This is a genomic window from Sedimentibacter sp. B4, assembly GCF_000309315.1.
In the GTDB taxonomy this organism is placed as follows: domain Bacteria; phylum Bacillota; class Clostridia; order Tissierellales; family Sedimentibacteraceae; genus Sedimentibacter; species Sedimentibacter saalensis.
Genome location: NZ_CANG01000931.1, coordinates 1 through 57,671 on the forward strand (window position 1 = coordinate 1; position 57,671 = coordinate 57,671).

General features: G+C 36.5%; 54 protein-coding genes (1 of these 54 running past the window's edge). 12 read left to right on the top strand and 42 right to left on the bottom strand.

The features are described 5' to 3' along the window. Positions 1–427: 427 nt before the first annotated feature. The 6 genes from BN358_RS15885 to BN358_RS15910 form a co-directional block, all read right to left on the bottom strand. Complete coding sequence (locus BN358_RS15885) at positions 428–1,570, bottom strand: tetratricopeptide repeat protein (protein WP_019229520.1); 1,143 nt, start codon at positions 1,568–1,570, stop codon at positions 428–430. Continuing rightward, entirely contained in the window at positions 1,554–3,284 is a 1,731-nt protein-coding gene (locus BN358_RS15890; RefSeq protein WP_019229521.1) for a B12-binding domain-containing radical SAM protein, read from the bottom strand. The genes BN358_RS15885 and BN358_RS15890 overlap by 17 nt, the downstream gene beginning before the upstream one ends. Then, a complete protein-coding gene (locus BN358_RS15895; protein ID WP_019229522.1) occupies positions 3,281–4,159 on the bottom strand; it encodes a hypothetical protein in 879 nt (292 codons plus the stop codon). The genes BN358_RS15890 and BN358_RS15895 overlap by 4 nt, the downstream gene beginning before the upstream one ends. A 51-nt stretch (positions 4,160–4,210) precedes the next feature. Beyond that, the gene (locus BN358_RS22520) at positions 4,211–4,870 is read right to left on the bottom strand and encodes a lytic transglycosylase domain-containing protein (protein ID WP_019229523.1); all 660 of its coding nucleotides are present in this window, start codon (positions 4,868–4,870) and stop codon (positions 4,211–4,213) included. 335 nt (positions 4,871–5,205) lie between these two features. Beyond that, on the bottom strand, positions 5,206–6,912 hold the full coding sequence (gene argS / locus BN358_RS15905; RefSeq protein ID WP_019229524.1) for an arginine--tRNA ligase: 1,707 nt from the start codon (positions 6,910–6,912) through the stop codon (positions 5,206–5,208). A gap of 140 nt (positions 6,913–7,052) precedes the next feature. Next, positions 7,053–8,132 carry a GNAT family N-acetyltransferase gene (locus BN358_RS15910; protein WP_019229525.1) on the bottom strand — a complete coding sequence of 360 codons (1,080 nt, stop codon included), beginning with the start codon at positions 8,130–8,132 and terminating at the stop codon, positions 7,053–7,055. Between the two features lie 336 nt (positions 8,133–8,468). On the opposite strand from BN358_RS15910, the gene abc-f reads away from it, so the two are divergent. Continuing rightward, positions 8,469–10,043, top strand: a complete 1,575-nt coding sequence (gene abc-f, locus BN358_RS15915) for a ribosomal protection-like ABC-F family protein (protein ID WP_019229526.1) — start codon at positions 8,469–8,471, stop codon at positions 10,041–10,043. Positions 10,044–10,102: 59 nt separating this feature from the next. On the opposite strand, the gene BN358_RS15920 is transcribed toward abc-f, so the two are convergent. The 3 genes from BN358_RS15920 to zapA form a co-directional block, all read right to left on the bottom strand. After that, entirely contained in the window at positions 10,103–12,481 is a 2,379-nt protein-coding gene (locus BN358_RS15920) for an endonuclease MutS2 (RefSeq protein WP_019229527.1), read from the bottom strand. 122 nt (positions 12,482–12,603) lie between these two features. Next, on the bottom strand, positions 12,604–14,784 hold the full coding sequence (locus tag BN358_RS15925) for a U32 family peptidase (RefSeq protein WP_019229528.1): 2,181 nt from the start codon (positions 14,782–14,784) through the stop codon (positions 12,604–12,606). A 44-nt stretch (positions 14,785–14,828) separates the two neighbouring features. Beyond that, positions 14,829–15,908 carry a cell division protein ZapA gene (gene zapA, locus BN358_RS15930; protein WP_019229529.1) on the bottom strand — a complete coding sequence of 360 codons (1,080 nt, stop codon included), beginning with the start codon at positions 15,906–15,908 and terminating at the stop codon, positions 14,829–14,831. Between the two features lie 244 nt (positions 15,909–16,152). On the opposite strand from zapA, the gene BN358_RS15935 reads away from it, so the two are divergent. Genes BN358_RS15935 through BN358_RS15955 form a run of 5 tightly spaced genes read left to right on the top strand, consistent with a single transcriptional unit; the run spans position 16,153 to position 20,022 of the window. Continuing rightward, positions 16,153–17,103 (top strand): RnfABCDGE type electron transport complex subunit D, encoded by a 951-nt coding sequence (locus BN358_RS15935; protein WP_019229530.1) that lies wholly within the window; start codon positions 16,153–16,155, stop codon positions 17,101–17,103. After that, positions 17,100–17,708: an FMN-binding protein gene (locus BN358_RS15940; protein WP_019229531.1), complete on the top strand. Its 609-nt coding sequence runs from the start codon at positions 17,100–17,102 to the stop codon at positions 17,706–17,708. The genes BN358_RS15935 and BN358_RS15940 overlap by 4 nt, the downstream gene beginning before the upstream one ends. Continuing rightward, positions 17,708–18,334: an NADH:ubiquinone reductase (Na(+)-transporting) subunit D gene (locus BN358_RS15945; protein ID WP_019229532.1), complete on the top strand. Its 627-nt coding sequence runs from the start codon at positions 17,708–17,710 to the stop codon at positions 18,332–18,334. The genes BN358_RS15940 and BN358_RS15945 overlap by 1 nt, the downstream gene beginning before the upstream one ends. After that, positions 18,331–18,921 carry an NADH:ubiquinone reductase (Na(+)-transporting) subunit E gene (locus tag BN358_RS15950; protein ID WP_019229533.1) on the top strand — a complete coding sequence of 197 codons (591 nt, stop codon included), beginning with the start codon at positions 18,331–18,333 and terminating at the stop codon, positions 18,919–18,921. The genes BN358_RS15945 and BN358_RS15950 overlap by 4 nt, the downstream gene beginning before the upstream one ends. Positions 18,922–18,930: 9 nt before the next feature. After that, positions 18,931–20,022, top strand: coding sequence for an NADH:ubiquinone reductase (Na(+)-transporting) subunit F (locus tag BN358_RS15955; RefSeq protein WP_019229534.1), 1,092 nt, complete (start codon positions 18,931–18,933; stop codon positions 20,020–20,022). Between the two features lie 109 nt (positions 20,023–20,131). Here the strand turns inward: BN358_RS15955 and BN358_RS15960 are convergent, their stop codons facing one another. Together BN358_RS15960 and dxs are read right to left on the bottom strand one after the other, a co-directional pair. Beyond that, the gene (locus tag BN358_RS15960) at positions 20,132–20,863 is read right to left on the bottom strand and encodes a gamma-glutamyl-gamma-aminobutyrate hydrolase family protein (RefSeq protein ID WP_019229535.1); all 732 of its coding nucleotides are present in this window, start codon (positions 20,861–20,863) and stop codon (positions 20,132–20,134) included. A gap of 2 nt (positions 20,864–20,865) precedes the next feature. Continuing rightward, entirely contained in the window at positions 20,866–22,725 is a 1,860-nt protein-coding gene (gene dxs / locus BN358_RS15965; protein ID WP_019229536.1) for a 1-deoxy-D-xylulose-5-phosphate synthase, read from the bottom strand. A 403-nt stretch (positions 22,726–23,128) separates the two neighbouring features. Between dxs and ppdK the strand changes: the two genes are divergently transcribed. Then, positions 23,129–25,753: a pyruvate, phosphate dikinase gene (gene ppdK / locus BN358_RS15970; RefSeq protein WP_019229537.1), complete on the top strand. Its 2,625-nt coding sequence runs from the start codon at positions 23,129–23,131 to the stop codon at positions 25,751–25,753. Between the two features lie 75 nt (positions 25,754–25,828). Here the strand turns inward: ppdK and BN358_RS15975 are convergent, their stop codons facing one another. The 4 genes from BN358_RS15975 to BN358_RS15990 all read right to left on the bottom strand — a co-directional run bounded on the left by BN358_RS15975 (position 25,829) and on the right by BN358_RS15990 (position 28,330). After that, a complete protein-coding gene (locus BN358_RS15975) occupies positions 25,829–26,338 on the bottom strand; it encodes a dihydrofolate reductase (RefSeq protein ID WP_019229538.1) in 510 nt (169 codons plus the stop codon). 9 nt (positions 26,339–26,347) lie between these two features. Continuing rightward, positions 26,348–27,178 carry a thymidylate synthase gene (gene thyA, locus BN358_RS15980; protein ID WP_019229539.1) on the bottom strand — a complete coding sequence of 277 codons (831 nt, stop codon included), beginning with the start codon at positions 27,176–27,178 and terminating at the stop codon, positions 26,348–26,350. 86 nt (positions 27,179–27,264) lie between these two features. Beyond that, positions 27,265–27,459: a hypothetical protein gene (locus BN358_RS15985; RefSeq protein WP_019229540.1), complete on the bottom strand. Its 195-nt coding sequence runs from the start codon at positions 27,457–27,459 to the stop codon at positions 27,265–27,267. A 109-nt stretch (positions 27,460–27,568) separates the two neighbouring features. Then, complete coding sequence (locus tag BN358_RS15990; RefSeq protein WP_019229541.1) at positions 27,569–28,330, bottom strand: HAD family hydrolase; 762 nt, start codon at positions 28,328–28,330, stop codon at positions 27,569–27,571. Between the two features lie 546 nt (positions 28,331–28,876). On the opposite strand from BN358_RS15990, the gene uppS reads away from it, so the two are divergent. After that, complete coding sequence (gene uppS, locus BN358_RS15995) at positions 28,877–29,515, top strand: polyprenyl diphosphate synthase (RefSeq protein ID WP_019229542.1); 639 nt, start codon at positions 28,877–28,879, stop codon at positions 29,513–29,515. A gap of 63 nt (positions 29,516–29,578) precedes the next feature. Here the strand turns inward: uppS and yhbY are convergent, their stop codons facing one another. The 8 genes from yhbY to BN358_RS16035 form a co-directional block, all read right to left on the bottom strand. After that, positions 29,579–29,869 carry a ribosome assembly RNA-binding protein YhbY gene (gene yhbY, locus BN358_RS16000; protein WP_019229543.1) on the bottom strand — a complete coding sequence of 97 codons (291 nt, stop codon included), beginning with the start codon at positions 29,867–29,869 and terminating at the stop codon, positions 29,579–29,581. A gap of 56 nt (positions 29,870–29,925) precedes the next feature. Continuing rightward, a complete protein-coding gene (gene obgE / locus BN358_RS16005) occupies positions 29,926–31,197 on the bottom strand; it encodes a GTPase ObgE (RefSeq protein WP_019229544.1) in 1,272 nt (423 codons plus the stop codon). 127 nt (positions 31,198–31,324) lie between these two features. Beyond that, a complete protein-coding gene (gene rpmA, locus BN358_RS16010; protein ID WP_019229545.1) occupies positions 31,325–31,618 on the bottom strand; it encodes a 50S ribosomal protein L27 in 294 nt (97 codons plus the stop codon). A 2-nt stretch (positions 31,619–31,620) separates the two neighbouring features. Beyond that, the gene (locus BN358_RS16015; protein WP_019229546.1) at positions 31,621–31,950 is read right to left on the bottom strand and encodes a ribosomal-processing cysteine protease Prp; all 330 of its coding nucleotides are present in this window, start codon (positions 31,948–31,950) and stop codon (positions 31,621–31,623) included. Positions 31,951–31,954: 4 nt separating this feature from the next. Beyond that, positions 31,955–32,266 (bottom strand): 50S ribosomal protein L21, encoded by a 312-nt coding sequence (gene rplU / locus BN358_RS16020; protein ID WP_019229547.1) that lies wholly within the window; start codon positions 32,264–32,266, stop codon positions 31,955–31,957. A 110-nt stretch (positions 32,267–32,376) separates the two neighbouring features. Next, positions 32,377–33,876 carry an Rne/Rng family ribonuclease gene (locus BN358_RS16025; protein WP_019229548.1) on the bottom strand — a complete coding sequence of 500 codons (1,500 nt, stop codon included), beginning with the start codon at positions 33,874–33,876 and terminating at the stop codon, positions 32,377–32,379. A 119-nt stretch (positions 33,877–33,995) separates the two neighbouring features. Beyond that, the gene (locus tag BN358_RS16030) at positions 33,996–34,676 is read right to left on the bottom strand and encodes a TIGR03936 family radical SAM-associated protein (RefSeq protein WP_019229549.1); all 681 of its coding nucleotides are present in this window, start codon (positions 34,674–34,676) and stop codon (positions 33,996–33,998) included. Next, positions 34,657–36,510 (bottom strand): TIGR03960 family B12-binding radical SAM protein, encoded by a 1,854-nt coding sequence (locus BN358_RS16035; RefSeq protein WP_040583836.1) that lies wholly within the window; start codon positions 36,508–36,510, stop codon positions 34,657–34,659. The genes BN358_RS16030 and BN358_RS16035 overlap by 20 nt, the downstream gene beginning before the upstream one ends. Positions 36,511–36,746: 236 nt before the next feature. Between BN358_RS16035 and BN358_RS16040 the strand changes: the two genes are divergently transcribed. Then, positions 36,747–38,060, top strand: coding sequence for a folylpolyglutamate synthase/dihydrofolate synthase family protein (locus tag BN358_RS16040; protein ID WP_019229551.1), 1,314 nt, complete (start codon positions 36,747–36,749; stop codon positions 38,058–38,060). Between the two features lie 212 nt (positions 38,061–38,272). On the opposite strand, the gene BN358_RS16045 is transcribed toward BN358_RS16040, so the two are convergent. The 4 genes from BN358_RS16045 to acpS all read right to left on the bottom strand — a co-directional run bounded on the left by BN358_RS16045 (position 38,273) and on the right by acpS (position 39,944). Beyond that, on the bottom strand, positions 38,273–38,623 hold the full coding sequence (locus BN358_RS16045) for a type II toxin-antitoxin system PemK/MazF family toxin (RefSeq protein WP_019229552.1): 351 nt from the start codon (positions 38,621–38,623) through the stop codon (positions 38,273–38,275). A 1-nt stretch (position 38,624) separates the two neighbouring features. Continuing rightward, the gene (locus BN358_RS16050; protein ID WP_019229553.1) at positions 38,625–38,900 is read right to left on the bottom strand and encodes a CopG family ribbon-helix-helix protein; all 276 of its coding nucleotides are present in this window, start codon (positions 38,898–38,900) and stop codon (positions 38,625–38,627) included. Between the two features lie 101 nt (positions 38,901–39,001). Then, positions 39,002–39,505 carry a hypothetical protein gene (locus BN358_RS16055; RefSeq protein ID WP_019229554.1) on the bottom strand — a complete coding sequence of 168 codons (504 nt, stop codon included), beginning with the start codon at positions 39,503–39,505 and terminating at the stop codon, positions 39,002–39,004. Positions 39,506–39,578: 73 nt separating this feature from the next. Then, positions 39,579–39,944: a holo-ACP synthase gene (acpS, locus tag BN358_RS16060; RefSeq protein WP_019229555.1), complete on the bottom strand. Its 366-nt coding sequence runs from the start codon at positions 39,942–39,944 to the stop codon at positions 39,579–39,581. A gap of 123 nt (positions 39,945–40,067) precedes the next feature. On the opposite strand from acpS, the gene upp reads away from it, so the two are divergent. The 3 genes from upp to BN358_RS16075 all read left to right on the top strand — a co-directional run bounded on the left by upp (position 40,068) and on the right by BN358_RS16075 (position 43,366). Beyond that, positions 40,068–40,697 (top strand): uracil phosphoribosyltransferase, encoded by a 630-nt coding sequence (gene upp / locus BN358_RS16065; RefSeq protein WP_019229556.1) that lies wholly within the window; start codon positions 40,068–40,070, stop codon positions 40,695–40,697. 277 nt (positions 40,698–40,974) lie between these two features. Beyond that, the gene (locus tag BN358_RS16070) at positions 40,975–42,342 is read left to right on the top strand and encodes an MATE family efflux transporter (RefSeq protein ID WP_019229557.1); all 1,368 of its coding nucleotides are present in this window, start codon (positions 40,975–40,977) and stop codon (positions 42,340–42,342) included. Between the two features lie 82 nt (positions 42,343–42,424). Continuing rightward, on the top strand, positions 42,425–43,366 hold the full coding sequence (locus BN358_RS16075) for a diacylglycerol kinase family protein (RefSeq protein WP_019229558.1): 942 nt from the start codon (positions 42,425–42,427) through the stop codon (positions 43,364–43,366). Between the two features lie 307 nt (positions 43,367–43,673). Here BN358_RS16075 and BN358_RS16080 read toward each other — a convergent pair whose 3' ends face one another. From BN358_RS16080 to BN358_RS16150, 15 genes are all read right to left on the bottom strand, one after another. Further along, entirely contained in the window at positions 43,674–44,183 is a 510-nt protein-coding gene (locus BN358_RS16080; RefSeq protein WP_019229559.1) for a QueT transporter family protein, read from the bottom strand. Positions 44,184–44,305: 122 nt separating this feature from the next. Next, the gene (gene rpsI / locus BN358_RS16085) at positions 44,306–44,695 is read right to left on the bottom strand and encodes a 30S ribosomal protein S9 (RefSeq protein ID WP_019229560.1); all 390 of its coding nucleotides are present in this window, start codon (positions 44,693–44,695) and stop codon (positions 44,306–44,308) included. A 20-nt stretch (positions 44,696–44,715) separates the two neighbouring features. Beyond that, complete coding sequence (gene rplM / locus BN358_RS16090) at positions 44,716–45,144, bottom strand: 50S ribosomal protein L13 (RefSeq protein WP_019229561.1); 429 nt, start codon at positions 45,142–45,144, stop codon at positions 44,716–44,718. Between the two features lie 170 nt (positions 45,145–45,314). Beyond that, positions 45,315–46,064, bottom strand: a complete 750-nt coding sequence (truA, locus tag BN358_RS16095) for a tRNA pseudouridine(38-40) synthase TruA (protein ID WP_019229562.1) — start codon at positions 46,062–46,064, stop codon at positions 45,315–45,317. Then, positions 46,058–46,855, bottom strand: coding sequence for an energy-coupling factor transporter transmembrane protein EcfT (locus tag BN358_RS16100; RefSeq protein ID WP_019229563.1), 798 nt, complete (start codon positions 46,853–46,855; stop codon positions 46,058–46,060). The genes truA and BN358_RS16100 overlap by 7 nt, the downstream gene beginning before the upstream one ends. After that, positions 46,848–47,708 (bottom strand): energy-coupling factor transporter ATPase, encoded by an 861-nt coding sequence (locus BN358_RS16105; RefSeq protein ID WP_019229564.1) that lies wholly within the window; start codon positions 47,706–47,708, stop codon positions 46,848–46,850. Before BN358_RS16105 ends, BN358_RS16100 begins: the two co-directional genes overlap by 8 nt. Then, the gene (locus tag BN358_RS16110) at positions 47,699–48,526 is read right to left on the bottom strand and encodes an energy-coupling factor transporter ATPase (protein WP_019229565.1); all 828 of its coding nucleotides are present in this window, start codon (positions 48,524–48,526) and stop codon (positions 47,699–47,701) included. Before BN358_RS16110 ends, BN358_RS16105 begins: the two co-directional genes overlap by 10 nt. A gap of 132 nt (positions 48,527–48,658) precedes the next feature. Continuing rightward, the gene (locus BN358_RS16115) at positions 48,659–49,717 is read right to left on the bottom strand and encodes a hypothetical protein (RefSeq protein ID WP_019229566.1); all 1,059 of its coding nucleotides are present in this window, start codon (positions 49,715–49,717) and stop codon (positions 48,659–48,661) included. Next, on the bottom strand, positions 49,714–51,057 hold the full coding sequence (locus BN358_RS16120; RefSeq protein WP_019229567.1) for a radical SAM protein: 1,344 nt from the start codon (positions 51,055–51,057) through the stop codon (positions 49,714–49,716). The genes BN358_RS16115 and BN358_RS16120 overlap by 4 nt, the downstream gene beginning before the upstream one ends. Continuing rightward, positions 51,054–52,397, bottom strand: a complete 1,344-nt coding sequence (locus tag BN358_RS16125; protein WP_019229568.1) for a radical SAM protein — start codon at positions 52,395–52,397, stop codon at positions 51,054–51,056. The genes BN358_RS16120 and BN358_RS16125 overlap by 4 nt, the downstream gene beginning before the upstream one ends. Beyond that, positions 52,378–53,682 carry a radical SAM protein gene (locus BN358_RS16130; RefSeq protein ID WP_019229569.1) on the bottom strand — a complete coding sequence of 435 codons (1,305 nt, stop codon included), beginning with the start codon at positions 53,680–53,682 and terminating at the stop codon, positions 52,378–52,380. Before BN358_RS16130 ends, BN358_RS16125 begins: the two co-directional genes overlap by 20 nt. 9 nt (positions 53,683–53,691) lie before the next feature. Further along, positions 53,692–55,035 (bottom strand): B12-binding domain-containing radical SAM protein, encoded by a 1,344-nt coding sequence (locus BN358_RS16135; protein ID WP_019229570.1) that lies wholly within the window; start codon positions 55,033–55,035, stop codon positions 53,692–53,694. Between the two features lie 18 nt (positions 55,036–55,053). After that, positions 55,054–56,193: an aromatic amino acid transport family protein gene (locus BN358_RS16140; protein ID WP_019229571.1), complete on the bottom strand. Its 1,140-nt coding sequence runs from the start codon at positions 56,191–56,193 to the stop codon at positions 55,054–55,056. Positions 56,194–56,373: 180 nt separating this feature from the next. Beyond that, complete coding sequence (gene rplQ, locus BN358_RS16145; protein ID WP_019229572.1) at positions 56,374–56,715, bottom strand: 50S ribosomal protein L17; 342 nt, start codon at positions 56,713–56,715, stop codon at positions 56,374–56,376. A 20-nt stretch (positions 56,716–56,735) separates the two neighbouring features. After that, positions 56,736–57,671, bottom strand: partial view of a DNA-directed RNA polymerase subunit alpha gene (locus BN358_RS16150; protein ID WP_019229573.1) — the 3' portion only. Its footprint extends 12 nt past the window's final position; the window shows 936 of its 948 coding nt (coding positions 13–948); its start codon lies beyond the right edge, outside the window — the gene reads right to left on this strand; the stop codon is at positions 56,736–56,738.

The window sequence follows — 57,671 nt, forward strand, 5'->3', positions numbered from 1 at the left end:
CTCGACTCACCGTCTCTTGCTGAGACAGCTTTGATAGTTTATCACATCAGCTTTTCTTTGTCAAGAAGTTTTTTCTTCTTTTCAAAACTATCTTTTTTATTTGTTTATTCTGTCAAGTTCGACAGCTTTGTTAGTTTACCACAACACTGTGATAAAGTCAACTGGTTTTTCATTTGTTTTTCAATTAATTTTTGCCTAAACAGCTTAGAAAGCTGAAGTGCTTTTATATTGTAGCTCACTTATTTATTTTTGTCAATCCCCTTTTCATTCTTTGTTTGAACTTTTTTATTTGAGATTATTTATTGCAGTTAAATCCATTCAAATACAAATAAAAAGAACGATGATTATAAAGTACCCCAAATGCTAGTTTATTATGCCTAACATTTGGGGTACACTTTAATTAACTACTTTAATCATATCTATAACTCTATTGCTGTGATTTTTCAATTTCTGATTTTATGGCTAGGGCTACCTGGTCATCTGGATTAATTTTAAGGGCAGTCTGTATATCTTCTAATGCTCTGTCTATCTGGTTGTTGTAAAACAAAGCTACTGCACGGTTACAGAAAACTTCACAGTTGCCTGGATCAATGCTTAACAGAGTAGAGAAAAGTTCTTCGGCTTCAACGTATTTTTTTCTGCATATTTTGCACAGTCCAAGCTCATTCATCGCTTCTTTTTGGGAGCCATCGATTTTTAATACATTTTCAAAATATGTTTCAGCTATTTCATAATCACCTAATGATCTGTAAGCAAGCCCTATAAAGAAAAGCAAGTTCCACCATCCGCTGAAATCTTTAACCAGCGGAAGCAAAAATTCAAGAGCTTCTTCCGGTCTTTCCTTCAATACAAGGTTGTAACCTCTTTCATAATCAACATATGGCTTTAAAGAAATAAGCTCATTTCTTATTTCATCTATTCTTAATGGATCATCATCAACTTCCTGATGTTTTTCCCAAGTAAGATTTGCTTTAACATACTGTTGCATCCTTTTGTAATAGTAACCTAGTTTGTAATAAGAAAGAGCAAACTTGTCATCATAATCCAAAGCTTTTTCAAAATACTTGTGGGCTTCTTCAAAAAAGTACTGACTTATTGTGTCCTTGCCCTTTTCATTGAGTTGAACACCCATTTTTTCAAGTGCAGAAGCATAAACAAAGCAGCTTTTTTCATTTTCCTCAATGTTTACCAGAGCCTTGCCGTATATGACACTGTCCTTTGTTTCATTGCCTTCAAACTTGTTGATGCAGTATATTATATATGGCTTGATGTCAAAATGGAGTTCTTTGAGCATTTCATGGTAATCTTTTAAATATTCAAATGAAGGGTCCGTCCCCTGGATGAATATTATACCGTCTATTATGTTATTAAGTGTTATACCGTCTCTTTCATTTTGCTTCTTAATGTCTTCAAGTAGCTTTTCGACCCTTACAGGCACAGGCAGTTCCTTTTCTGTTTTGTATGTCTTGTCTTTGAAGCTTATTGAAGCACCTTTTCTTAAATCTATGAATGATATGTCGTTTCTTTTCTTAGTAAAGCTATCCTGAAAGTATTTATCTTTTTTGTTCATAATCTATCTCCTCTATTGCATGGTTTATTACATGTGTTAAGCATCTGTTGAATATATTGTCCTTGTCATAGTAAATAAACAAGGTTGCATTTTTTCCTATTTCAACAATTCTGAAATCATTGACTATTTTTTCTTCTTTTTTTGCATGAGCAAAGTACGTTTTTCTAAAATCCGCATCGTTCGCAAGATATCTTTTAATCAGCCTGTATTTGTCCTCAGATTCTCTTATGAGATAATCCGGAATATCTTCATGCTGATTATTGAACACATAGTCATATTTCATGCAGTCAATAAATTCATTGCTAATCCCATCCAAGCATTGTACATAATCATATAGTATTTTGTAAAGCTTTTTTCTGCTGTGTGATACTTTATACAAATCATTATTTTTCCAGAATAAACTGAAAGACTCATAAAATTCAAAGGCTGATGACGAAAAATAATGTTTCAGTATGTACTCAAGGGTTTTTTCAAAGTATTTTTCATTGTAATACTTGTCAACAAGTTCTTCAATGTCTTTGAGTTTGAATATTTCTTCCGCTGAAATATATTTTGTGCGGATAACTTCATATGGAGCTGTTTTTCTGTAACGGATTTCATGCTTTTCTTTGTCAGCGTATATCTTTGTTCCCTTAAGCACCTTTAAAAAACCAAGCTGTATTTTTTCTGACTGGAGATTGTGAAGACCATCAAATGACTTTTTAAACGTGTTGTAATCTTCATAAGGAAGTCCTGCTATGAGGTCTAAATGAAGGTGGACGTTGTTATGATCTTCAATGAACCTGACAATGTCAAACAATTTATTGATGTCCATGTGCCTGTTGATTTCTTTCAATGTTTCATCATTCAATGACTGCACGCCTATTTCAAACTGAAACATGTTAACAGGAAGGGTTCCGACAAATTCAAGGAATTCATTATTTATTATGTCTGCGGTTATCTCAAAGTGAATTGTCATGTTGTTCTGGTTGTTCGCTATTATGAATCTAATTATTTCCATGGATCTTTTGTAGTCTGCATTGAATGTTCTGTCCACGAACTTAATTTGTCTTGCATTTGTTTTTAAAAGCATAGACAAATCTCTTTTAACCCTTTCCATTGAAAATGTCCTCATTCTCTTATCAATAGAAGACATGCAGAAACTACAGCAAAACGGACATCCACGGGATGATTCGTAATAAATGATTTTGTCTTCAAAATTATCGTCTTCCTTGTATGGGTAGCTCAGTTCATCAAGATTTAAAATGAGATTTCTTTCTTCATTAATAATGATGCTTTTTTCTTTTCTGAAAACCAGACCATTTATGGATGAATAATCGGGATTTTCACTGTGATACTGTTTAAGGAATTCCCTGAAAGTTATTTCTCCTTCTCCAAATACAACATAATCAACGTATGTTTCTTCTTCCATGAGTTTTTTAACTTCAAATGACACTTCAGGTCCACCCCACAGTATGTCTACGGAGTTTTTTGCTTCTTTAATAATATAGGAAATTTCCTTTATGTATTCAATGTTCCATATGTAGCACGAAAAACATATTAAATCAGCATTGGCCGAAAGTATCTCACCAATTATGTATTCCTGCTTCTGGTTTATTGTAAATTCCCTTATTTCTATATTAAAATCATCATCCTTGCAGAATTTTTTTAGATATCTTACTGCAAGATTTGCATGGATAAATTTTGAATCCAGTGTTACAAGCAAAATTTTCATATATTCACCTTCATGATTCCTGTCTTGTTTCTTAATATTATTTCTTTTTCGGTTCTTCTAACTATTATGCACTTTCCAAGAAGAGGATGGCTGAATGAAGAATATTTTAAAAATTCCTTCAGTTCAGGAATTTTTCCATCCCCAATCTTAAGCTTTTCAGGACTAATGGTTCCCTTTCGAAGTTTCAGCAGGTATGCTGAGTAGTTTGAAAGTATCTCATCATTATATTCCTTTTCTTCAGGAGATACATTGTTTATTATGTTCTGTAATGTTTTTGATTTTAAAATGCATTCCTCTGAATAAAGATGTGCTTTCGTTATAGTTTTAATTCTTTCTTTTTCAAAATCAATTATGCTCATTTTGTCAAGATTGATATTATGTTTTTGTGCAAACTCCTTTATTGAAAATTGAATGATCCTTTCTTTTGCATTTAGATTCATGTTTTCAATATCTATATTTTCATCGCTTAAATAATCATACACTGCAGATGATATTAGGATTGAATTTATAATTGTTCTTTTGTTAAGAGAATAAAAGGAAGTCATCTTCATAACTTCTTCCATGAGGTTTTCCCATACAGTGTTTGAAATTGCAATGGGCATGATTTTATATTCTATTAATCCGTCCTCGCCATCACATGGAGTTTTGTTTTTAAAATAATTTTCAATGCAATCATTATGTCCGTTAATATAAAGTTTGAAAAGATCTATTTCCTTTATGTATCTGTCCTTATCCAGGTAGCATCCAATGTTGTCCTCGTAAGGCATAAGACATTTAACTGAAATTAAAAACAGCTGAAATCTAATGTCTGGTAATCTGTCCCATGTAATGTCTTCATAGCAGCTGTAGAGTAGGTTTTGTATTTTCGAAAGCATATGTGCTCCTTAAAAAATAGAATCGCGTAATGACGCGACTCTATTATACAATTAATTATTAAATTTATCAAACTCTTCTTTATACTCTCCTGCAAATTGCAAAACTTTTAAGGAATATTCGCTTTCACCGGGATTATTAGCATGACTTCTTTTTTCCATGTAATCATCAAGACCTTGCTGCCCCCTGTTGTATGCAGTGAGGGCCATGTGAAGATCACCGTCGTAAATGTTGATTAAGTACAAAAGCTGGGTTATTGTCAGCTTAATATTAAATTTTGTGTCAAAAAGCCTGTCAGAATGGTATTCATAGCCTAGATTCTCTGCAACAGGTTTTGCGGTGTTTTCCATGAGCTGCCCAAGTCCTCGTTCTCCTGATGTTCCAATGGCTGAAGGATTAAAATTGCTTTCTCTTCGAAGCACTCCCAAAAACAAAAATATATCAAGCTTTTCATTTTTACATTCTTTTGCCATGTATTCACAGTCGCTAAGATTAAGTCCTGTCAACTCATTCGCATATTGTATCAATTTTTTTTCATTGATATAGGAATCTCTTAAATCAAATATAAAAGTTTCAATTTTTTGCTGACTTGTGGTCTTGCCGTAATACTTGGATAAATCTTCAGCACTTGCAGTCATGCTCATGTTTATCATCATAAAATAAGACAGAACACACGTAGCAAATAGCATTGTCATGTACTTTTCACGTTTCATTTCATCACCCTTTTATGTTTGTTGTCTAATTATATTTTACAACTAATTTTGCAGTCAACGGTGAATAATGATATGTATTGTTGAAATTTGATTGTTTTTAGCATATCTGCACGACAATGTAAGATTTTGAAAAATACTTTGTTTAGTTTTAAATATAAAAGAGAGGGCTATGCCCTCCCAGATCATTGACAAACCCCGACGCTGTCATACTGAACGATACTGCAGGATCTCATCTGTACTTAAAACATGAGATTCTTCGAGCAAGCTCTCAGAATGACAACGTCCAACATAAACTTTGTCATTAACCTAAGAGGACATAAGCCCTCTCCTATTTACTACATTTTTTCCGGTGTTTCCATTCCCAGAAGTTCCATTCCTTTTTTAAGGACTGTGTTAACTGTCTTTGTAAGAAGCAGTCTTGCTTTTTTAACTTCTTCATCTTCAACCAGTATAGGGCACTCGTGATAGAAACGGTTAAATTCCTGAGCAAGGCTCACTATGTATCTTGTGATGAAGAAAGGTTCATATTTATCATGCGAACCAAGTACTGCTGATTTAAATCCTTCAAGCTTTCTTATGACATTGAATGATTCCTTGTCAGTAAGAACTGAATAATCAACATTGTCATCAACATCTGCACCTGCTTTTCTAAGTAAACTGCATGTTCTAGCATATGTATACTGAACATATGGCCCTGTTTCGCCTTCAAAGCTTAAAGTTTTATCCCATGAGAACATGTAGTCCTTAATACGGTTGTTGAACAGCTCCTGGAATATTACAGCTCCTATGCCCACTTGTTTTGCAACTTCTTCCTTATTTTCGAGGTTAGGATTTCTTTCATTTATTATTTCAGTTGTTTTTTCGATTGCTTTTTTCAAAACATCTTCAAGGAACACTACTCTTCCCTTGCGTGTTGCCAGTGCTCCGTCCTCAAGGCTCACTGTTCCGAACATTATATGAACACAGTCGTATGCCCAGTCATATCCCATCAAATCTATGATTTTTCTCCACTGGTCAAAGTGAAGCTTTTGCGGTGCGCCAACAACATATATATTTTTATAGAAATCATAAGTTCTTTTTCTGTAAGTTGCTGCTGCAATGTCTCTTGTTACATAAAGAGTTGATCCATCGCTTTTTTGAATTACGGCATCTGTAAGTCCATATTCAGAAAGCTCAACAATTTTTGCTCCTTCTGAATCTTTAAGGAGGCACTTGTCTTCAAGCTCATCTAAAATTGCAGGCATTTTATCTGAATAGAAACTTTCTCCAGCATATGAATCAAATTTTATTCCGAACATGTCATATACACGGTTAAATTCCTTGAGACTCACTTCTCTGAACCACGACCACAGTCTTTTAGCTTCCTCGTTGCCGTTTTCAAGTTCCTTGAACCAGTATCTTGCCTCATCCCTGTATTCCGGATGAGTTTCTATTTCCTGGTTGTATCTTACATACAGTTTTAAAAGTTCAGGAATTGGGTCTTTTTCTATGGCTTCAACTATTTCAGGCGTTCCCCATTTCTTGTAAGCTGAAATAAGCATTCCGAACTGAGTGCCGTAATCTCCTAAGTGGTTGATTGCAACTGTGTTGTAACCCATGTACTTGTATATTTTGTTTATGGAGTTTCCAATAAGAGTTGAACGGATGTGTCCAATATGGAATGGCTTTGCAATGTTGGGAGATGAAAACTCAACAATGACAGTCTTGCCCTGTCCTACATCTGTACTTCCGAAATTTTCTTTTTCTATGTATGCTTGTTTTAATATTCTTTCTGCAAAATGTTTTTTGTCAACAAAAAAATTTACATATGGACCGTTGCATTCAATTTTTTCAAATAAATCAACATTTCCAATCTTTTCTGCTATTTCTGTTGCTACAACTGCAGGAGACTTTCTGTACTTCTTTGCAAATTTAAAGCACGGAACCGCATAATCTCCCATATCCTGGCTGGGTGGTATCTCTATTAACTGAAGAGCATCATCCATAGACAAATCTGATTCTACGGCAGTGAATATCTCTGCTACTTTTTCTTTAAAATCCATCTCTTTCCTCCGAGTATTCCCTTTTATTAGTTTGTTAGTAATAATATCACAGCTGTTTTTCAATGTCAATGCAACAATAATTATCAATTGCAGCACCATATAAAGTTTATTCATCTGATATTATTTGTCTATTAATTATTCTACAAATCCAGTTCTGTTTCTCCGTCTCCCTGTGTTATATGCCAATTTTCATGTCCCATGAGTTCCTCAAGTGTAACTTTGTCAGACAGCACGTTGGCAATCATCATGTTGTTTTTTGGAGGTTTTCTCGTAATCATGAAACCGTTGTTCAGTAGAACTTCCTTATATTTTCCGTAAAGCCCTGTTCCTATTACTGCATATTCAAGCCCGTTGTCATAGCAGTATTTTGCAACTCCGTTTGCTAAAGCCTTTATGTATCTTTCATTTGTAGGGTCTGTGAAAAATTCAACTGCAGACGTCATTTTTGACCCGTTTGCAACAGAATTGTGAAGAATTGAAAAACCTATTATCTCATTGTTCAGTCTTGCCAGTATTGTTACGTAATTTACGTCAGGTCTTAAATTGTACCTGTAGTTGCAGTATTTGAAATCACGAACCAGCATAACTCTGTACTTTTCTTTATATTTGTCCCAGCATTTCTGTATTTCTTCAGGAACACTGTCAAGAATTTCAAATTGGATTTCCTTGTCCATCTGTCCTTTGAGTTTATTTTTCATGTAGGCTGAATAAACTGAATTTCCCATTGAAGCAAGGATTCCGACCTTTATTCTTCTCTTAAGAATGTTTTTTATGAGAATTGGTCTCACATATACTTCCTTTTCAAACAATGTGGGCCAGCCGAACCTTTGATAAGCAGGATATGACTGATCGTTTGCAAGTCCGATTACAACATCAACACCGTCCTGGCGGCCTCTTTCGCAGGAATTCTGAGTCATGGTCCTGAATATTCCCTGCTTCTTGTAATCCGGGTGAGTCATGGATTTTACAGAATGAGCTGTTAGAAGTATTTTTCCGTTAACATAAAGCTCGTTGGGCAAAAGTCCGTCACAGCCTATTACTTTGTCACCTTCTTTTAGCAGGTACATCATGTTGCCTGATTTATTGTATGGGTTTTTATCAAAAAGCCATTGATACATTTCTTTTTTGCTGTTAGTTCCTTCTCCGAAGGAAATCACCGAAAGTTCTTCAAAGGCTTCAAAATCTTTATTCATGTCCAATCTTACTATTTCTCTTTCCATATGACCTCCGTGTTTTGATTATTTTATGCTTTTTTGTATCTAATTATAATGTTTAGGATATAAAAATGCAATTAATTTAATTTTTTCCATATATTGCAGTACTGCACATTGACATGAAGAATTATATTATATATAATTAAATAAACATTAAAGAAAGGTAACGATGAAATGATTAGATAATTTATTTATTCGATGTATGAAATGTTAAACAAGCCAAATATAAGGCTTTGTTTTAAGAAAATACTTGAGAGTAAATTAATTTCTGATATTTCATGATTCTGTAATGTTTTTTTTGTGTTTTATTTTAAATTAATTTTCTCTCTTACAGGAGGGATTATGTCTATAATAAGTGTAAAAAATTTGACTTTCAGCTATGAAACAAATTATGAAAATATTTTTGAAAATACGTCCTTTGAAATTGATACTGACTGGAAGCTTGGCTTCACAGGAAGAAACGGCAGAGGCAAAACAACTTTCTTGAATCTTTTGATGGGAAAGTACAGCTACTCAGGAAGTATAAGCGCATCAACAAAATTTGATTACTTTCCTTTCGAAATCAATGGCAATGACAACACATTGGAAACTGCAAGAAACATCATAGCACCTTTCACCCGGTGGGAAAAAGAAATGCAAAGACTTATTACATCCGGTACGGACGGTGACATGGTACGATACGGTGAAATACTTGACTTATACTCTGAAAATGATGGATACATCATTAATGAAATGATTGAAAAGGAACTAAACATGCTTCAAGTTGAAAGAGATGTTCTTTCAAGGCAGTTTTCAACATTAAGCAGCGGTGAAAAGACAAAGGTAATGCTTGCTTCACTGTTTCTAAAGAAAAACAATTTTCTTTTGATTGATGAACCAACAAACCACCTGGACCTTGAGGGAAGGAACACTGTTTCTGAGTATCTTAAATGCAAAAAAGGATTCATACTTGTATCCCATGACAGGCATTTTCTTGATAGCGTTGTTGATCACATACTATCTATAAACAAAACAGACATTGACATTCAAAAGGGTAGCTTTTCAACCTGGCAATCAAATAAGGATTTAAGAGATAATTTTGAAATAAGCGAAAATGAAAAGCTTGAAAAAGAAATTAAAAATCTTGAAGAATCATCAAGGCGCTCTGCCGGCTGGAGCGACAAGACGGAAAAGTCGAAGTTCGGAGAACCTGTGCCTGACAGAGGCTTTATAGGACACAAAGCTGCCAAGATGATGAAAAGAGCAAAATCAATTGAGCGCAGGAAAGAAAAATCCATTGAAAATAAGAAGCTCCTTCTTAAAAACATTGAAAGAAGCGATGAATTAAAAATCATGCCGCTTAAATACCGCAAAAATACCCTCATAAATGTTGAAGGATTGTCCTTAAGTTATGAGGACAGAAAAATATTTGACAACATAAGCTTTCAGGCAGAACATGAAGACAGAATTGCACTTCGCGGAAAAAACGGCAGCGGGAAATCTAGCATATTGAAAATCCTAACAGGAGAAAATAACAATTATTCAGGAACGGTAACTATGGGAAGCGGACTTGTAGTTTCATACGTTCCTCAGGACACAGGATTTCTCCAAGGTTCTTTAAAAAATTACTGCAGGGATGAAAATATTGACGAAAGCATATTCAGAATGCTTCTTGACAAGCTTGATACCGGAAATGAAATATTCGAAAAAAATCTGGAACAGTTAAGCGGAGGACAAAAGAAAAAAGTTCTCATTGCAAAAAGCCTTTCTCAAAGAGCTCACATTTATATATGGGATGAACCACTGAATTTTATTGATGTGAATTCACGAATGCAAATTGAGGAGCTCATTTTGAAGTACTGCCCTACAATGATTTTTGTGGAACATGATTTCATGTTCAATGAGAATGTTGCAAACAAAATTGTTAATATAAGTTAAAAACGGCCCCAAAGGGGCCGTTTTATTAGTTTTATCGTGCGTTGTACTATGTTCTCACATTATTTGAACGTAACTATTGTTACACCGTCTCCGCCTTCGTTGAACGAACCAAGCCTTGACTCTTTAACATGCTTGTGCTTTTTCAAAAATTGTGTTATACCTTCTCTTAAGATGCCCATTCCCTTGCCGTGAATGACTTGTATTTCGTTGAGATTTGACATGAACGCATCATCAAGGTACTTGTCAAGCTCCAAAAGCGCCTCATCTAAGTTAAGTCCCCTTAAGTCTATTACAGGACTTATGGATGATGTTTTCAGTTTAACCATTCTTGTAGTGTTGTTTTTTTGTTTCACTTCCTCGTCAGATTTGATTTTTATCAAATCTGATTTCTTTACTTTCATTTTAATAAGGCCTATTTGTACCATTACATTTTGTTGATTGTCTGTATCAGAAATGACAAATCCTTTTTGATTGAGGCTTCTCACTGTTACAGCATCGCCATTTGATATGGGAGAATCCGTGTCGTATGTGTCTTCCTGGAAAATCTGTTCTGTGTACTGGTTTTCATCAAGTTCCTTTGATTTATCGTTCAGCGTCTGTCTAAGTTCATTTACCCTTCGGCTTTTGTCCTTATCCATCTCAAGGTTTAATTTCTTAAGTTCCTTAATGATTTCTGCAGCTTCTCTCTTGGCATTTTCAACTATTTTTCTTGCCTCGTAATTTGCTTCATCAACAAGCTTTTCACTTTTTTCAAGTGATTTTCTTTCCTTGGCCAGAAAGTCCGAGTGCTTTTTCCTGCTTTGCTCATCAAGTCTTTCAATTTCACGCCTTTTTTCTTCAATATATACCCGATTGTCTTCTATTTGCTTCAATGCATCTTCAAATTCAACCTTTTCAGTTTCAATGTTTTTCTTTGCCTTGTCTATAATGTCATTACTCAAGCCAAGCTTTCTCGATATTTCAAAAGCATTAGATTTTCCCGGAACTCCTATTAACAGCTTGTATGTTGGACTTAATGTTTCAACATTAAATTCAACGCTTCCGTTTATGACTCCTTCTGTGTTCAGGGCATATAGTTTAAGCTCGCTGTAGTGGGTTGTGGCAGCAGTTACGATATTTCTTTCGTGAAGAGTATCAAGAATTGATATGGCAAGAGCAGCACCTTCTGTAGGGTCTGTTCCGGCTCCAAGTTCGTCAAACAAAACAAAAGATTTTTCATCCACTTCCTTCATGATTTTCACTATGTTTGTCATGTGGGAAGAAAATGTGCTGAGGCTCTGCTCAATGCTTTGCTCATCACCTATGTCCGCATAGACGGCGCTGAAAACTGATATTTCAGTTCCGTATTCCGCCGGAATATGAAGACCTGCCATTCCCATGAGAGAAAACAATCCCAGTGTCTTAATAGACACTGTTTTTCCTCCTGTGTTAGGTCCTGTGATAATAAGAGTCCTGAACTTATCCCCCAGCCATGCATCGATGGGAACAACAACTTTTGGATCAATGAGAGGATGTCTTCCTTTTTTTATTCTTATATAACCTCTGTCATTTACATTAGGCTCAATGGCATTTATGCTTATGGCATACTTTCCCTTAGCAAATATGAAATCCAGTTCTGTGAGAATTTCCTGGTTAATGAGCATTTGTTCGCTGATTGTGCCTATTAATCCACTAAGTTCAAGAAGTATTCTTTCAACTTCTTTCTTTTCTTCAATTTTAAGGTTAGAAATGTCATTTGTCATTTCCACCACTGCCATTGGTTCTATAAAAAGAGTGGAGCCTGTTGATGACTGGTCGTGGATTATTCCTCTCACCATGGATCTATATTCCTTACGAACAGGAATTACATATCTGTCATTTCTCATTGTCACTATGTTTTCCTGCAGGTATTTCTGCATGGCGGATGAATTCACAATGGTATTTATTTTATTTTTTATGGCATTGTTTTTTATTTGTATTTCTCTTCTTATTCTTTTAAGCTCCGGGCTTGCGTCATCTGCAATTTCCTCTTCACTTACGACCACGTGGTATATTTTGTCCTCAGTGTCCTTGTCAGTGAAAATTCCTTCGCACAGTTCTTCAAGGAGAGAATAGTTTCTTTCTTCCCTGTTATTAAGGAGCACATAGTTTTTTAAAAGCCTAGCAGCTCTTAATGTATCCGCGCAGTTAAGAAGCCCTCTTAGGGAAATTATTCCTCCCACGGCTCCCCTTCTTGCATATTCTTTTATATCTGCTATTCCTCCTAATGGAGGATTTCCTTTTTCCATAATTATTGAAAGAGCCTGTGCAGTCTGATTTTGTTTGAATTTAACTGCCTCAACATCTGATGAAACATCCAGTTTTAAAATCTCTTTTTTTCCATTGGATGTTTCCGCATAATTTGAAAGCTTTTCAATAATCTTATCAAATTCCAATACTGATTTAGATTTTTGTTTCATTTTTAATCCCTTCTTTCTCCTAATTAAGAATTAAGAGTTAAGAATTAAGAATTATGGAAGGAATTTTGGTATCCAAAATTCCATCAATTAATTTTTCATTCTTAATTATTCATTATTAATTTTTAAAGGATGTTTTTTAAATAGTGGCCTCTGGTGAAGCCATTTTCTTCAAGCACGTTTGATGTTTGAACACCGTTTATTTCGCAGTACATAGCATCAATTATTTCTTCCGGGTCTTCAAGCCACTTTGTGTCCACAAAGAAAAATTCGATTCCTGTACGTTCAAAGTCATATACTTTTCCTATGAGCGTCAATGGAACGCTGTTGTATATGTGAATTAGTTTGTTTTCTCTTTCAATGTTAAAATAAACGCCTTTTCTGTCCTTAAGCATTATTTTTTCCCTGTACTCGCACTTGCTGCAGTCCTGAAGGTTTTTGCAGTTTTTAACCATTGACATTGGGCAGTTTTTCATAACCATGAGCTGCGCATATGCATGGGATACTATTTCAGTCCTGAGAGTTGAATTCCGCGTGATGCTTTCCATGTCTTTTATGTTTGCTTCGATGGAAAATGTAATGCTTTCTGCTCCCTTACCCTTCAAAAGCTCCGCTGAAAATGAATTTATGATGTTGAAGAACGGTCCGCAGTGTATTTTTAACTTTGAGTTTTCCTTGAAGAAATAAAAACTTCCAGGATTGTTAACACATACACCGTCAAAAATTTCCTCATAAATCTTCATATTCTTGTCAAACAGAGCATATTCCGATTTTGACACTATGTTTGGTATCCAGAGGTATTTTTCTTCAACTTCTATTGTCTTTGCCATTTCCATGTCAAGATTGTATGGAACATAAACTCTTTTTACCTTCATGTTGTCTATGAATTCTATTTCATTGTTGTAATTTATTTTCAGGCTTATTTTTGCTCTTGCATCATTTTTGTTTTTCTCAAAATCGAACAACTTGCTGAGTGGTATGTTTCCTGCTTCTTTTCTTGAATAAACAACGGCTCCCTTTTCATAAAGAAGTTCAGTAGCTTCTCTTCTAAGCTGATTCAATGTGCTTTTTCTTAAGAACACATTTTCGTCACTGGCAATGTCTAGTTTTTCTAACTCATATATTGTACTTCCCAGTTTTCCCAGCTGTTCTTTTATTATTTCTTCTGTGGCAGGATTCTTAATGCTTGTTTCGCAAACTTCGCTGCTTTTCACAACAACTTCATTCTCCCCGTCTGTTGCCGTAAGAACAGCTTGTTCTCCAACCTTCAGTGAAATAGCAAATTTTATTTTTTTCCTTCTTAATGCTGAAAATTCATGAGCAATGTCCTTTGTTTCTTCCTCAATATTTTCAATATCATCACCTTTAACGCCAGAACTTGTTCTTGCAAACATCTCATCGTCCTTAGATGGTTTTAAATACCCGTTTGTATATCCTCTTGAAAATGTTGATATTGCTCTTTTTTCAAACTCATTGATGTCTGTGGTTTTGCCTGTCAGGTAATTGTCTATTATTTGTCTGTAATATTCCACCACTGCAGAAGTGTATTCAGGTCCTTTCATGCGACCTTCAATTTTAAATGTTTTAATGCCTGCATCAATTAGTTCTCCTATTGACTGTCCTGCATTGAAATCCTTCATGCTCAGCACAGGAATTGTTCCGAAGTCATCAAGTTCTTCTTTCTTTTCCTTGTCATAAAAGCTGTAATTAAGCCTGCAAGGCTGTGCGCATTTTCCTCTGTTGCCGCTTCTGCCTCCTAAAAAGCTTGACATGTAGCATTGACCTGAATAACAGGCACAAAGTGCCCCGTGTATGAAAATTTCAAGGTCAACATTTGTGTTTTCCAGAGTTTCCTTTAGCTGGCTAATGGACAGCTCTCTTGCCATTATGACTTTGTTTATATTAAAGTCTTCAAAAAATTTCACTCCATATTCATCATAAATGGCTGCCTGGGTGCTCATGTTCACGCTTAAATCAGGAAGAAACTTATTTATAAGGTACAATAATCCCAGATCCTGAACTATTACAGCATCTGCATCAGCATCATGCAGAAAAGCTGCATAGTTTAATGCATCTATCATTTCCGAATCTTTAAGTACTGTGTTCATAGTTACGTATACTTTCACACCCTTGTTGTGGGCGTAGCGAATTATATGTTTCATTTCCTCGTTATCAAAATTTTGTGAGTTTTGTCTTGCGTTGAATAACTTTCCTCCAAGATACACTGAATCTGCTCCGCTGTTAACTGCGGCATAAAATGATTCCATGCTTCCTGCAGGTGCTAAAAGTTCAATTTGTTTTTTCATGTTTTCTCCTGTTTTTAAAAAGGAACGCTTTTGCGTTCCCCTGGTTAATTAGACGTTTCATCCTCTAAAAGTTCCAACAATTCTCTGTTGTCTTTCTTAAGCTTACTGATTTCAAGCTGGTTCTGAAAATTTTCTGTTTCCTTGCGATTTAACCTGTCCTGCAGTTCATTGATGCTGTTTATTAGATTTTCCTTGTCGTTGTTAGTCATTAGCAGCTCTTCCAGGTATCTTTCCTTTTCATCGTTGATGTTTTCGTATTTTTTCTTCAATTCTTCTGTACTCTTTTTAAGTTCCAAAATTGACTTATCCTTGTTACTGATAACTTCATCTTTTTCATTCAGCTTGTTTTGAAGCAGCGTGATTTTATTGTTCAATGAATCAATGTCATTTTGCTTGGACTCTATGATCATGTTCATTTTTTGCTGATCGTCGCTGAAATTGTAAATTTTCTGAGATTTGTCCTCAAGATTTCCTTTAAGTTCCCTTATATTTTTTTCAAGCTGAACAACGTACTGTTCCCTTTCGTTGAGCTTTAGCTGAAGTTTTGAAATTCTTCCGTTTAAACTGCTCTTGGTGTTGTTCATGAAATTAATTTCTTTTGTGAAGTTTTCTCTTTCATTCTTAAATTCTTCACATAGTTCATTTAGTTCTTCGTTTTTGATTTTAAGCTCATTCATGAGCATTTCGCTTTTTACAAGCTGCTGTTCCTGCTCCGAAAGTTTTTCCTGAAGTTTTGAAATCTGTGAATTAAGATATTCCCTGTCATTGTCCCTTGCAAGAAGCTTTTCCCTGTATCTTTCCTTTTCAAGCACTGCTTCAGAAGATTTTGCATATGCTTCATCCTTTTCCTGCAGAGCCTTGATTTTTTCTTCCTTCAAAAGCTGTATTTCATCTTTGATTTCTTTTCTGTAGTCGCTTGCTTCCTTTGTAAGTTTAATATATTTATCCACAATCACAAATGAAGACAAAATCATCTTGTCTATTTCGTTAAAGCGTTTGTTTGCATTTGCTATTGAATTTATCTGATCATTCAGGACTGTTTCTATATTTTTCACATATTCGGGACTTTCATCAGTTTTTACGTTGTATTTTTTATCACCTATAACAATTTCTATTTTATTCATATAATCAAATCCCCTTTATATTATTTTCTTTTGATTCTGAATAATAACGGAATGACTAACATTTATTTAAAATTTCCGAATTTACTTCAATTATATACTAATATTAATGTAAAACACTTAAAATTTCAATAGCAAATAATACTTTTTGTTTATTTTTTAATTTTTTTCGGCAAAATGTAAACTATTCCGTGATTGATTTTCATTTTTGCGTGTATATATATAGTATTGAAATTCGGAGGTGAATATGATTTACAAAGATATTTTTAAAATTCAGAAAAATATGAGGGCTGTGCTTTTATCCCTTGTGCCTATAATTTTGTTTTCAGTGTATGTGTATGGGCAAAGAGTGCTTATTTTATTCATACTTGTGACAACAATAGGAACAGCCGCAGAATATCTGTGGGAAAAACACTATGGCAGCAAAGCATCTGAAGCCGTGTTTGTCACATGCATTCTTTACACAATGACCCTGCCGCCATCCATCCCCATGTGGATTGCAGCTATAGGAATTCTTTTTGGACTTTTCTTTGGAAAATTATTTTTCGGAGGTTTTGGACGCAATATTTTCAATCCGGCACTTGTGGGTCGTGCCTTTATTTATGTCAATTTTCCTGAACCCATGACCATATCTTGGAATGTGGCTTCTAGTTTTTTTCCTGGTGGATTTACAACTTATTTGACTCAAGAAATTGATGCAGTATCAAGTGCAACTCCAATGATAATGTTTAAAAATTCAGGAGCATTGTCTGATATTAAATCGCTTGTCCTTGGCACCATTCCAGGTGCGGTTGGAGAAACATGCAAAATTTTAATAATAATTTCGGCTTTATACTTAATTTACAAAAAAACTGCTTCTCACGAAATAATGCTTGGTTCATTAGCAGGTTTTACTTTATTATCAATTGTCTTGAGATTATCAGGTTTTAATGCAGCAAATCCCATTTATGGTATGATGATGGGAGGATTTCTGTTTGGAACCGTGTACATGGCAACTGATCCCATAAGTGCTGCAAAAACAAAGACAGGAAAATGGATTTACGGTTTAATAATAGGGGCTGTGACCATACTCATAAGGAGTATGTCTCTTTTTAACGGCGGAATGATGTTTGCAATACTAATAGGAAACACATTTGCCCCTATAATTGATTACTTTGTTAAAGAAGCAGAAAAAAAGAAAAAGGAGGCTGCAATATGAAAAACCAAAAATCATTTTTTTATCCGATTATTTTTATGACTGTTGTAACAGCCTTCTTCGTATTTATTCTTTCTGCATTCAGCCAAGCAACAAAAGATACAATTGCTTTTAACAACGAAAGCGAGCTAAGATATAAAATTCTTTACATATTCGACATTCTTCCGGAAAGTAAAAATCCAAAAGATATAGAAAAAGTTTTTAATGAACATGTTGAAGAAAGATTTACAGGCGGAAAGAACATTTATGTGCTCATGGACGGAGAAAAAGAAATTTCTTATGCAGTTCCTGTTGAAGGACCCGGTCTTTGGGGAACTATTTCAGGATATGTAGGACTTAACGAAGACTATTCAAAAATAACAGGCATTGATTTTGTCAAACAATCTGAAACGCCGGGGCTTGGAGGAAGGATTTCAGAAGAATCATACAAGGAACAGTTCAGAGAAATCGACATATCTGATTCTCAGGACGGCAAGTTTATAGTTTCCTCTCCCCAAAGCGGAAGCAATGTGGATGCCATTGCAGGAGCAACCCAGACTTCATCGGCTGTGGAAAAACTTATCAACGAAGATTTAAATGATTTTTTTAAGAAACTGGAGGTGAAATAATGAGCCTTAAGAAGGATGCAAAAAAAATCTTTAAAAAAGGAATATTATATGACAATCCAATACTGGTTCAGGTTATAGGAATTTGCTCAGCCCTGGCTGTGACAAACAGAATGATGAACTCCCTCATTATGGGAATTGCACTTTCATTTGTAACAGCATTTTCTTCCATGACCGTATCGCTTTTAAAAAGCCGCACCCCCAGACACATACGCATGATGGTCCAGGTTCTAATAATTTCTGCCTACGTAATTATTGTAGACATATTTTTAAAGGCATATATGATTGATATGAGCAAAGCACTGGGTCCTTATGTAGGGCTTATAATAACAAACTGCATTATTATGGGAAGGGCTGAAGGGTTTGCTCAGTCTAATCCGCCGTTATTATCATTCCTTGACGGTCTGTCTTCTGGTTTCGGGTACACTCTTGTACTTCTTTTTATTTCACTGGTAAGGGAACTGCTTGGATTCGGCACTGTGTTCGGAAGAGCTGTAATGCCTCAAAACTTCACAAAATGGACACTGATGGTAATGCCGCCCTCTGCATTCTTCATACTTGCTTTGATTATGTGGGCTGCATACAACTTAAGAACTAAAAAAGAAAAAGAAGGAGTTGAGAAAAAATGATTGATGTCCACCCATTTGTAATTTTCATAGCTTCAATTTTCACCAGCAACATGATATTTTCAAATTTTCTCGGAATGTGCTCCTTCATAGCTGTATCAAAGGAAATTCCAACTGCAATTGGACTTGGTGTTGCAGTCACCATGGTTCTTTCATTTACCACAGTACTGAACTACATTGTTTACTGGAACATACTTGTTCCTTTCGGCCTTGAATACCTCATGTATATAGTGTTCATCCTTGTCATTGCAGCATTTGTACAGCTTTTAGAAATGGTCATGGAAAGATATTTATCAAATCTTTACTACGCCCTAGGAATATTTCTTCCTCTCATAACCGTAAACTGCGCTATACTTGGTGTGTCTCTTTTCATGGTTGCAAGACAGTATGATTTTCTTCAGACATTTATGTTTTCTGTTGGCTCAGGAATCGGATGGGCTCTTGCCATAACGGCAATGGCAGGAATAAGATCAAAACTAAATGAAAATTCCATACCTGAAGGTTTAAGAGGCGCACCTATAACACTTATTATAACCGGCATCATGGCCCTGGCATTCATAGGCTTCAGCGGCATGGTTCAAATTCAATAGGAGGCCACCATGAGCACAATATTAACCACTACATTGATAATCTCTGCAATTACCTCAATCCTTGCTGCAATACTAACAGCTGCAGACAGGACAGTTGGAAATTATGGAGAAGTAAAACTCACCATCAACAATGAAAAAACTTACACCGTGGAAGGAGGAACCAGCCTTCTTTCAACACTGAGGAACGAAAAAATATTCATACCATCGGCCTGTGGAGGCAAGGGTTCCTGCGGCTACTGCAAAGTTGTGGTAACAGAGGGAGGAGGGCCTGTGCTTGCTACGGAACTTCCACTGCTCACAAATGAAGAGCTTGCAAAGAACATGCGTCTTTCATGTCAATGTAAATTAAAACAAGACATAAAAATTGAAATACCTGAAGAGCTTTTCAATGTGAAGGAATATGCTTCAACAGTTGTAAAAATGGAAAAAGTAACTCCAACAATCAAGTATCTGCGCTTTGATCTTGGCAATGAAGAGATAAACTTCAGACCAGGGCAATATGTACAGCTTAAGGCACCTGCATATGAAGGTAACGACGAAGAGGTTTACAGGGCATATTCTGTTGCTTCAAGCGTCAACGACAAACATGCAATCGAGCTTCTCATAGGATATACCGGAGGCATTGCAACAACATATGTTCATCAGCACCTGAATGTGGGAGACAATGTGCACATAAACGGACCCTATGGAGATTTCTACTACCACGAGGATGACAACGGCCCCATAATATTGGCAGGAGCAGGAACCGGCATGGCGCCCATACTTTCAATACTTAAGTACATGGCTGAAAATAACATCAACAGAGAAACAATATTTTTCTTCGGAGCAAAGACAATGTCAGATTTGTTCATGCTTGAACAAATCAAATATTTTGAAGAAAAACTTCCCGCTTTTAAATTCATAGCAACACTGTCTCGTGAAGAATCTCCTGATTGGAATGGAGACAGGGGAAGAGTTCCGGATTCAATAATAAAACATGTGGAAAATGGAGAAAATTATTCAGCATATCTTTGCGGCAGCCCTGCAATGATTGATTCCATAATAAAATCTCTGGAAGAAAAGAATATTTCTCTTAATAAAATTTATTACGACAAGTTCTAAATAATAAATTCCCTGAAAAAAAGCACGGCTTGTAAACTATATCAGTAGTCTAGCCGTGCTTTTTTATTCTTTGAATAATCATCTTTTGCCTTTAAATAAAAATTGCAACTCAATTCTTTTTTATAGAATATCTTTTTGAAGCCTCTATAAAACTGCTGAAAATATTGCAAAATATCGGATATCTCTCAAACATTATTTCAGGATGCCACTGAATACCCAGTGCAAAATCAAGTTCTGCAGATTCTATGCATTCTATTATTCCATCTTCAGTAAAAGCAGTTGCAATGTAATCTTCAGCCACATCCTTCACTGCCTGGTGATGAAAGGAATTTGTTTTAATCTTGTCTGCTTTTAATATGTTAAAAATCATGGAGTCTTTTAACAAATTAACCGTGTGGTGCTCATATCCTCCAAATGTGAACTTTGGAGAATGCCCGTTCGTATTTTGCCTCTGGGTGTAAATGTCCTGGTACAGTGTTCCTCCTGCAGCAATGTTCATGATTTGCTGACCCCTGCATATGCCAAGCATGGGCATGTTTCTTGCTGCGGCATGGTTGTACAATTTCACTTCAAATGCATCCCTATCGTAATCTATGGCACCTATTTGTCTGATTGGTTCCTCACCGAACAACAGAGGGTTTATGTCTCCGCCTCCTGTGAAGTAAATTCCGTCAACAAAACTTAAATATTTTTCTATTGTTTTTTCATCTTCAGTTATTGGAAGAATGACAGGCACGCCTCCATGTTGAAAAACAGCATTTAAATTGCTTTCGTTGACCTTTTCATAGTAAAATCCGTCTTCCATAATTTTATCAGCTGTAATACCGATTATGGTGTTCATTTTTACCTCCCCAAGAATTTTTTTACATCATAAGCAATGCTCTCAGGGTCCATATTGTTTTCCTTAAGCAGTTCTTCAACAGTGCCGTGTCTGATAAATTCATCAGGCAATGTCTTTATAAGAACGTCGGCATGATCTTGAAGTGCTGCTTTTACGCTTAAAGCAAAAGATCCCCATGGAACAGCTTCATCTATTACAACAGCCTTCTTTGTCTTCATTACTGATTTTAACAGCAAATTATCATCCAAAGGCTTTATGAATCTCAAATTTACAACTTCAGCATCAATGTTTTGCTCTTTTAATATTTCTCGGACATGAAGTGCAGTCACAACCATTTTGCCGCAGGCAGCTATGGTAACATCACTGCCTTCCTCAGTTACAATGCCCTTGCCTTTTTCTATTTTTTTATAGCTTCCGCTCACATATTCCTTGAGACTTCCTCTTGGATACCTTATGGCCACAGGTCCATCAATTTCATTCACTGCAAATTCAAGCATACTTTCAAGCTCTCTGTAGTCTGCAGGACACATGACAGTCATGTTTGGTATCTGCATCAAAAATGACTCATCAAACACCCCCTGGTGTGTTTCACCGTCATTTCCTACAAGACCTGCCCTGTCAACAGCAAGCACAACATGTAGATTTTGAATTGCAACATCATGAATTACCTGGTCATAAGCTCTTTGAAGAAATGAAGAATAAAGAGCCACAACAGGAACAATTCCGTTTGCAGCAAGTCCTGCAGCCATAGTAACTGCATGTTGTTCGGCAATACCTGCATCAAAAATTCTTTTGGGGAATTTTCTTGCAAAATTAGTGAGCCCTGTTCCATCTGTCATGGCTGCTGTAATGGCTACAACATTGTTGTTGTTTTCAGCTATTTCGCAAAGCTTCTTTCCAAATACATCAGAATACGACGCAACTGTAGATTCTTTTATGTTCTTTCCTGTTTCAATGTCAAATGCTGACACGCTGTGGTATTCATTTGGCCTTTGTTCAGCAAATTTATATCCTTTTCCTTTTTTTGTTACCACATGCATTATAAGAGGTCCTTCAATGTTTTTGGCAGTCTTGAAGGCTACTAACAAATCGTCAATGCTGTGTCCATCTACGGGGCCCATGTATGTGAGACCAAGCTCTTCAAAAAGCATTCCGGGAACAACCATCTGTTTGACTGCGTCCTTGGCTCTTTTTAAAAACGCTTTGACTTTCCCCCCTGCAACGGGCATGTTGTTTAATATTTTTTCAACATCCTTCTTTGTTGAAAGGTATCTTGTGTCCGTTCTGACCTTGCTTAAGTATTTTGACAGACCTCCCACATTTTTTGAAATTGACATTTCATTGTCGTTTAATATTATAATAAGTTTTGTATTGCTTCTTCCTGCATCGTTTAAAGCTTCAAATGCCATTCCTCCGGTTAGGGCTCCATCACCTATTACTGCAACTATTTCATAATTTTCTTTTTTCAGGTCTCTTGCCCTTGCCATTCCCATGGCTGCAGAAATAGAAGTGCTGCTGTGCCCTGTATCAAAACAGTCGTATATACTTTCAGCACGTTTTGGAAAACCGCTGAGGCCTTTCAACTGTCTCAAGGTAGACATTTCATTTTTTCTTCCTGTCAATATTTTATGAACATATGACTGATGTCCCACATCCCATATTATTTTATCTTCAGGAGTGTTTAATGAGTAGTGCATGGCTACTGTAAGCTCTACCACTCCAAGGTTTGAAGCAAGATGTCCTCCTGTTTTTGACACGCTTTGTATTATGTATTCTCTTATCTCATTGGCAAGTATGGGCAGCTCACTTGTTTTAAGCTGTTTTAACTCCAACGGAGAATTTACTTTATCTAAAAATTTCATTTTTACCTCTCAAGCATTTTATTGAGTATGCATTTAATAATTATATATTGTTTAAATATATATGTCAAAATTAATATTTTTATATCAAGGGTCAAAAATATTCTGTACTTTTAGTTAAATGTGTTATATTATATTTGTAATATTCATCAAATATAAATGACAAAACAAGGAAACATAATTACTGACAAAATGTCAGTCAGGTTGATGATAAAGTAATTTTCGACGTTGTCATTCTGAGGGCGTAGCCCGAAGAATCTCATGTTTTCAATAAAGATGAGATCCTTCACTATCGTTCAGGATGACAGCGTCAGGGTTTGTCAATAGTCTGACTGGCAAAATGTCAGTGCGTAACAATCACTCTAGAAATATTAGAAATTATATATGATTAAAATGGAGGACGATTATGAGCAAGAAATGGGTTTATATGTTTAAGGAAGGAAATGCTTCACAAAAATATCTTCTGGGTGGAAAGGGTGCCAATCTGTCAGAAATGACAAACATAGGTCTGCCAGTACCTCCTGGAATTACAGTCACTACAGAAGCATGCACAGAATTTTATGAGCAAGGAAAAAAATTAACTGAGGAAATAATAAATCAGATTAAAACACACCTGGCTCTATTGGAAGAACAAACAGGAAAAAAATTCGGAGACGTGGAGAATCCACTTCTTGTTTCAGTACGTTCAGGAGCAGCTTTTTCTATGCCTGGAATGATGGATACAATTTTAAATCTTGGACTCAATGACAATACAGTTGAAGGTATGGCTTTAAAGACTGGAAATCCTCGTTTTGCTTACGACAGCTACAGAAGGTTCATTCAGATGTTCGGTGATGTTGTACTTGAAATTCCAAAATACAAGTTTGACAACGTGCTGGACGACGCAAAGGAAAAAAACAACTACAAATACGACACAGAACTCACTGCAGATGATTTAAAGCAACTGGTCAAAGAATTCAAGGAAATTTACAAAAGAGAAACAAAGACTGTCTTCCCTCAGGAACCTGAGACTCAGCTCCTCATGGCTGTTGAAGCAGTATTCAGGTCATGGAACAATCAAAGAGCCATAACATACAGAAATCTTTATGACATTCCTCACAACTTGGGAACTGCAGTAAATGTACAGTCCATGGTTTTCGGAAACATGGGAGAAAGTTCTGGAACAGGCGTTGCCTTTACCAGAAACCCTTCCACCGGAGAAAAGAAGGTTTTTGGAGAATTTCTAATCAATGCTCAAGGTGAAGACGTTGTTGCTGGAATAAGAACTCCACTTGCAATTGACAAATTAAACGACGTTATGCCTGAAATATATAAAGAATTCATGGAATCTGCCAACACACTTGAACAACATTATAAAGACATGCAGGACATTGAGTTCACCATTGAACAGGGAAAATTATACTTCCTTCAGACCCGTAACGGAAAAAGGACAGCAGAAGCAGCTCTTAGAGCTGCAGTAGAAATGGTTGGTGAAAATCTTATTGACAAGAAGACTGCTGTAATGAGAGTTGATCCAAAATCATTAGATCAGCTTCTTCACCCTAAATTTGATCCTGATGATTTGAAGAATGCAGTTCCTGCAGCAAAGGGCCTTCCTGCATCTCCTGGAGCAGCAACAGGAAAAATATACTTCACAGCAGATGAAGCAGTGGCTGCAGCTAAAAATGGTGAAGCTACCATACTGGTAAGAAAAGAAACATCTCCTGAAGACATTGAAGGAATGAACAAAGCCAAAGGAATTCTCACTTCAAGAGGAGGAATGACATCCCATGCTGCAGTTGTTGCAAGAGGAATGGGAAAATGCTGTGTAGCAGGATGTGAAACAATATTTGTTGATGAAGCAAGAAAAACAATGACAATTGAAGGTAAAGTCTACACTGAAGGAGATTATATCTCTCTTGACGGAAGCACCGGCAATGTATATATAGGAAAAATAAAGACTGTAGAAGCAAATATTTCAGGAAACTTCGGAATACTTATGGAATGGGCAGATGAGTTCAGAAAGCTTAAAATAAGAACTAACGCAGACACTCCAAACGATTCAGCAATGGCTGTAAAATTCGGAGCTGAAGGAATAGGCCTTTGCAGGACAGAGCACATGTTCTTTGAAGAAAGCCGTATTTTTTCAGTTAGAAAAATGATTATTGCTGACACAGTTTCTCAAAGAGAAAAAGCATTGGCTGAAATTCTCCCAATGCAGAAGAATGACTTCAAGGGAATATTCAAAATCATGGGAGTTCGTCCTGTAACAATAAGACTTCTTGATCCTCCTCTTCATGAGTTCATTCCTACAAACAAACAAGACATAGAAGACCTGGCACGAGACATGAATGTTCCTGTTGATAAGCTGACAGACAAAATAAACTCTCTTCACGAGTTTAACCCAATGCTTGGACACAGAGGCTGCCGCCTTGCAGTAACATATCCTGAAATAGCAAAAATGCAGGCTAGAGCAATAATGGAAGCTGCAATAGAGGTATCAAAGGAAGAAAATATCACAATTGTTCCTGAAATAATGGTTCCTCTTGTTGGAAAGAAATCAGAACTTGACTTTGTAAAGAAATATATTGTTGAAACAGCTGAAGCAGTAAAAAAAGAAATGAATTCAGACATCGAGTATCTTGTTGGAACAATGATAGAAGTTCCAAGAGCATGCGTGACAGCTGATGAAATTGCAGAAGCAGCAGATTTCTTCTCATTCGGAACAAACGACCTCACTCAGATGACATTTGGATTTTCAAGAGATGACGCCGGAAAATTCATCAATGACTACAAGGAAGTTGGAATACTTGAACAAGATCCGTTCCAGAGCATTGACCAGGACGGAGTTGGAAAAATGGTTGAAATGGCAGTGAAGCTTGGAAGAGCTGCTAAGGACCACATTCACCTGGGAGTTTGCGGAGAGCACGGCGGCGACCCTGCATCCATTGAATTCTTCCACAGAACAGGACTTGACTATGTTTCCTGCTCACCATTCAGAGTTCCAATAGCAAGACTTGCAGCAGCACAATCAGCAATAAAGAACAATTAATAATTAATAAAAAGTTAAAATAAAAAAATCAGGCTTGCCTGATTTTTTTTGTCATTCATTCTTACTTCTTAACTCTTAATTATTAATTTCTTTAACGTTTAGGTTTTTATAAGTGTTGAAGTTAAACTTAAGCCCGTTGTTCTCATGGAGCTCTGAAGCAAATGTCAGCAACCAGTCCTGGTCCTGATCGAAGTTGTGAAGATATGAGTCAGCATCTTTGACAGCATCAACCTTTGTTATGTAAGCTTCACTGCAGTATGGATAAAGCTCATTGTAAATTTTGCTTCCTCCAATTACAAACACATCATCGCTGTTATATTTTTTTACCTCTTCAAGAAGCTCCTCCACTGAATGAACTACAGTGCATCCTTCTTTTTCATAATTCTTGTCAGTTGTCATTACAATGTTCACTCTGTTTTTCAGAGGATTTCCTCCCGGAAGTGAAAGAAGTGTTATTCTGCCCATAACAACTGTTTTGTTTTTTGTGGTTTCCCTGAAGAATTTCATGTCATCTGGCAAATCAAAAAGCAAATCTCCGCTATTTCCTATTCCCCAGTCTTTTGCCACAGCTACTATTAATTTCATGCTTACTCCTTATACCGCTATAGGTACTTTTGTTTTAAAAGGATTATATTCATAATTTATGAGTTTAAAGCTGTCAACTGTAAAATCATAAAAATTGTCAATGGATTTGTCTATTTCAAATATAGGCGCATCATGTTCAACTCTTTCGATAAGCTCTTCAATTATTGGAACATGTCTGTCATAAATGTGAGCATCTGATATTACATGAATAAGTTCTCCCGGAACAAGGCCGCTTACCTGTGCCATCATATGTACAAGAAGTGAATACTGCACAACATTCCAGTTGTTTGCTGCAAGCACGTCCTGTGAACGCTGGTTAAGTATGGCATTTAACTTGTTTCCTGAAACATTGAATGTCATGCTGTATGCACATGGGTAAAGGTGCATTTCATTTAAATCCTGGAAATTGTAAATGTTGGTCATAATTCTTCTGCTTGCAGGGTTGTTTTTTAAATCATAAATGACCCTGTCAACCTGATCAAATTCGCCTTCCTTGTACTTGTGCTTCAATCCCAGCTGGTATCCGTATGCTTTACCTATGGAACCTGATTCGTCTGCCCATGAATCCCAGATGTGGCTGTTAAGGTCGTTTACGTTGTTTGATTTTTTCTGCCATATCCACAGAAGTTCATCTGCGGCTGCAGTGAAATTTGTCCTCCTCAATGTCAGGATAGGAAAATTTTCCTGCAGATTGTATCTGTTTACTATTCCGAATTTTTTTATGGTATGGGCAGGTGTGCCGTCCTCCCACCTTGGCCTCACATCATAATCTGTGTCCCAAACTCCGTTTGTGAGTATATCTTTGCAAGTTTCTATAAAAATTTTATCTGCTGTGCTCATGCGGAACCTCCTGTCTAATTAATATTTATATTATACAATAGCCGGACTTTCTTTACAATATAAAAAAGAGAACTATTCGTTCCCTGTTATTTCATGGTGTTTTGATTTATGAAATTTTTAATCTGCATTTTCTGATCAAATCCTGACACCCTCATTGCCTCTGAATTTTCATTTTCAAAGTTTTTGAAATAAATGCACATTTCTCCGTCCTTAGTGTCATCGTACCTTATGCATCTGTATCCGCTGTCGTACATTTTTTTGATTTTATCAAATTCGTCCATAATACACTCCCCAAGTATTTTTTATACTATATTATTGACGCATATCCATAAATTATTACATTTTTCCAAAAAAAAATTAAGTCCTTGAACTACTGTGTAATTCAAAGACTTACGCTGTTTTGAATTTTCTTTCAGATGCTTCTTCATAAAGGGCACTGAGCACTTCTTTATCAAACAGCGATTCAACTGACGGTATTATTATGTCCGCAGTATCTTTTAAGTTTATTTTGCTGCTCACACCGGAAAGTACTCCTACTCCAATGGCTCCTGAATTTCTTGCAAATATCATGTCGTTGTATGAGTCTCCTACTATAGCAACCTCATATGGCTTTAATCCGTACATTTCACAGAATCTTACGCACATGTCCTTGTGTGGTTTTGGTTTCATTACTCCGTCATAGGAACCGAAGAAATCATACATGTCCTGATGGTTCAGTTTGTTCACCATGTGCATTGCAGACTGATATGTGTCTGCTGTTGCCAGTCCTACCTTTATTCCGTTTTCTTTAAGATGATTGAACAATGCTCTTAAATCTGTGGTTTCCCTTATATCCGCATCGTCTCTCAGCACTTCGTTTCTTAAAAGATCTGCCACATGAACTTTGAAATCTTCAAAATCTATATTTCTGTACCTGCTCAGGATGAAATGCATTTCTAAAGCCACGTGTTCATGGGTTTTATAAGCCAGTGCACCGAATGGTTCCACTCCGTTTTCAGTTATTCCTATGGACTTTTCAAGTTCTCTGTTTAAATTATTGTCCTTTATTCCATATTCGCTTAAAATTGATTTAATCATGTTTACTCCGGCATTTCTCCACAATGAAAAGTCTATTATGGTTCCGTCTTTGTCAAACAATATTCCTTTTATCATATTTTCACCTCCTTGTACACAATATCACTCATTTGTAAAAATTAAAATAGTGTATTGTAAAATATATGTATATTATATACCCCCAAGCTTTATAAAGTCTTAAAGAGTAATGCTGTATTATATAACATAATTAATAAAATGTGAATACTTTTTTTATAGAATAGGACATTAGTCCCCTTAGCGAAAGTAGTGTAACAACTTCAGACTATTGACAAACCCCGACGCTGTCATCCTGAACGTTAGTGAAGGATCTCCCACTGAAAAGATGAGATTCCGCAGTTTCGCACACAAATTTATTTATCTCTATCGCTCATATAAATTTGGTGCTCATTGCGAATGACCTACCGCTATTTTTCACAAAAGCACCTGAAAAATAGGTTAGGTCATCTTTCGGGCTACGCCCTCAGAATGACACGGTCGAATGTTACTTTGTTACCAAAATAAAATTTTAGCAACTTCTTTACATATTCAAATTATCCATAGAAAAGTATATTTGTCAAAAAAATGCAGATAATACAATATCATTACAGAAAGGTTGTGTTTTTATTGAGAGTGCCAAGACATATTGGAATAATACCAGACGGCAACAGGCGCTGGGCACAGGACAAGGGATATGAAAAGAAAGATGGCTACCAGTACGGCCTCACACCCGGTCTTCATGCATTGTACCTTGCCAGGGAATACGGAATAAATGAAATTACATATTATGGTTTCACGACAGACAACTGCAAAAGACCAAGAATACAAATTGACTCTTTTGTTAAGGCATGTGTTGATGCAGTTAATTTAATCGCGAAGGAAGATGTGTCTCTTTTAGTCATAGGAAACAAAAATTCACCCATGTTTCCTGAAGAACTTCTCAAGTTTACAAACAGAACAAACATAGGCAGAGGTGGCATGAAAGTGAACTTTCTTGTTAACTATGGATGGGACTGGGACATATCAAACTTATCTAACAATACAGGAAGAAAAAGCATACTGGACGGGCTTTATTCAAGAGATATATCAAGAATAGACCTTATACTCAGGTGGGGAGGTAGAAAAAGGTTGTCCGGATTTTTGCCGCTGCAGTCTGTTTATTCAGACATCTACACCATTGATGACATGTGGCCTGATTTCAAACCGGAACAATTTCATGAGGCCATGAAGTGGTACAACATGCAGGATGTGACGCTGGGAGGATAAGTTATCTGTCTCGACAAAAAAATGTGACGGCACTCGCTAGAGGACAAAGCCGTCACTTTTCTGTTATTTAGGTATTACAATTTGTGCATCTTTCGCTTCTCTGTAAAGCACAAATTTGTTTCCTATACTTTGAACAAACTCAGCTCTCACTGACTCAGCAATTTCATTGGCAGTTTGTTTTGCCTCAAGCTGACTGTTGTTCAGCAGTTTTATCTTAATTAGTTCTCTTGCTTCCAAAGCGTCGTCAATCTGCTTGAGCACATTGTCTGTAACGCCGCCTTTGCCTATCTGCATAATGGGATCTATTCCGTTTGCAAGAGACTTTAAATAACTTCTTTGTTTTCCTGTTAGCATTTGTCCTCCTTTAGAACATTGTATGAAAAGCATTCAGTGCATTGACTAATAATCTATTAGTCTACGAAGTCGAATTCTATTCCGCACACGCTTATGAGATCTCCTTCTTTTGCACCAAGCTCTCTTAACTTTTCAATTACGCCCTTGTCAATAAGAACCTTCTGGAAGTAGCTGAATGATTCAAAGTCATCAAAGTTTGTAGAAGCAACCAGCCTTTCAAGAAATTCTCCTTCAGCCAGGAAGTAATCTTCTTCCCTGGAAACAACAATGGTGTCTCTTTCTTTTCTGTCAAAGAATTGTTCAACCTGTACTTCATCAACAAATTCAATTTCTTCTTCGATTTCAAGAAGTCTTTCGTAAGCTCTTTTCTTGAGGAAATCAAGACCTTCGCCTGTTGCAGCAGATACTTCTATTATTTCGTAATCTATGAATTCTTTTTTTATTTTTTCCACATTTTCTAATGACTGAGGAAGGTCCATTTTGTTAAGAACAATGATCTGTTCCTTCTTGGTCAATTTTTCGCTGTAGTTTTTCAGTTCTTCATTGATTTTATAAAAATCTTCTACAGGGTCTCTGTCTTCCTGGCCTGAGGCATCAATTACATGCAATAGAAGCTTTGTTCTTTCCACATGTCTTAAAAATTCAAGACCAAGTCCGGCACCCTCGCTTGCACCTTCTATAAGTCCAGGAATGTCTGCAAGAACATAGCTGTGGCCTTCACCTATCATAACAACTCCGAGATTCGGTTTCAGCGTTGTGAAATGGTAATTGGCAATTTTTGGCTTAGCACTTGTTACTGATGCCAGTATAGTAGATTTCCCTACGTTTGGAAATCCAACGAGGCCCACATCGGCTATGAGCTTAAGCTCAAGCAAAACTTCTCTTTCTTCACCCTTTGTTCCGGGCTCAGCAAAACGAGGCGTACGTCTTATGGAATTTTTAAACTTAACGTTTCCTTTTCCACCGCGTCCTCCTCTTGCACACACATATTCCTGTCCATCTACTTTTAAATCTGCCAATACAATGCCGGTTTCTTCATCCTTTACCAGTGTTCCTGTCGGAACTCTCAAGTACATATCTTTTCCGTCCGAACCGTATTGTTTCTTGCCCCTGCCGTCCTCGCCGTTTTCGGCCTGATAGTGCCTCTTATATCTGAAATCCATCAATGTTCTCAAGCCTTCATCAGCAACCAATATTATGCTTCCGCCGTCTCCGCCGTCTCCGCCGGCTGGTCCGCCCAGTGGCACATATTTTTCACGTCTGAAAGCAACACTGCCGTTTCCGCCTTTGCCGGCCTTAACATTAATTTTTGCTATGTCTACAAACATTTTATCCCAACCTTTTCTAATTTGGGGACATTCCCCTAAGCCTACTCCAAAGACTCACCCTGCTTAGGGGTGTGTCCCCATTCCTTTAAAACAAAAACCTACCGTTAAGGTAGGTCACTTTCGTTTATTATGCTTCTAATTCACAAGGATATACACTGACTTGCTTTCTTGTTTTGTCTTTTCTTTCAAACTTTACTTTTCCGTCTACCATTGCAAACAATGTATCATCGCTGCCGATGCCTACATTCAATCCAGGATGAAGTTTAGTTCCTCTTTGTCTTACAAGAATATTTCCAGCCAATACGAATTGACCGTCAGTTCTTTTTACTCCAAGTCTTTTAGCATTGCTATCACGACCGTTTTTAGAGCTACCAACACCTTTTTTATGTGCGAATAACTGTAAGTTTAATTTCAATAACATGGTTACACCTCCTCAAATTTAAGTGTAATATAATCACTGTAATCTTCCAGCAACAATTCAATTCCTACCATAAAGTTTCTGTATATGACATCAGTCTTATCATTTATCTTCAAAGTCCTCATGTTCATAAATCCGGTTTCTTCATCAACTTCATAACTTATGAATTCAGGACTCACACCTGCAACTAAGTTCATTGCGTTAAGTGCAGTGTAAGATAAAATTGAAACTGATGCGCATACTATGTCCGATCCTTCTTCAGCGTATCCAGAATGACCTTCAACTATAAAACCATTGATTTCTTCTTTAGTTTTATATATTGTGATTGTAATCATATCACTATCCAACTATTTTACCGATTTTTACTTGTGTATATGGCTGACGATGACCTTGTTTCTTTCTGTAGTCTTTTTTAGCTTTGTATTTGAAAATTATGATTTTCTTTGCTTTACCTTGGTTTTCAACTACAGCTTCAACTACCGCTCCGTCAACATATGGTTTTCCAACATTTAATTTTCCTTCTTCAGCTACAAGTAAAACTTTATCAAATTTTACTGTTTCACCATCAGCGATTTCAAGTTTTTCAACTCTTACAACATCGCCTTCCTGAACTCTATATTGTTTTCCACCTGTTTCAATAATTGCGTACATAATATTACCTCCTCTTCCCAGTCTCGCCATTGCAGGTACATAAAGTTTTAACCTGATCCGTGCGGCTCTTGCAAATATAAAGTTTATCAAACATTGGCAAGTTTGTCAACTTATTTTTCTTCATTTAAATATGAATTTATAAAGTCAATCTTTCCAATTTTATCAACAACTATATCGTCAGTGCTCATATTGTCATCCATTTTAAAAAATAGTTTAATGCTGTATTTGTTTTCAACTTCCTTGATAATATCCGTGCAGTTGTTTTTTATGAAATTGTTCATAAGATAACCGCATTTAAGAACAACAGCGTCCGACGAAGTGTTTCTTTTTATGTTTTTTATTATGCTTTCAAGCCTGAAGAAAACATACAGCTTTGACCCTGTCCTTCCGCTTCCGCTGCAATGGCTGCACTGCTGTGTTATAAGGTTGTAGAAGTTATCCTTATTTTTCTTTCTGGTGATTTCCATAAGATTTAGTTTCGTCATTCCGAGGATGTTTGTTTTCGCCTTGTCTTCCTTGAACACTGATTTTGCTTTGTTAACTATGATTTCTATATTATCCTTACTTTTAACATCAATGAAATCAATTATTATGATTCCACTTATGTTTCGAAGCCTCACCTGTCTGGCTATTTCATCTAAGGCAGAAAGATTAATTTGAAGTGCGGTTTCCTCCATGTTTTCGCTTCCTATGAATTTGCCGCTGTTTACATCAATAACCGTCAATGCTTCAGTTACATCAATGAAAATAGAACCTCCGTTTTCAAGCTCTACCTTTCTCTGGAAAAGTGTCTTGATTTGATTTTCCACATTGAAGTCTTGAAATGCTCTTTCAGACTCAATAATTCTAATATTCTTTAGATTGTCACCACATCCCTTAACAAGAGAAGTGATTTTATCCTTTGTTTTCTTGTCCTCTACATATATTTCATCAACTGTAGAATCTATGGAATCCAAAAATACTTTTTCCACCAGGGAATTGCTTTTGTACAGAAGCTTAGGGGCATAGGAATAATTGTTTTCCTTTTCTATCTGATTGTATATATATGAAAGCATATTGTATTCATTTTCAATTTCTTCTCTTTCACAATCTTCGGAAAACGTCCTGATAATCATTCCGTTTCCATCAGTCATGATTGACTTGCCAATTTCCGTGAGCCTTTTTCTTTTTTCAGCATCCTTGATTTTCTTTGATATGTTAACTTTAGTGCTTTTGGGAATAAGGGCTATATATTTGCCTGAAATTGAAATATCAGTTGTTACAGCTATGTTTTTTTCACCGATTGGTTCTCTTGCAATCTGCACAAGGATTTCCTCACCCTTTTTCAAAACATTAACAATGCTTTTAGCATCCTTTTTCTTCAGATTCTTTTCTTTCAGGAATTTATCTGAAAGCAAGTCATCCAAAAATATATATGCGTTTTTTTCAAGACCCACATCAATAAAGGCGGCTTCCATACCAGGCAATATGTTCATTACTCTTCCTTTGTAAATGTTCCCAACCAAACTTTTGTAGTCCTTTTCTTCGTGCATAAAATCATGCAGTCTTCCATCTTTAAGGATTGCCACCTGATCGAAAAAAACCGAATTATTGATTATAATCTGCTTCATAATAACCCCCCCTTTCAATAATTAAGAATTAAGAGTTAAGAATTAGTTAAAGCAATCAGGCATAGCCTGATTGCAACATTTAATTTTTCACTCTTCATTCTTAATTCTTAATTGGTTTTTTAAAGAATTGGCTGCATGTTTTTATCCAGAGCATCTATTTTCATTATAGAATGATAATCTGCGGTGAAGCCTCTTTCTTCCATTAGCTTTAAAAGCTCGTCAACTTTCATGCTTCCTGTTTCTGTTGTCAAAAAAACGGCTTCCACTTTTAATTTTCCTTCCGAAAGTCTTTCGGCTTTCAGATATTTTATATAATCCAATGTGTTTATGTCTTTAATAACTGTTTTGTTTTTCTTGTTCTTTTTCTGCCTTGGGTACACAAGTCCCGTCTCTAACATTTCATTGAACAAAATATTGAGATTGTCTGCATCCATTGTTTCTGATTCAAGTGTTATTATATATTCTGCATAGGCGCACCTTGACATTATGGATTCCTGTTCTTCAGTTTCCTTTGATTTTTGAATCTGCATTTCTTTGGGCAGCACTTTGTTAATCTTACTTACAAAATCTTCAGGATCAACATGTTCATTGAATTCAAGCTCAAAATATTCACCAATGCTTTCAGTTCCCAATGACAGTGGATATCCGAAGGCCGTCTTCATGTGAGGATTGAATCCTTCTGAATATTTTGCAGGAAGACCTGTTCTTTTAACAGCTCTTTGGATGAATCTTAAAACATCCAGGTGTGAAATATATTTTAAATTTCCTGTCTTGCTGTACTTATTTATTAACTTGCACATGAGGGCATGCACCTCCTAATAATCTATGGTTCACGCCGCAGTTCACGCATTGCTGTCTGCAGTCAGGTGTTGTTGTATATCCCATTGATTTTTCATATTCACTTACAAGGAATTTCTTGTCAACTCCTATGTCAATGAAGTCCCAAGGAAGAACTTCTGTGAGAGATCTCTCCCTTCTTCCGAAAAAGTCAGCGTCTGTTGAAGTTTCTTCAAAAGCTTCCATCCACTTGCTAAAATCAAACATGTCATACCATCCGTCAAATCGGCAGCCTTTTTCCCATGCTCTTATAAGCGTAGAAGAAAGTCTTCTGTCTCCTCTTGCAAACACTGCTTCAAGGTAGCTTAATTTAGGCTCGTGGTAGCTGAAGGAAACTTTTTTGTCCTTTATTTCCCTCTGCAGTGATTTAGCCTTGTCGAAAAATTCTTCCATGCTGTCCTGCTTAACCCACTGGAACGGCGTGAAAGGTTTAGGCACAAAGCATGATGCACTGGCATTTATTTTTAAGTTTCCTTTTATGTCTTCTTTTGGTCTCTGGAAGAATTTATCCTTTACCTTGTAGGCAAGTTCCTTTATTCCAAGAACATCTTCCATTGTTTCTCCCGGAAGTCCTATCATGAAATAAAGCTTAACTGTTGACCATCCAAGGTTGAATGCAGTTTCCACAGGTCCCAATATTTGTTCTTCCGTAAGATTTTTATTTATGACATCCCTCATCCTTTGAGTACCGGCTTCAGGTGCAAATGTAAGACCTGATTTTCTTACTTCCTGTAGTCTTTCAATGATGTCAAACGTCATTGAGTCAAGCCTTAGTGAAGGAAGAGAAATGCTTACATTTTGATTTTCATACATGTCTAATAGCTTCAGTGTAAGGTCCGGAAGACATGAGTAATCGCCGGAACTAAGTGATGTAAGAGATATTTCATCATGTCCCGTTGAATCAATAAGTCTTTCGGCTTGTTTTACAAGAGTGTCTGCTTCTTTTTCCCTAACAGGTCTGTAAACCATTCCTGCCTGACAGAAACGGCAGCCTCTGGTGCATCCGCGGAAAAGCTCAAGGACAACACGGTCATGAACAACGTCAATGTAAGGAAGAATACTTTTTTCAGGATAAAAACTTTTATTCAGATCTCTGATGATTCTTTTAGTGATTATTTCCTTAGCATTTTCATTAAGTGTCTTTCTTCCTTTTACAGTGCCGTCTTCATTGTATAATTCCTCATAGAATGAAGGAACATAAATTCCATCCAATTTTGCTGCTTTTTCAAGAAAAACAAGTCTGTCAAATCCGTTTTTCTTTTCTTCTTCATAAAGCTTCAAAAGTTCAGGGAGAAGTTCTTCTGTTTCTCCTATTGTAAACAGGTCAATGACTTCATAAAGAGGTTCAGGATTGTAAGCGCATGGTCCTCCTGCAATAACAAGAGGCATATCATTTGTCCTGTCCTTTGACCTTACAGGGATTTTCCCAAGATCAAGCATGTTCAGGATGTTTGTGTAGCTCATTTCATACTGAAGAGTGAATCCAACAAAATCAAATTCCATTAATTCGTCCTTGCTTTCAAGTCCGTAAAGAGGAATGTTGTTTTTGCGCATTATTTCTTCCATGTCTGTCCATGGAGCAAAGACTCTTTCGCACCACACATTTTCCATGCTGTTCATGAGATGGTACAAAATGTGCATTCCTGTATGTGACATTCCTACTTCGTAAACATCAGGAAAAGCAAAAGCAAATCTTACATTTACATCTTCTTTGTTTTTTACAACAGAGTTAAGCTCGCTGCCCACATAACGGGCAGGTTTTTCAACCTTCAAAAGCTCTCTGTCTAACTTTTTCATATCTATCATAGTGTTTCCTTTCTATATTATATAACGCCAAGAAATTTTCCATGTTGTAAAATTAAATATAATAATTATTTTTAACTTTATTGACATTACAATTCATTTAAATTCTATATATTTTATCATAACCAATATTAAATGACAACTTATAAAGAAAATTTATTTGTAAAAAGCTTGAAATATTGTATTGCTTGAAATATTATAGTATTTGAATACATATAGCGGAGGTTAAAATGAACTACGAAGAATCAATAGAATTCATTCATTCAACTTACAAATTCGGTTCCAAATTAGGACTTGAAAATATTACTAGACTCACAGAACTTCTTGGCAATCCACAGGACTCTTACAAAATTATCCACGTTGCAGGAACAAACGGAAAAGGTTCCACAAGCAACATGATTCACGATGTGTTAATGGCCTCAGGATACAAGACAGGACTTTTTATAAGCCCTTTTCTCGAAGAATTCACAGAAAGAATACAAGTGAACAAGCACCACATAGACAAGGAATCCCTTGGAAAAATAACTTCTCTGGTGAAGGAAAAAATTGCAGTGATGCTTGAGGAAGGCTACAATCATCCCACGGAATTTGAAGTTGTCACTGCCATAGGTTTTAAATACTTTCAGGAACAAAACATAGACTTTCTTGTGCTTGAAGTAGGCATGGGAGGAAGGTTTGACGCTACAAATGTTGTAAAAAACACCCTTGTATCCGTCATAACATCCATAAGCTTCGACCACATGGAGTATCTTGGAGACACACTTGAAAAAATAGCATTTGAAAAAGCAGGCATTATAAAGGAAAATTCAAGCGTAATAATATATCCGCAGGTTGAAAATGTTGTGAAAACAATAAGTGATGTTGCTGAAGGGAAAAACTCAAAAGTATATGTTGTGAACATTAAAGATATAGAAAAAACCCGGGGAAATCTCACAGGCCAGTGGTTTAACTATCTGAAAAAAGATGTGTTCAACCTTCCTGAAACAAAAATGAACTTCCTTGGAGAACATCAGCTCTACAACGTGCTCACAGCACTTCGTGCCCTTGAAATATTAAAAACATCAGGATACAACGTAACAGAAGAATCAATAGCAGAAGGTCTTGGAACATGCCGTTTTGCCGGAAGGTTTGAGATCCTTAAGGAAAATCCGGTAATTGTCCTTGACGGCGGCCATAACATAAACGGAATAGAATATTTTTCTAAGGCTGTGAAGGAAAACTTCAATGAAAATAAAATCACTTTGTTTTTTGGAATGCTTAAGGACAAAAACCCTGAGGATGTTCTTCCTTTTATTATTCCTCTTTGCAAAAAAGTTTACACATTGACTCCTAACAATCCGCGTGCCATGAAGTCGGAAGATCTGGCAGCACTAATCAGAGAACACTATGAAGTTGAGGTTGCTCCTCTTAACTCATATGAGGACACACTACCTATTTTAAATGCAGCAAAAAAAGAAGACTACATAGCATTTGTAGGCTCCCTTTACATGATAGGCGACATAAGAACTCTTTTAAAAAATAACGGCTTCATAGAAAATAAATAAATAAACAGCAAAAAGAGGCTGCTGCATTAATGATTTTTATCGTGTCATTCTGAGGGCTTTAGCCCGAAGAATCTCATACCTTCAAAAGATGAGATCCTTCGCTATCGCTCAGGATGACATGAAAATGCAGCAACCCCTTTATTTTAATTCTTAACTCTTCATTCTTAATTCTTCATTTTATTTTAATTCTTAATCATTGATTTTTAATGCAATTAAAAATCAATGAGCCCCAAACTTATTTTCAGGCAATCGTCAACTTCGCCCATGAGATTTTTATCAAACCTGCCTATTTTTTCTTTTAAACGCTTCTTGTCGATTGTGCGAATCTGTTCTAAGAGAACTACAGAATCCTTAGGCAGACTGAAGTCTTCAGAACTTATCTCTATGTGTGTGGGCAGCTTTGCCTTATTAATCTGAGAAGTAATTGCAGATACAATAACTGTTGGACTATATCTATTCCCTATGTCGTTTTGTACAACTAAAACCGGCCTCACGCCCCCTTGTTCTGAACCTATGACAGGGCTTAAGTCGGCATAGTATACATCTCCCCTTTTAACAATCAAACTATTCACTTCCTATTAATTTTGTTTCATAGCTTAAAAAGTCCTCATAGTCCCCTTCTGAGTATTCTTCTGTAATACTTTTGTTAATGTTGCTCATTTCCAAATATCCGGCCTTCATCTTGTTTCTGATTTCAAGCTTTCTTTTTTCAATTAAATAAAACCTTATTGATTTTCTAATAAAGTCGCTTCTGTTTGTTCCTTCTTCTTTAACGGCATTATCCAGTTCTCTCAGCAGGTTTTCCGGAATGGATATCAATATTTTCTTATTATCAGCCAAATCACACACCTCACAATTGCATCTCAGTTCATGTTTTATTAGTAATTTTACCACATGAATACTAAAAGTTGTATGGTAACTTTTTGTATTTATGTGAAATATTATTCCTCTACTTTTATGTTTTCATACTTAATAGTCTTAACCAAATCGTCATTTTTATAAATAAAAATTGTGTCTGGAAGCAAGTTTTCACTGCTAAAGCTAAGAACATGCCTGAACGTTCCGTCCCAATAGATTATTTCCTCAGACAATCCGTCTTCCGTGTTTTGAAACTTCGAAAGATCAATATCCTGCACAAGATACTTTTCCGTCTTGAAGTTTTCAATTGTTACACTGCCATCCGGAAATTTGTCGTTGCTTAAAACGCACCTGCCCCCTGAGAGATAAGCAGTGTTCCACGTTTGATTTCCAGAGGACAATTTGATGCTGTAATTATTGTCTCTTGAGATTATGCTCAAGTTGTAAGTGTCTTCTCTTGTTTGTTCATACACCTGCATCACCGCATCTGCAGTATAATTAACAGGTATCGAAAATGTTTTGTCTTCTTTTTTACAGCTTGAAAGCAATAAAACAATCAAAATCAGGCAGCAAATTTTAAGCTTCATACCAATATCCTCTCCATAGTTATATAATACATATATGATTGAATTTCAAAATATATGCCTAATAACTTAGATACTATTCAGCCACACAATAGGCAACAGCATACTCTCTGGTGTGGGATATGGATAGATGGATTGTTTCAATATTTAATTCCTGGGCTCTTTTTTTTGCATTATTTTTTAAAATAATTCCCGGTTTTCCCATTTCATCCTTCACAACTTCTATGTCGCAGGGGCCGAAATTTGTAAATCCGGTGCCAAGGCACTTTGATACAGCTTCTTTTGCTGCAAACATTCCTGCAGCAGTCTGAGGATTGAATTTCCTTGACTCTAAATATTCAATTTCAACCGTTGAATAAATTTTATGAAGGAATCTCTCATTTTCAATGTTATTTTTAATTCTGTCCACTTCCGTCATATCTATTCCTGTGCCTTTTATCATTGTCCGTACTCCTTTTTAAGAAAAAAATTAATTGACAAAGTTCTTCATGTATATAATAATTATATTACATGTTTAAATGCATTACAACTAATACTAACAATTCTTCAATAAAGGAGTCAACATATGAGTAATGTAACAGTAGTCTCTCATCCATTGATACAGCACAAACTGACAATGCTTAGAGACAAAAACACATCTTCAAAAGATTTCAGAGAACTAGTAAGAGAAATAGCAATGCTAATGGCTTACGAAGTAACAAGAAATCTTCAGCTTAAAGACATAGAAATTGAAACGCCCATAATAAAGACAACAGGAAAGGTCCTTGCAGGTGAGGATATTGCAATAGTTCCGGTACTTCGTGCTGGCCTTGGAATGGTCGATGGTATGCTTGATTTAATACCAAATGCAAAAATAGGCCACATAGGATTGTACAGAAATGAAGAAACATTGGAACCTGTTGAATATTACTGCAAACTTCCAAGTGACATCGGAAACAGAATAGTAATAATTACAGAACCAATGCTTTCAACCGGAGGCTCAATGAACGGAGCAATAGCATTATTAAAGAAACACGGCGCAAAAAAAATAAAATCAATACACTTGGTATGTGCTCCCGAAGGGCTTAAAAAAGTTACAGATGCTCATCCTGATGTTGAAATTTACACTGCAAGCATTGATGAAAAATTCAACGACATAGGTTACATAGTACCTGGCCTTGGAGATGCAGGCGACAGATTGTTCGGCACAAAGTAAGCAGATGTCCCAAATCTTCGATTTGGTGACAGTCGCTTATACTTTGTAAGTGAAAGCAGACGACCAAAATCTTCGATTTTGTGTCGGTCGCTTATCCTGAGCAGTAGTGAAGGATCTCATTTGATAAACGAAGAGGTTTGACGCCTCACAAGAGATAAACTCTTGTACCCAAAAAAATTTCGCCGAATCGGCACGAACATGTGAAAATTTACTATAAATATATAACAAGCAAACAGGGCGGATTTTAATCCGTCCTTAAGTTTACTATGAGGTGGAAATGAACAAGCTTTTTAAAACCAGCAAAGACAACGTATTTCTTACAACACTGATTATAATTGCTCTTCCTGTAGTAATACAAAATATCATAAGCATCGGTCTTAACATGATTGATACCATAATGGTAAGCAGCCTGGGTGAAAATGCTATTTCAGCTGTAGGCCTGGCTAACAGAATTTATTTTATTTTTACTACAATATGTTTTGGAATTTACAGCGGAGCTGCTATTTTCATAGCTCAGTACTGGGGAGCCCAGGACAAAATAAGCATCAAAAAAGTTTTCGGAATTGACATAATAATAGGCTCGTTTCTTTCAATTTTGTTTTCTTTGACAGTATTCTTTTTCAGAGATCAAATAATGAGAATATTCATAGACGATCCCACTGTAATAGCTCTTGGAAGCAAGTATCTTAAAATTGTGTCGTTTTCATATTTTTTCACTGCAATTTCCTTTGCTTTCAGCTTCAACTCAAGAGCAATACATATGCTCAAAATGCCTACAGCAGTAAATGCAGTTGCACTTTTGATAAATACATTCATAAACTGGCTTCTGATAAATGGAAATCTTGGATTTCCCGCACTTGGAGTAGAAGGAGCGGCAACTGCAACACTTTTTGCAAGAATTTTTGAATTTACAGCTCTTATATTTCTTATTTACAGAAATAAAAATCATCCCCTTGCTGCTTCCATAAAGGAAATGACTTCTTGGGACATGAATATGTTAAAAAAGGTTCTTAAAACATCATTTCCTGTAATTTTGTCTGAAACTGCTTGGTCTGTGGGAACGAGTGTATACTTCATAGCATACGGCTACATGGGAGCTTCGGCAATTGCAGTTGTTCAAATAGCCTACAACATATCTGATTTTTTCCAGGCTTTTTTCTTCGGCATAGGAAATGCAAGTGCTGTAATGATAGGAAATGAAATTGGAAAAAATGATATTGAAAAAGCACGTGACTATAGCAACAGAATACTAAAAATAACATTTGTTCTGAGCATAATTCTTGCTTCACTGCTGTTTGTGTCAAGAGGAATGATAGCAAGTTACTTCAACCTGGAACAATCAACTAGCATTTCCCTGAACAAGACATTGATTGTGTTTACGGCATACTTCACTCCCAAAATGTTCTCATACATTTTCATCTGCGGAATACTCCGTTCTGGAGGAGATACAAAGTTTTGCATGATCGTAGACATTGTAACCATATGGTTCATAGGTGTTCCTGTTGCATTTTTCTCAGTCCTTGTTTTAAAGCTTCCAATACACTGGGTAATGGCCATGGTTTTTGCAGAAGAGCTCATAAAATCCATCACTGTACTTAAAAGATACTACAGCAACAAGTGGATTAACAATTTAATAATGGAATAGCAAAGAAGGCGCAAGCCTTTTTTGAATTATTGACAAAATGTTTTCACAATGATATGTTTATTATGACTATGGGGAGGATATTATGAGGCATATTTTTATAATTAATCCTGTTGCTGGCAAAGGCAGATCTCAGTCTGAAATTGCAAGCAACATTAATTCTCTGCTACAAAACAAGGAAATACAATATGAAATTTATTATACCAGGTACAAAGGCGATGTTAAGTCATTTGTTGACAGCAAGTGTACGGACAAGTCTCCTGTGGTATTTTATGCATGCGGCGGAGACGGAACGCTTCATGAAGTCATAAACGCAGCTGTGTCTTACAGCCATGCTAGCGTAGGTGTTATTCCCTGCGGTTCCGGAAATGATTTCGTGAAAAACTTCAACAACCATTATCTTTTTGGTGATATTGCAGCTCAGGTATCAGGCGAAACAGTAAAGCTTGACATGATAAAAGCACAGAATGAATATTCCGTTTCAGTATGCAACATAGGATTTGATGCAGATGCGGCATTCAACATGCACAAATTTAAAAAAATTCCTTTTATTACAGGCTCCGGTTGCTACATTCTTTCTGTTTTATACTGTTTATTAAAAAAACTCGGCAAGAAACTGAAAGTTGTGCTGGATGATGACTACACATTTGAAGGAACATTTCTGCTTGGAGTTGCAGCTAACGGTCATTCCTATGGAGGAGGCTATAAATGTGCTCCAAAAGCTTTGATTAATGACGGAGTCATAGATGTTTGTTTCGTAAATAAAATGTCGAGATTTAAGATTCTGGGCCTTATAGGAAGCTACAAAAATGGAACGCACCTGGAAAATGAAAAACTTAAAGATTACATCACATACAAAAAATGCAAGACATTGAAAATCATAAGTCAAGAATCAATCAACTTATGTGTTGACGGTGAAAATTATGTATTTGAAGAAATTGATTTTGAAATTGTTCCTGAATCACTGAATTTCCGTCTTCCTAAAGGAGTTACGGTTCAAGGTTCAAAACCTCAAAAAGCGCAATAAAAAAGACGACCCTCATAGAATCGCCTGACTATTGACAAACTCTGACGCTGTCATCCTGAACGATAGTGAAAGTTGCCCTAACCCTATTTTTCAGGCGTTTTTCTGAAAAATAGCGGTAGGTCATTCGCAATGAGCACCAAATTTATGCGAGCGTTAGCGAATAAATAAATTTGTGTGCGAAACTGCGGGATCTCATCTTTATTGAAAACATGAGATTCTTCGGGCTACGCCCTCAGAATGACAACGTCGGAAGTAATTTTTTCATCAAAGATGATTCTTAATTGAATCGTCTTTTTATTTATTTTAATTAATTGATTGAAAGTCTTTCGGTCAAAGCTGAATTCTTCATCACAGCACTTACAACCTGTGTTCCTACAAGTGTCACCACTACAATTTCTCCTATGGCAACATACATGGCATTCAGCATAAAAGGTGTCTGGAACAGATACGTAAGCTCTAGTCCAACAAAAATTGCATTTGATAAAACAGGTCCCAAACTTGCCAGGTACATGGATTTTTTATTGTATCCAAAAGTTTTTCTTATAGCTGCAATGTACAATATTGCAATCAGAGTTGCAAATGAACCAACAACAACGTCAATTACCCCAAGTGGGCTTGTGAAGTTAGCCAATATGCATCCAAGGACAAGTCCCAGACCATATCTTGGCTCAATGAACGCGAAAAGCACCAATATTTCAGATACACGAAACTGTACCTGACCATAGCTCATAAATGCAAAGGCATAGGTAAGCGCTGCATAGGCTGCCGCTATGAGGGCAGTGTGTGTTAAAAATTTTAAATTTACGTTTTTTTCCATTAAAAAAACTCCTTTCGAATATAATTCTCGGAGTCACTAAAAAAACCTTGATTTTTAAAGTGGGTGCCAAGAAAACACTTGGAGATTCTGCAATGCAGAACCTCCATTGTATATAATTTTTATTATCTCTTGCTGAACTGTGAAGCTCTTCTTGCTTTTTTCAAACCGTATTTCTTTCTTTCTTTCATTCTTGAATCTCTAGTTAAGAATCCGGCTTTTTTAAGTATTGGTCTTAATTCTCCATCTACCTGAAGAAGTGCTCTTGAAATACCGTGTCTGATTGCTCCGGCTTGGCCAGTGTATCCGCCGCCTTTAACATTAACCAATACATCATACTGTCCTAATGTGTCAGTGATCACCATTGGTTCTCTAACGATAGTTCTTAAAGTTTCATACTTGATGTAATCTTCCAAGTCTCTTTTGTTTATATTGATTTTTCCAGTTCCTGGAACTAATCTTACTCTAGCAATTGCGCTTTTTCTTCTGCCTGTTCCTCTGTATTGTACGTTCATTTAATCGTCCTCCTCCCTAATTAAAACTCGTATACTTGTGGTTTCTGAGCTTGATTGTTGTGCTCTGGACCAGCGTATACTTTAAGTTTCTTCAACATTTGTCTTCCAAGGCTGTTTTTTGGAAGCATTCCTTTTACTGCAAGATAAAGAGGTTGAGTCGGTTTATCCTGGAATAAGTTTCTGTAAGGAGTTTCCTTCAATCCACCTGGATATAGAGAGTGGTGTCTGTATAATTTCTGATCTAATTTTTTACCTGTCAATACAACTTTTTCAGCATTTACTACTATAACAAAGTCTCCTGTATCAACGCTTGGTGTATATATTGCTTTGTGTTTACCTCTTAAAAGTTTAGCAACTTCAGTTGCGAGTCTACCTAAAGTTTTTCCTTCGGCATCTATAACATACCATGCCCTTTCAACTTCATTAGGTTTAGCCAAGAAGCTTTTCATCTTGTTTCCTCCTGTAATTTTCAATATTAAAATTTGTATATCAATCTATTCAAAAAACCTAACTCCGGGGCATTGGACCGGTTTTTCTTTGCATTTCATACCTAGGATATTTTATATTACCTATAATTAAATGTCAAGACTTTTTTTTAATTATAGGTAAGCTCTCTTTCCTATAATACTTTTTTATAATTGACACTTAACAAAAATAATCCTTCCGGTGCTGCTGTTTGTCCCAGAAGGGCTCTTTCTTTTGTTTCAAGGGCATTTTCTATACATGATATTTCCTTTAGACCCTTGCCCACATCAATGAGTGTTCCTGCTATTATTCTCACCATGTTGTACAAAAATCCACTTCCTGTGACATAAAGCCTGATGAGATTTCCTTCTTTTTCTATTCTTGTGCTGTAGACTGTCCTAACAGTTGTCTTTGCCTGTGAACCGGCTGCCATGAACGCTTTGAAGTCATGAGTGCCAACTATCAGTTTAAAAGCTTTCTCCATTTTGTCCACATCAAGTATTGATGGAACAAACGTTGAGTAGTTTCTGTAAAATGGGTTGCCTACCCTGCTGTTGTATATCTGATACATATACGTCTTGTCGTGAGCATCGAATCGTGAATTAAATTCCAATGGAACATCAACACTATCAAGAATGCTTATGTCATGAGGCAAATTAGCATTAAGGGCAATTTTTATTTTTTGCTCTTCTATTCTTGTATCAGCCTTGAAGTTTGCTACTTGCCCAAGAGCATGAACCCCGCTGTCAGTCCTTCCGGAGCCAGTCAGTTCAATTTCCTGCTTCATTACCCTGGCTGCAGCATTTTCTATAACTTCCTGAATTCCGATGCCGTTTTTCTGCGTCTGCCATCCGTTGTAGTTTGTGCCGTCATAGGCTACTGTTAACTTAATGTTTCTTACCATATTTTCAATGCGATTACAACTGCAAAATAAACAATAAAAATAAATGTTGCAGCATAATCTCCCTTAGATATTTTAAGCTGTCTCATGCGTGTTCTGTTTTCTCCGCCTCTATAACATCTTGCTTCCATTGCCATAGCCAGTTCATCAGCCCTTCTGAATGCACTTATAAACAACGGCACCAATAGCGGCACCAGATTTTTTGCCCTGCTCATAATGTTTCCGCTTTCAAAATCGGCTCCTCTGGATTTCTGAGCCTTCATTATTTTTTCAGTTTCCTCCATGAGTGTTGGAATGAAACGAAGTGCTATTGTCATCATCATTGCAAGCTCATGAGCCGGAAGTCCGAATCTTTTAAATGGCTTTAAGAGGCTTTCTATACCATCAGTCAGAATTATGGGCGATGTTGTAAGTGTAAGAAGCGATGTTCCCATTATCAGAAGCGTAAGTCTTATGGCCATGAAACCCGCCTGTTTCAAACCTTCCTCTGTTATCTTGATAAATCCTGCCTGGAAAATTATTCTTCCTGGTGTCATTAGAAGATTAATAACAAATGTTATGATTATTATCATGAGTATGGGTCTTAAGCCCTTAATTACAAACTTTACAGGAACCTTTGATATTGTAATGGCTGCTGTAAGAAACACCACAACTATTAAATATGTTGAAAAACTGTCAATCAAAAACAATGAAACCAAAAATGCCAGAGTTATTATTATCTTAACCCTTGGGTCGAGATTGTGAACAGGTGATTCGACAGGATAATGCTGTCCTATGGTTAAATTTTTAAACATAATTCCTCCTCACTTCCTTGAGTATTTCTTCCTTGGCTTCTTCAACAGTGAGTATATCAGGCCTTATGTTAAATCCTCGTTTTCTAAGTTCATTGACGATTTCTGCTACCTGAGGAACTCCAAGTCCGATTTTTTTAAGTTCTTCAGAATGGGAATAAATTTCCTTTGGAGTTCCCTGCATGTGTATTTTGCCCTTGTAAAGTACTATTACTCTGTTTACAAGCTTGGCAATGTCTTCCATGCTGTGAGAAACAAGGACAACCGTCACATTTGCTTTTTTGTGAAGTTTCTTTATCTGTTCGAAAATTTCATTTCTTCCTGCAGGATCAAGCCCTGCAGTAGGTTCATCAAGAATGAGGTAATCAGGTTTCATTGCAAGAACACCTGCAATGGCAACTCTTCTTTTTTGTCCTCCTGAAAGGTCAAACGGTGATTCATCCTTTATGCTTTTATAGTTAAACCCTACAAGCTCCAGGGCTTCCTTGACTCTCTTTTCTGTTTCTTCTTCGGAAAGGTTTAAATTCATGGGACCAAAGGCAACATCCTTGGCAACAGTTTCTTCAAATAGCTGATATTCCGGATACTGAAAAACCAAACCCACAGTCTGGCGTATTTTGCTCAACTTTTTCTTGTCTTCCCCAACAACTGTGTCATTGACAATTATTTTTCCGTCAGATGGTTTTTCCAGGCCGTTTAAAAGCTGAATCAGCGTGGATTTTCCGGAACCGGTGTGTCCTATTACTCCCAGAAAGTCCCCTTCTTTTATTTCCAGGTTTATATCATCAAGAGCAACAGTCCTGAAAGGTGTTCCTTCGCTGTAAATATATTTTATGTTTTCTGCTTTTATTGACATAACAAATCCACCAAATCCTTTACGTTTATTATATCAGGTGGTATATTAAGACCTTCCTTGGCAAGTTCCTGTGCAAGCTCAGTTACTTGTGGAACATCAAGTCCAAATTTTTTTATAGCTTCAATATTTTTAAAAACGTCTTTAGGGGTACCATCCAATTTTATATTTCCCTTGTCCATAATAACAACCCTGTCTGCAAGAACGGCTTCATCCATGTAATGAGTTATGAGAAGTATTGTCTTACCCTGGGCATCCAGTTTTTTGAGTGTGTCCATAACTTCTTTCCTACCTGAAGGGTCAAGCATTGCTGTTGGCTCATCCAGTATTATGCAGTCAGAATTAAGAGCAAGAACACCTGCTATGGCAATTCTCTGCTTTTGTCCCCCAGATAAAAGATGTGGTGGTCTTTTTCTGTATTCATACATTCCAACAGCATTTAAGGCATCATCCACCCTTCTTCTTATTTCAGAAGATTCAACCCCTTGATTTTCAGGTCCGAATGCGATGTCTTCCTCAACTATTGTTGCAACAAGCTGGTTGTCAGGATTCTGAAAAACCATTCCGGCTGCCTGTCTTATGTCCCAGAGCTTGGAATCATCTGCTGTGTCCATTCCCTTTACATAAATTTTTCCTTCTGTAGGAAGAAGTATGGAATTTATTAATTTTGCCAGAGTTGACTTGCCTGAACCGTTGTGACCGATTATAGCAGTGAACTCGCCTTTTTTAATATTCAGACTGCAGCCGTCAACGGCGTAGTCCGTATCTTCCTTGCTGTATTTAAACTTGACATTTTCAATTTTAATTATGTAATCGTCCATCATACACCTGTATTCATTTAAATTGTGCGTCACTTCGCATTAAGATAATATCATCAATCACATAATTTTACAACAGTAATTTTAATCATGTTATTCAAACTTAACGTAAAATTGTTTGAAATTTAAGGAAATCTAAAGCAATCCGCATTCAATGCGTCTTGGTGTTGCAGGGTCAAAATTTAATTCATCTTTGAAATCAGCACAGTAAATTTTGCTTTTGAAATTAATTGACCTGATTTTTTTATAAAGCAAATCTGCCGGGTCGTCAGAGGAAATTCCTATGACGAACATTTTGTAATTTTTTTTGATAATCCGGGCAATTTGGTTTAAAAAGCAGCTGTAGTATTCCATGTTTCCGTCTTTTGAATAAAAAAAAGAAAGCATGGGAAAATCAAGTTCTTTACCTTCCTCAGGAATTTCTATGTACCCAAGAAATTTTGAAACAAATGAAAATTTCCTAATTGTTTTTAATGTTTTTGAATATCCCTTAACTATGTACTGCTTAAATCCTTTCTGGTTCCACAGCGCTCCGAAGGCAAGTATTTCTCCTCTTTTTTCCAGGACGTAACAATCATTAATACTAAGTCCGTAAAAATCTGTAATATTATTTATGACCGTTGAAAAATTATATTTTATCATTTCTATTCTTAAAAATTCATGGACATTGTAAAGGTCATCACTTTTTATACTTCTGAATGTTAAGCCTTCCGGACACACTTTCGTAAATATTTTGGGATTCATTATGTATGTTGTGTAGTCGCATAGAGGCATGAGCTCTGGAAAAAAGCTTCTTTTTTTATAAAACATTTTTTCTGCTGCTTCATTACCGGACAAAAATGAGCAAAGATAAAAACCTAAATCCTGCTTTTCAACAAAGTGGACTACATCTTTCCAGTTTATCACGCCATTATAATCATTCCTTTTTCTTATTCCCCCTACATATCCGGCAGATACTTTTTTTCCGTTAACATAGTAGCATCCGGGAATGCAGGCTGCCTGAAAAGCAATCTTTCCATTTTTGTCCCTTATTATGGCAATCTTTGAATCCTTGTTTTCTTTTTTGTATGATTCAAAGGCATTTGTCTTCCTGGTGTAAATAAGTTCAATATCCCCCTTAGATGTTTCTGATTCAATTATTTCAAGCATTTCAATGCCGTCTTCTTTAACGGCTTCTTCAACCTTGTTTATCATATGTTATCCTCATCCATGTTTTCGCCTATGGGTATGCCAAAGCGCTTGTCCACTTCAAAATGAAAAAGAATGTTCTGATACCAGTACACCATGTTTATTAGAGTCTTCTTTGTGCGCCTTAAAAGTGTTATTCCTCTTTTTAATATGGAGAAGAATGTATAGTATTTTTTCTTGTACTTCCTGCAGAGATTTTTAAGCTCAAAGTCAGAAACAAGCTTCGGCATAAATGAGATTGTGCCAAATGTGTATCCTTTTTCAAGCCACCAGCTTTCATGAAACAGTCTTCCTTCCTCCAGAAATCGTTCATATGTTCTTGTTCCCGGAAAAGCCAATAAATGATTGAAGGCGGTTACAAAAAACTCATGGCGTCTGCAAAATTCAAGATTTTTTATGAAGCTTTCCTCGTCATCATGATCAAATCCAAATACAAAACTTGCATAGATGCTTATGCCGCATTTGTGAATTTTATCAACAAGCTCGTCCCTTTCTCCAAGACGAACCGACCATGTCTTGTTCATTTGCTCCAGGTTTTTAGGATCAATTGATTCAAACCCTATTAAAATCATTTCGCATCCGCTTTTTTTCATTAAATTAAGAATTTCTTCATCACGGGCAATGTCAAGAGTGACCTGAGTCACCCATATGATATTTAGTTTTTCTACTTCTTTAAAAAGTTCTCTAGCAAAATCTCTGTCTGAAAAAATGCTGTCATCCACAAAAAAGTAAATTTTATTGCGGCACATTTTAATTTCTTCCACTATGTCACTTATTTTTCTGTGCATATAATTTCCGTTGTAATATGAATGGATGGAGCAAAATTCACACAGGTGGCGACAACCCCTTCCTATTTCAACCAATGAAATTGGAAGGTATTTATTTTGTTTGTCAGCATAAATGCTTCTGTCCGGAAGCCCGTAGTCAATGCTCATTTTGCCTTCATATATATTGCGGAAATTTTTGTTTTCAATGTCCCTGAGCACTTCTTCCCACACTTCTTCAGCATTCCCCTTGACCACTATGTCGGCGTGCTTAATAACTTCATGTTCTGCCAATGTTGAATGGTATCCTCCCATGACAACTATTTTTCCTCTTTGTTTAAATCTATCTGCAATTTCATACGCTCTTCTGGCCGTATACGTTTCAACTGTTATTGCCACCACATGAGTTTCACAATCATAGTCAATTTCTTCAATGCGGTCGTCAAAAAAATTTCTTTCATATATTTCTGGAGTGAGCTTATTTAAAACTGCAATGGTCAATGGTTCCATGAGCCAGGACTTTAAATATTTTTCATTTTTCTTCCTGCCTATTCCAGGCAAAACAAATGTTATTTTCATCATTGTCCGTCCTTAAATCCAAATTTCATTCCTTGTTTCCTGAAAACTTCTTTTTTGAATATTGGGTTGTATAACATGTATGTCAAAAGCTTGTAAGGATTTCGCATGTTTGTTTTAAAATCAAATGCCCTGTAAATTATGGAACTCACAGAATTGTAATTTTTCCTGCACCAGAATGATATTTCCGTAAGCTCAATAGCCGACATGTTCTTTGGAATAAACGATGCATAGTTGAACCTGTAATCATGATGGAGCCACCACTTACCGTCATAAAGAAGTCTTTCTTTACTTAAAAGTTCATTGTAAAGAGGAGTTCCCGGATATGGCATCAAAATGTTGTATGCAGAAAAGGAAAATTTATTTTTAAGGGCAAAATTGTATGTTTCTTTGATTGAATCAAGTGTGTCTGTGTCATGGCCCAGAGTGAAGGCAGCCCATATCTGAAGTCCATATGATTTAAGCAATATGATTGCTTCTTTGTACTCATTGTCTGCATAACTTTTGTTGATTCCCTTTTTCATGGCTTCTATGCTTTCAGTCTTTATTGATTCAAAGCCTACCACAAGACCCATACAGCCGCTTTTTACCATAAGGTCCATAAGATCTTTATCTTCAAGCATATCAAGGCTTGCCTGACTTACCCATTTAATTTTCAGAGGTATGATAGCTTGAAACAGTTCCTTGGCTTTTTCCTTGTTGCCAACAATGTTGTCGTCAACAAAAAACAACACCTTCCTTTCCTGGCTTTTGATTTCTTCAATTACTTCAGAAACATCCCTGCAGTAATGGTGGTGTTTGAAATATACGCTTGAAGCACAAAAGCTGCATGAATTCCTGCATCCCCTGCTAAACTGCAAAAGTGTAATGGGAAGATAGTTTTTTCCCTTGAAAATATCCCTTCTTGCGATTATTCCTTTTTGAGGAACAGTAACTTCACTGCAGACATATTCATCCTTTAAACATCCATTACGCAGATCCTCTATCATTTCCGGCCACTTGTCTTCTGCATCTCCAATCATTACGCTTGTTGCATGTTCCTTAACCTCAGAAGGAATAAGCATGGCATGCATTCCTCCCATGAGTACTTTGACTCCCTTGTCCATGAACTGACGGCTTATTTCATAGGATCTTCTTGCAGTGAATGTTTCAACAGTTATACATACAAGGTCTGTTTCTTCATCATAGGGAATAACTTCTGCCCTGTCATCGTACATTACAACTTCTATGTCAGGTGGGGTGAGTGCAGCAAGTATTCCAAGCTGCAGGGGCTCCATCCTGCTTTCATCCACATACAGACTGTGGCCTCTTCTTCCTATGTTTGGTTTAATCAGCGTAATTTTCATCTCTGCCACCAAGTTTCCTTCCCTGTTTGAACATTATTTCAAATCTGGATACCAGATTGGTAATCAAATAGACATGCACATTTTTTAAATTGCTTCGACTCATCATTCTTTTAAAAATATTTCCCAAGGAATAAAATGAATAACGTGCATCTCTGCAGCTTTCTGAAAGTTGTATGCCAGTCATGTTTTCAGGAACAATCATTGAATCTCCGTACCTGTAGTTTTTTTCAAGCCACCACGTGTCGGCAGTAAGCCTGTTCTCCCACTTAAGCCTCTCATATAGGGCAGTACCCGGCATTGCCATGATAGGATTGAAATTTGCAATTGCAAATTTATGATGTACAGTAAAATCCACTATCTCCTGTGCAGAATCCACTGTGTCTTCCCCATAGCCTATTACAAATGTGCCGTAAACCATGAGTCCTGCACCATAAATATTCTTCAAAGCTTTTTCATAATCAAATCTCATGTTTGCCTTCTTGTTCATCTTTTTCAAGTTTTCTTCATTTAAAGATTCAAAACCAATGAGAACCATCATACAGCCGCTATGTTTCATGATTTTCAAAATTTCGGCGTTTTCTGCTATGTCCATTGATATTTGGCATGCCCATTTCTTTCTGAGTTTCTTCATGGCCATGAAAAGATTTACAGCTTTTTCCCTGTCTGCAAAAATGTTGTCGTCTACGAAGAAAATATATTTTTCCTTAATTTTTTTAATGTCAATTGCTACATTTTCAACATTTCTTGTGCGCACACTTCCTTTATAAAAAGCGTTTATGGAACAGAAATCACAGCTATACCTGCATCCCCGGCCAAACTGCACCAATGCAATGTTGTTGTAATATTTTCCGTTAAAAACCGTGTAGTCATATTTCACTTGGTACAAATCCGAATTGTTTTTGCTTATATATTTTTTCTTTATGGAGTTTTTCTTAAGGTCTTCAACAATCATGGGCCATGTGTCTTCTGCTTCTCCCACTACAACAGCATCTGCATAATGTAGGCATTCATCGGGAACCATGGTCGGATGAAATCCTCCCATGATTACAATTTTATTTTCTTTTTTGTACTTTTGTGCAAGAAAATAAGCCCGTCTGGCGGAAAATGTGTCCACAGTCATGGCCACAACTTGAGCATCAAGATTTTCTGGCAATTTTTCTATTTTTTCATCATAAAATTCTATGGGTGCCTTTGTAAGAGGCTTTATTATTGCAAAAACAAGGGGCATCATTGCATCCCTTGACTTATTCCCGAACATGCCGGGTCTTATAAATGCTATGTTCATATTGCTCCTTTAATCTGGAATATCAGAATTGTCAGCCATAACAGATTTGCCGTACACTTCAAAAGATTCAGCATATTTTTTATATCCGAAATTCAGGCCGAAATAAATGCCATATAAAATATTGATTTTCCATAAATTTTTTATGTCTATGCGCTTTATTATATTTTTAACTGAATAAGATTCCTTCCAAGCTAATTTGATTCCTTCTTCAAGTTCATTTACAGTCATATTCTTTGGTCTGTAAACAACATGCTCCACGTCGTACATGGACCAGTCCGTTTCAATTATTCTGTCTTCCCTTTCAAGCTGCCTGTAATAATCTGTTCCAGGAAATGGAGTAATAACAGAAAACCTTGGCAAATCTATTTTTGCTTCCAGACACAAATTTACAGTTCTTAAAAATACGTCTATTTCATCATCGTCGCTTCCAAAGGCAAAGCATCCCATTACCATTATGCCGTGAGAGTGTAATTTATCCATGAGAAGCTGGTATTCATAAACTTTGTTGACGCCTTTTCTCATGCTATTCTGGGTTTCCTGATTTACAGACTCAAATCCTATGAGGAGTCCCTTGCAGCCGCTTTTTTCAAACAGCTCAATGAGTTCATCGTCAGCTCCTATTGCTGAAGTTGTCAGACCGAACCACCACTTTTTAAGAGGTATTATTTCCCTAAAAAGCTCCTTTGCAAATGTAGTGTCTGCTATTAAATTAACATCAGGAAAGACAACAAACCTGCCCTTAAGAGTTTTTATTTCATCTATTATATTTTGTACTGTCCTCTTGTAGAGCTTATTTCCAAAAGCCTTAGGATAGGCGCAGAATGTGCAGTTTAAGTTGCATCCACGTATTGCCTCTACAGTGTTCAATGTAATGTATTTATCTTCTTTTAAAAGGTCTTTGCGGGGTAGAGGACGATTTTCAACAGTGGTGTTTTCTCCTTGAAAATACAGTCTCTGCATGCAATCATCCCGGAAATCTCTTAATGCTCTCGGAAAATTGTTTTCTCCCAGTCCCACAACAACTGAATCAGCATGTTCCATTGCTTCATAGGGCTTAAGAGAAGGATGAACTCCTCCTAAAATTACCTTTATGCCTCTTTTTCTGAAATAGTCGGCATACCTGTAGCACCTTGAAGCAGTTCCTGTAATGCAGGTAATTGCAACTATGTCAACATTAATATCAAGAGGAATTTTTTCAGCCGTTTCATCATAAATTTTTACATCAGCGCCCAGTTCTTCAGGAACAAGTGCTGCAAGTAGAGCCAGGGTTATGGGCGCATAGTGAAGATTTTTATGAAACATTCCGTTGTAGCGGTGCATTGCACCAGCTGGAGCTAACAGTGCTATTTTCATTTTATCCTTCCTTTGACTTTAGTTTATAAACGAAGAAACTGCCATTAAAATATATGATACCAACACTATGCTCAGCAATAACTTGTTTTTTCCCAGTCTTCCAAGCATAAGATTTCCCCTTGAATGTTCTGTGGCTTTTATGTAACCGGGTATGACAAGCAGTGACGTTATGACTGCAACTATGCCCCCAACCACCTGAATCATTGATATGAAACTAATGGGAAGAAACAGTGCCGCCAAAAGAGAAGGAACCGTGGCCCCCATGAAGGCACCATTCCTTTTCACTTTAATCTCAGTGCAGATTATGTCAATCTGAGCCAGGGCTATGGACAAATATGAAGTGAACATTGCCAAAACAACAAACAAAGCACACACTACCTTTGTCACATTTCCTAGAGAGCTGCTAAGCCCTATGGTGGCAACCTGAGTTACAGTATCTGAAGCTTTTATTACAGAAAATGTAAAAAAGAGAGTTATGGCTGCATTAATTGCAATCCCTGCGATTATTGCAGTCTTTAACTTATTTTTATTTTCAATGTTGTTTGCAGCCTGAGGAATGGAAAACAATGCAGAAAATGAAAACATCACCAGTCCGTACAATGCAAGTGCTCCCCTATAGCTTCCAAAAGTTAGTTCCATATTCCTTACAGAATGGTTCACGGACTTGACAGTTAAAAACAATACCACACCACCAATTATAATCATGGAATACTTTTCACTGACACCTATTATTTTTATTCCTGCAACAACTATTAAAGAACTGACGCCGTAAAATATTATTTTTGAAACTGAAGGAGCAATACCAAAAGATTCAGTTAATACTTCTGCAGCAACCAAAATATATATTGCAAGGTTGAAAAGAAGCACCACTGCAAGCACTGCAAAAAACAAAGTCGAATACAGTCTTTCATTTTTTCCTTTAAACAAGTGCTCCTTGAAAATTCCCATGAGCTGCGTAGAATTTTTAGAATTCAAAACAAGATCTGCAACCAGCAGATGCATGAGTGCACTTGCAGCAAATGCAGCAGCTACTGAGAATACTATTCCAAACAAGCCTGTCCTTGAAGCAGCGTAGGGAATGGCAAGAATTCCGGTTCCAAGACCGCTTCCTGCAATAAGCATTGCAGCTTCCCATGCAGATATTTTTTTACTATCCATAAGTTCTCCTCAACACAATGTTAACGTTATTTTACCCAATAAGGGTATGTTGAAACAAGCTTTATAAACATGAATTTCAAAATTCTTTAATTTAAAGGTAAAAAATTTGTCGAATTCGCGCATACTAAAATCCCGCAGGTATGCACCTGCGGGATTAAGTCAACTATATTGCTAATTGAATTATACTAATTCAATTATTGCCATTTCTGCTCCATCGCCTCTGCGTGGTCCCAATTTTAGAATTCTAGTGTATCCACCGTTTCTATCCTTGTATTTAGGAGCAACTTCTTCAAATAGCTTACTTACTGCATTTTTATCATATAAATAAGCTGCTGCTTGACGTCTTGCATGTAGATCTCCTCTTTTACCAAGAGTAATAGTTCTTTCTGCAACTCTTCTTAATTCTTTGGCTCTAGTTACTGTTGTAACCATTCTGCCATTGTTAATTAAGTCAGCAGTCATGTTTCTTAACATTGCTACTCTGTGGTCAGACTTGATACCAAGCTTTCTGTGACTACCCATGCTTAGTCCTCCTTTTACTGCTAATTATCATTTTTCCTTAAAGACAAACCCAACTCTTCAAGTTTCTTCGCTACTTCATCCAAAGATTTCTTTCCGAGGTTTCTAACTTTCATCATGTCATCTTCTGACTTGTATGTAAGTTCCTCTACAGTATTGATTCCTGCTCTCTTCAGACAGTTGTAGGATCTTACTGATAAATCAAGTTCCTCTATTGTCATTTCCAAAACTTTTTCTTTTTCATCTTCTTCTTTTTCAATCATTATTTCAACATCGTTAATATGTTCTGTCAATGATATGAACAAGTTGAGATGTTCGTTCAATATTTTTGCTCCTAAAGAAACTGCTTCTTCAGGTTCAATTGTTCCGTTAGTCCAAATCTCGATTGTCAATTTGTCAAAATCTGTTCTGTTTCCAACTCTGGTGTCTTCCACTGAGAAGTTTACTTTTTTAACAGGCGTGTAGATTGAATCAATTGGGATTACGCCGATTGACTGGCTATCCTTCTTGTTTCTTTCAGCAATTACATATCCTCTTCCTTGTTCCATTTCCATCTCAATAATGAGCTCGGAACCTTCTTCAAGAGTTGCAATATGCAAATCTTCGTTGATTATATCAACGTCGCCCCCTGTTATAATATCTGCTGCTGTAACCTCTTTAGGTCCCTTTGCGTCTATTAAAAGCTGCACAGGTCCGGGCACGTTCATTTTCGCAGCCAGATTCTTAATATTAAGAATTATCTCTGTTACATCTTCTCTTACTCCAGGTATTGTAGAAAATTCATGCAATACACCTTGGATGTTGATAGATGTAACAGCAGCTCCTGGTAACGATGAAAGTAGTATTCTTCTGAGCGAATTTCCAAGTGTTGTTCCGTAACCTCTTTCAAGTGGTTCAACAACTATCTTCCCATATGAGTTATCATCATTCTTTTCAATTAACGTAATATTAGGTTTTTC

Coding starts and splice junctions, on each gene's coding strand:
- BN358_RS15985 (WP_019229540.1), bottom strand. CDS start 27,459: ATGGACGAATTTGATAAAATCAAAAAAATGTACGACAGCGGATACAGA.
- BN358_RS15885 (WP_019229520.1), bottom strand. CDS start 1,570: ATGAACAAAAAAGATAAATACTTTCAGGATAGCTTTACTAAGAAAAGA.
- BN358_RS16100 (WP_019229563.1), bottom strand. CDS start 46,855: ATGTTTAAAAATTTAACCATAGGACAGCATTATCCTGTCGAATCACCT.
- BN358_RS15890 (WP_019229521.1), bottom strand. CDS start 3,284: ATGAAAATTTTGCTTGTAACACTGGATTCAAAATTTATCCATGCAAAT.
- BN358_RS16140 (WP_019229571.1), bottom strand. CDS start 56,193: ATGGATAGTAAAAAAATATCTGCATGGGAAGCTGCAATGCTTATTGCA.
- BN358_RS16130 (WP_019229569.1), bottom strand. CDS start 53,682: ATGAACATAGCATTTATAAGACCCGGCATGTTCGGGAATAAGTCAAGG.
- BN358_RS15960 (WP_019229535.1), bottom strand. CDS start 20,863: ATGAACACCATAATCGGTATTACAGCTGATAAAATTATGGAAGACGGA.
- rpsI (WP_019229560.1), bottom strand. CDS start 44,695: ATGAACGTACAATACAGAGGAACAGGCAGAAGAAAAAGCGCAATTGCT.
- BN358_RS15975 (WP_019229538.1), bottom strand. CDS start 26,338: ATGAAATTAATAGTAGCTGTGGCAAAAGACTGGGGAATAGGAAATAGC.
- BN358_RS15990 (WP_019229541.1), bottom strand. CDS start 28,330: ATGATAAAAGGAATATTGTTTGACAAAGACGGAACCATAATAGACTTT.
- truA (WP_019229562.1), bottom strand. CDS start 46,064: ATGGTAAGAAACATTAAGTTAACAGTAGCCTATGACGGCACAAACTAC.
- upp (WP_019229556.1), top strand. CDS start 40,068: ATGAGTAATGTAACAGTAGTCTCTCATCCATTGATACAGCACAAACTG.
- acpS (WP_019229555.1), bottom strand. CDS start 39,944: ATGATAAAAGGCACAGGAATAGATATGACGGAAGTGGACAGAATTAAA.
- BN358_RS15925 (WP_019229528.1), bottom strand. CDS start 14,784: ATGAAAAAACAAATTGAACTTTTAGCACCTGCAGGAAGCATGGAATCA.
- BN358_RS16105 (WP_019229564.1), bottom strand. CDS start 47,708: ATGTCAATAAAAGCAGAAAACATAAAATATATTTACAGCGAAGGAACA.
- yhbY (WP_019229543.1), bottom strand. CDS start 29,869: ATGCTAACAGGAAAACAAAGAAGTTATTTAAAGTCTCTTGCAAACGGA.
- BN358_RS16040 (WP_019229551.1), top strand. CDS start 36,747: ATGAACTACGAAGAATCAATAGAATTCATTCATTCAACTTACAAATTC.
- BN358_RS15920 (WP_019229527.1), bottom strand. CDS start 12,481: ATGAAACAAAAATCTAAATCAGTATTGGAATTTGATAAGATTATTGAA.
- BN358_RS16115 (WP_019229566.1), bottom strand. CDS start 49,717: ATGATAAACAAGGTTGAAGAAGCCGTTAAAGAAGACGGCATTGAAATG.
- BN358_RS15935 (WP_019229530.1), top strand. CDS start 16,153: ATGATTTACAAAGATATTTTTAAAATTCAGAAAAATATGAGGGCTGTG.
- BN358_RS16025 (WP_019229548.1), bottom strand. CDS start 33,876: ATGAAGCAGATTATAATCAATAATTCGGTTTTTTTCGATCAGGTGGCA.
- BN358_RS16110 (WP_019229565.1), bottom strand. CDS start 48,526: ATGGACGATTACATAATTAAAATTGAAAATGTCAAGTTTAAATACAGC.
- BN358_RS15950 (WP_019229533.1), top strand. CDS start 18,331: ATGATTGATGTCCACCCATTTGTAATTTTCATAGCTTCAATTTTCACC.
- BN358_RS16075 (WP_019229558.1), top strand. CDS start 42,425: ATGAGGCATATTTTTATAATTAATCCTGTTGCTGGCAAAGGCAGATCT.
- BN358_RS22520 (WP_019229523.1), bottom strand. CDS start 4,870: ATGAAACGTGAAAAGTACATGACAATGCTATTTGCTACGTGTGTTCTG.
- BN358_RS16120 (WP_019229567.1), bottom strand. CDS start 51,057: ATGATGAAAATAACATTTGTTTTGCCTGGAATAGGCAGGAAGAAAAAT.
- BN358_RS15945 (WP_019229532.1), top strand. CDS start 17,708: ATGAGCCTTAAGAAGGATGCAAAAAAAATCTTTAAAAAAGGAATATTA.
- BN358_RS16030 (WP_019229549.1), bottom strand. CDS start 34,676: ATGTGCAAGTTAATAAATAAGTACAGCAAGACAGGAAATTTAAAATAT.
- rpmA (WP_019229545.1), bottom strand. CDS start 31,618: ATGTTATTGAAATTAAACTTACAGTTATTCGCACATAAAAAAGGTGTT.
- BN358_RS16055 (WP_019229554.1), bottom strand. CDS start 39,505: ATGAAGCTTAAAATTTGCTGCCTGATTTTGATTGTTTTATTGCTTTCA.
- BN358_RS16080 (WP_019229559.1), bottom strand. CDS start 44,183: ATGGAAAAAAACGTAAATTTAAAATTTTTAACACACACTGCCCTCATA.
- abc-f (WP_019229526.1), top strand. CDS start 8,469: ATGTCTATAATAAGTGTAAAAAATTTGACTTTCAGCTATGAAACAAAT.
- BN358_RS15955 (WP_019229534.1), top strand. CDS start 18,931: ATGAGCACAATATTAACCACTACATTGATAATCTCTGCAATTACCTCA.
- ppdK (WP_019229537.1), top strand. CDS start 23,129: ATGAGCAAGAAATGGGTTTATATGTTTAAGGAAGGAAATGCTTCACAA.
- BN358_RS16015 (WP_019229546.1), bottom strand. CDS start 31,950: ATGATTACAATCACAATATATAAAACTAAAGAAGAAATCAATGGTTTT.
- BN358_RS15940 (WP_019229531.1), top strand. CDS start 17,100: ATGAAAAACCAAAAATCATTTTTTTATCCGATTATTTTTATGACTGTT.
- rplU (WP_019229547.1), bottom strand. CDS start 32,266: ATGTACGCAATTATTGAAACAGGTGGAAAACAATATAGAGTTCAGGAA.
- zapA (WP_019229529.1), bottom strand. CDS start 15,908: ATGAATAAAATAGAAATTGTTATAGGTGATAAAAAATACAACGTAAAA.
- dxs (WP_019229536.1), bottom strand. CDS start 22,725: ATGAAATTTTTAGATAAAGTAAATTCTCCGTTGGAGTTAAAACAGCTT.
- thyA (WP_019229539.1), bottom strand. CDS start 27,178: ATGAGCACAGCAGATAAAATTTTTATAGAAACTTGCAAAGATATACTC.
- BN358_RS16035 (WP_040583836.1), bottom strand. CDS start 36,510: ATGAAAAAGTTAGACAGAGAGCTTTTGAAGGTTGAAAAACCTGCCCGT.
- BN358_RS16135 (WP_019229570.1), bottom strand. CDS start 55,035: ATGAAAATAGCACTGTTAGCTCCAGCTGGTGCAATGCACCGCTACAAC.
- rplQ (WP_019229572.1), bottom strand. CDS start 56,715: ATGGGTAGTCACAGAAAGCTTGGTATCAAGTCTGACCACAGAGTAGCA.
- BN358_RS16125 (WP_019229568.1), bottom strand. CDS start 52,397: ATGAAAATTACGCTGATTAAACCAAACATAGGAAGAAGAGGCCACAGT.
- BN358_RS16070 (WP_019229557.1), top strand. CDS start 40,975: ATGAACAAGCTTTTTAAAACCAGCAAAGACAACGTATTTCTTACAACA.
- argS (WP_019229524.1), bottom strand. CDS start 6,912: ATGGATTTTAAAGAAAAAGTAGCAGAGATATTCACTGCCGTAGAATCA.
- rplM (WP_019229561.1), bottom strand. CDS start 45,144: ATGAAAAGCTTCTTGGCTAAACCTAATGAAGTTGAAAGGGCATGGTAT.
- obgE (WP_019229544.1), bottom strand. CDS start 31,197: ATGTTTGTAGACATAGCAAAAATTAATGTTAAGGCCGGCAAAGGCGGA.
- BN358_RS15895 (WP_019229522.1), bottom strand. CDS start 4,159: ATGCTTTCGAAAATACAAAACCTACTCTACAGCTGCTATGAAGACATT.
- BN358_RS15910 (WP_019229525.1), bottom strand. CDS start 8,132: ATGGAAAGAGAAATAGTAAGATTGGACATGAATAAAGATTTTGAAGCC.